General features: G+C 71.6%; 57 protein-coding genes, 1 tRNA gene and 2 pseudogenes (2 of these 60 only partly in view). 30 read left to right on the forward strand and 30 right to left on the reverse strand.

Annotation, left to right across the window (positions count from 1 at the left end):
• A protein-coding gene (locus tag ACZ4FH_RS16085; RefSeq protein ID WP_467305192.1) for a dihydrofolate reductase family protein crosses the window boundary here: on the forward strand, positions 1–21 show its 3' portion. It extends 585 nt beyond the left edge of the window; 21 of the gene's 606 nt are visible here — the last part of the coding sequence; the start codon falls outside the window, past its left edge; its stop codon occupies positions 19–21.
• 54 nt (positions 22–75) lie between these two features.
• Here ACZ4FH_RS16085 and ACZ4FH_RS16090 read toward each other — a convergent pair whose 3' ends face one another.
• On the reverse strand, positions 76–249 hold the full coding sequence (locus ACZ4FH_RS16090) for a hypothetical protein (protein ID WP_467305194.1): 174 nt from the start codon (positions 247–249) through the stop codon (positions 76–78).
• 444 nt (positions 250–693) lie between these two features.
• On the opposite strand from ACZ4FH_RS16090, the gene ACZ4FH_RS16095 reads away from it, so the two are divergent.
• Positions 694–1,806: a MarR family transcriptional regulator gene (locus ACZ4FH_RS16095; RefSeq protein WP_467305195.1), complete on the forward strand. Its 1,113-nt coding sequence runs from the start codon at positions 694–696 to the stop codon at positions 1,804–1,806.
• Between the two features lie 165 nt (positions 1,807–1,971).
• Here the strand turns inward: ACZ4FH_RS16095 and ACZ4FH_RS16100 are convergent, their stop codons facing one another.
• Positions 1,972–3,669, reverse strand: a complete 1,698-nt coding sequence (locus tag ACZ4FH_RS16100; RefSeq protein WP_467305197.1) for a tetratricopeptide repeat protein — start codon at positions 3,667–3,669, stop codon at positions 1,972–1,974.
• A gap of 142 nt (positions 3,670–3,811) precedes the next feature.
• Positions 3,812–5,974: an MMPL family transporter gene (locus ACZ4FH_RS16105; RefSeq protein WP_467305198.1), complete on the reverse strand. Its 2,163-nt coding sequence runs from the start codon at positions 5,972–5,974 to the stop codon at positions 3,812–3,814.
• Between the two features lie 203 nt (positions 5,975–6,177).
• Between ACZ4FH_RS16105 and ACZ4FH_RS16110 the strand changes: the two genes are divergently transcribed.
• From ACZ4FH_RS16110 to hemC, 3 genes and pseudogenes are all read left to right on the forward strand, one after another.
• Positions 6,178–6,669 (forward strand): DUF2975 domain-containing protein, encoded by a 492-nt coding sequence (locus ACZ4FH_RS16110; RefSeq protein ID WP_467305199.1) that lies wholly within the window; start codon positions 6,178–6,180, stop codon positions 6,667–6,669.
• Positions 6,669–6,896 (forward strand): annotated as a pseudogene (locus ACZ4FH_RS16115) (helix-turn-helix domain-containing protein); the annotation flags it as partial. The gene ACZ4FH_RS16110 and the pseudogene ACZ4FH_RS16115, both read left to right, overlap by 1 nt.
• A 173-nt stretch (positions 6,897–7,069) precedes the next feature.
• Positions 7,070–8,005 carry a hydroxymethylbilane synthase gene (gene hemC / locus ACZ4FH_RS16120; RefSeq protein ID WP_467305200.1) on the forward strand — a complete coding sequence of 312 codons (936 nt, stop codon included), beginning with the start codon at positions 7,070–7,072 and terminating at the stop codon, positions 8,003–8,005.
• 60 nt (positions 8,006–8,065) lie between these two features.
• Here the strand turns inward: hemC and ACZ4FH_RS16125 are convergent.
• A pseudogene (locus tag ACZ4FH_RS16125) lies at positions 8,066–8,410 on the reverse strand (ATP-binding protein); the annotation flags it as partial.
• Positions 8,407–8,634, reverse strand: coding sequence for a hypothetical protein (locus ACZ4FH_RS16130; protein WP_467305201.1), 228 nt, complete (start codon positions 8,632–8,634; stop codon positions 8,407–8,409). The gene ACZ4FH_RS16130 and the pseudogene ACZ4FH_RS16125, both read right to left, overlap by 4 nt.
• Positions 8,635–8,750: 116 nt before the next feature.
• On the opposite strand from ACZ4FH_RS16130, the gene ACZ4FH_RS16135 reads away from it, so the two are divergent.
• From ACZ4FH_RS16135 to ACZ4FH_RS16150, 4 genes are all read left to right on the forward strand, one after another.
• Complete coding sequence (locus ACZ4FH_RS16135; RefSeq protein ID WP_467305202.1) at positions 8,751–9,602, forward strand: helix-turn-helix domain-containing protein; 852 nt, start codon at positions 8,751–8,753, stop codon at positions 9,600–9,602.
• The gene (locus ACZ4FH_RS16140; protein ID WP_467305204.1) at positions 9,583–9,855 is read left to right on the forward strand and encodes a DUF397 domain-containing protein; all 273 of its coding nucleotides are present in this window, start codon (positions 9,583–9,585) and stop codon (positions 9,853–9,855) included. The genes ACZ4FH_RS16135 and ACZ4FH_RS16140 overlap by 20 nt, the downstream gene beginning before the upstream one ends.
• 13 nt (positions 9,856–9,868) lie before the next feature.
• A complete protein-coding gene (locus ACZ4FH_RS16145) occupies positions 9,869–10,141 on the forward strand; it encodes a DUF397 domain-containing protein (RefSeq protein WP_467305206.1) in 273 nt (90 codons plus the stop codon).
• A 79-nt stretch (positions 10,142–10,220) separates the two neighbouring features.
• The gene (locus tag ACZ4FH_RS16150) at positions 10,221–10,493 is read left to right on the forward strand and encodes a DUF397 domain-containing protein (protein ID WP_467305208.1); all 273 of its coding nucleotides are present in this window, start codon (positions 10,221–10,223) and stop codon (positions 10,491–10,493) included.
• Here the strand turns inward: ACZ4FH_RS16150 and ACZ4FH_RS16155 are convergent.
• The 5 genes from ACZ4FH_RS16155 to ACZ4FH_RS16175 form a co-directional block, all read right to left on the reverse strand.
• Positions 10,480–10,809 (reverse strand): hypothetical protein, encoded by a 330-nt coding sequence (locus ACZ4FH_RS16155; protein ID WP_467305209.1) that lies wholly within the window; start codon positions 10,807–10,809, stop codon positions 10,480–10,482. The two genes, ACZ4FH_RS16150 and ACZ4FH_RS16155, sit on opposite strands and share 14 nt — an antisense overlap.
• A gap of 200 nt (positions 10,810–11,009) precedes the next feature.
• Positions 11,010–11,204: a hypothetical protein gene (locus ACZ4FH_RS16160; RefSeq protein WP_467305211.1), complete on the reverse strand. Its 195-nt coding sequence runs from the start codon at positions 11,202–11,204 to the stop codon at positions 11,010–11,012.
• A gap of 85 nt (positions 11,205–11,289) precedes the next feature.
• Complete coding sequence (locus tag ACZ4FH_RS16165; protein WP_467305212.1) at positions 11,290–12,195, reverse strand: SDR family oxidoreductase; 906 nt, start codon at positions 12,193–12,195, stop codon at positions 11,290–11,292.
• Entirely contained in the window at positions 12,192–13,142 is a 951-nt protein-coding gene (locus ACZ4FH_RS16170; protein ID WP_467305214.1) for an alpha/beta fold hydrolase, read from the reverse strand. The genes ACZ4FH_RS16165 and ACZ4FH_RS16170 overlap by 4 nt, the downstream gene beginning before the upstream one ends.
• Entirely contained in the window at positions 13,139–14,695 is a 1,557-nt protein-coding gene (locus tag ACZ4FH_RS16175) for a flavin-containing monooxygenase (protein WP_467305215.1), read from the reverse strand. Before ACZ4FH_RS16175 ends, ACZ4FH_RS16170 begins: the two co-directional genes overlap by 4 nt.
• 194 nt (positions 14,696–14,889) lie before the next feature.
• Here ACZ4FH_RS16175 and ACZ4FH_RS16180 point away from each other — a divergent pair, with 194 nt between their 5' ends.
• Entirely contained in the window at positions 14,890–15,531 is a 642-nt protein-coding gene (locus ACZ4FH_RS16180; protein ID WP_467305382.1) for a MerR family transcriptional regulator, read from the forward strand.
• Between the two features lie 73 nt (positions 15,532–15,604).
• On the opposite strand, the gene ACZ4FH_RS16185 is transcribed toward ACZ4FH_RS16180, so the two are convergent.
• Positions 15,605–16,420: an exodeoxyribonuclease III gene (locus ACZ4FH_RS16185; protein ID WP_467305217.1), complete on the reverse strand. Its 816-nt coding sequence runs from the start codon at positions 16,418–16,420 to the stop codon at positions 15,605–15,607.
• 145 nt (positions 16,421–16,565) lie between these two features.
• Between ACZ4FH_RS16185 and ACZ4FH_RS16190 the strand changes: the two genes are divergently transcribed.
• A complete protein-coding gene (locus ACZ4FH_RS16190) occupies positions 16,566–17,048 on the forward strand; it encodes a GNAT family N-acetyltransferase (protein ID WP_467305218.1) in 483 nt (160 codons plus the stop codon).
• Positions 17,049–17,058: 10 nt separating this feature from the next.
• Here the strand turns inward: ACZ4FH_RS16190 and ACZ4FH_RS16195 are convergent, their stop codons facing one another.
• Complete coding sequence (locus tag ACZ4FH_RS16195; protein ID WP_467305219.1) at positions 17,059–17,874, reverse strand: SAM-dependent methyltransferase; 816 nt, start codon at positions 17,872–17,874, stop codon at positions 17,059–17,061.
• Between the two features lie 167 nt (positions 17,875–18,041).
• Between ACZ4FH_RS16195 and ACZ4FH_RS16200 the strand changes: the two genes are divergently transcribed.
• Both ACZ4FH_RS16200 and ACZ4FH_RS16205 read left to right on the forward strand, forming a co-directional pair.
• Positions 18,042–19,028 carry an aldo/keto reductase gene (locus ACZ4FH_RS16200; RefSeq protein WP_467305220.1) on the forward strand — a complete coding sequence of 329 codons (987 nt, stop codon included), beginning with the start codon at positions 18,042–18,044 and terminating at the stop codon, positions 19,026–19,028.
• An 84-nt stretch (positions 19,029–19,112) separates the two neighbouring features.
• On the forward strand, positions 19,113–19,859 hold the full coding sequence (locus ACZ4FH_RS16205; RefSeq protein ID WP_467305221.1) for a trimeric intracellular cation channel family protein: 747 nt from the start codon (positions 19,113–19,115) through the stop codon (positions 19,857–19,859).
• Positions 19,860–20,004: 145 nt separating this feature from the next.
• Here ACZ4FH_RS16205 and ACZ4FH_RS16210 read toward each other — a convergent pair whose 3' ends face one another.
• Positions 20,005–20,637, reverse strand: coding sequence for a hypothetical protein (locus ACZ4FH_RS16210; protein ID WP_467305222.1), 633 nt, complete (start codon positions 20,635–20,637; stop codon positions 20,005–20,007).
• A 98-nt stretch (positions 20,638–20,735) separates the two neighbouring features.
• On the opposite strand from ACZ4FH_RS16210, the gene ACZ4FH_RS16215 reads away from it, so the two are divergent.
• The 4 genes from ACZ4FH_RS16215 to ACZ4FH_RS16230 all read left to right on the forward strand — a co-directional run bounded on the left by ACZ4FH_RS16215 (position 20,736) and on the right by ACZ4FH_RS16230 (position 24,450).
• The gene (locus ACZ4FH_RS16215; protein ID WP_467305223.1) at positions 20,736–21,329 is read left to right on the forward strand and encodes a TetR/AcrR family transcriptional regulator; all 594 of its coding nucleotides are present in this window, start codon (positions 20,736–20,738) and stop codon (positions 21,327–21,329) included.
• A gap of 284 nt (positions 21,330–21,613) precedes the next feature.
• Positions 21,614–23,011, forward strand: a complete 1,398-nt coding sequence (locus ACZ4FH_RS16220; RefSeq protein WP_467305225.1) for an FAD-binding oxidoreductase — start codon at positions 21,614–21,616, stop codon at positions 23,009–23,011.
• 114 nt (positions 23,012–23,125) lie between these two features.
• A complete protein-coding gene (locus ACZ4FH_RS16225) occupies positions 23,126–23,797 on the forward strand; it encodes a hypothetical protein (protein WP_467305226.1) in 672 nt (223 codons plus the stop codon).
• Entirely contained in the window at positions 23,794–24,450 is a 657-nt protein-coding gene (locus ACZ4FH_RS16230; RefSeq protein WP_467305227.1) for a Fic family protein, read from the forward strand. Before ACZ4FH_RS16225 ends, ACZ4FH_RS16230 begins: the two co-directional genes overlap by 4 nt.
• 96 nt (positions 24,451–24,546) lie before the next feature.
• Here the strand turns inward: ACZ4FH_RS16230 and ACZ4FH_RS16235 are convergent, their stop codons facing one another.
• The gene (locus ACZ4FH_RS16235; protein WP_467305228.1) at positions 24,547–24,981 is read right to left on the reverse strand and encodes a hypothetical protein; all 435 of its coding nucleotides are present in this window, start codon (positions 24,979–24,981) and stop codon (positions 24,547–24,549) included.
• A gap of 369 nt (positions 24,982–25,350) precedes the next feature.
• On the opposite strand from ACZ4FH_RS16235, the gene ACZ4FH_RS16240 reads away from it, so the two are divergent.
• Positions 25,351–25,833, forward strand: coding sequence for a DUF4265 domain-containing protein (locus tag ACZ4FH_RS16240; RefSeq protein ID WP_467305230.1), 483 nt, complete (start codon positions 25,351–25,353; stop codon positions 25,831–25,833).
• A 186-nt stretch (positions 25,834–26,019) separates the two neighbouring features.
• On the opposite strand, the gene ACZ4FH_RS16245 is transcribed toward ACZ4FH_RS16240, so the two are convergent.
• From ACZ4FH_RS16245 to galU, 7 genes are all read right to left on the reverse strand, one after another.
• Positions 26,020–26,093 (reverse strand) — tRNA-Ala (locus tag ACZ4FH_RS16245).
• 97 nt (positions 26,094–26,190) lie between these two features.
• A complete protein-coding gene (sepX, locus tag ACZ4FH_RS16250; RefSeq protein WP_467305231.1) occupies positions 26,191–27,291 on the reverse strand; it encodes a divisome protein SepX/GlpR in 1,101 nt (366 codons plus the stop codon).
• A gap of 163 nt (positions 27,292–27,454) precedes the next feature.
• The gene (locus ACZ4FH_RS16255; RefSeq protein ID WP_467305232.1) at positions 27,455–28,114 is read right to left on the reverse strand and encodes a GNAT family N-acetyltransferase; all 660 of its coding nucleotides are present in this window, start codon (positions 28,112–28,114) and stop codon (positions 27,455–27,457) included.
• 17 nt (positions 28,115–28,131) lie between these two features.
• The gene (locus ACZ4FH_RS16260; protein WP_385111384.1) at positions 28,132–28,650 is read right to left on the reverse strand and encodes a MogA/MoaB family molybdenum cofactor biosynthesis protein; all 519 of its coding nucleotides are present in this window, start codon (positions 28,648–28,650) and stop codon (positions 28,132–28,134) included.
• Entirely contained in the window at positions 28,647–29,147 is a 501-nt protein-coding gene (moaC, locus tag ACZ4FH_RS16265) for a cyclic pyranopterin monophosphate synthase MoaC (RefSeq protein ID WP_383647087.1), read from the reverse strand. Before moaC ends, ACZ4FH_RS16260 begins: the two co-directional genes overlap by 4 nt.
• 123 nt (positions 29,148–29,270) lie before the next feature.
• Positions 29,271–30,581: a molybdotransferase-like divisome protein Glp gene (gene glp, locus ACZ4FH_RS16270; protein ID WP_467305234.1), complete on the reverse strand. Its 1,311-nt coding sequence runs from the start codon at positions 30,579–30,581 to the stop codon at positions 29,271–29,273.
• A 4-nt stretch (positions 30,582–30,585) separates the two neighbouring features.
• A complete protein-coding gene (gene galU, locus ACZ4FH_RS16275; RefSeq protein WP_467305236.1) occupies positions 30,586–31,488 on the reverse strand; it encodes a UTP--glucose-1-phosphate uridylyltransferase GalU in 903 nt (300 codons plus the stop codon).
• Positions 31,489–31,595: 107 nt separating this feature from the next.
• Between galU and ACZ4FH_RS16280 the strand changes: the two genes are divergently transcribed.
• A complete protein-coding gene (locus tag ACZ4FH_RS16280; RefSeq protein ID WP_467305237.1) occupies positions 31,596–32,180 on the forward strand; it encodes a 5-formyltetrahydrofolate cyclo-ligase in 585 nt (194 codons plus the stop codon).
• A gap of 199 nt (positions 32,181–32,379) precedes the next feature.
• Here ACZ4FH_RS16280 and ACZ4FH_RS16285 read toward each other — a convergent pair whose 3' ends face one another.
• Positions 32,380–35,130 (reverse strand): penicillin acylase family protein, encoded by a 2,751-nt coding sequence (locus tag ACZ4FH_RS16285; RefSeq protein WP_467305238.1) that lies wholly within the window; start codon positions 35,128–35,130, stop codon positions 32,380–32,382.
• Between the two features lie 240 nt (positions 35,131–35,370).
• Between ACZ4FH_RS16285 and ACZ4FH_RS16290 the strand changes: the two genes are divergently transcribed.
• From ACZ4FH_RS16290 to mscL, 6 genes are all read left to right on the forward strand, one after another.
• On the forward strand, positions 35,371–37,011 hold the full coding sequence (locus tag ACZ4FH_RS16290) for a potassium/proton antiporter (protein ID WP_467305384.1): 1,641 nt from the start codon (positions 35,371–35,373) through the stop codon (positions 37,009–37,011).
• A gap of 309 nt (positions 37,012–37,320) precedes the next feature.
• Entirely contained in the window at positions 37,321–38,604 is a 1,284-nt protein-coding gene (locus tag ACZ4FH_RS16295) for an MFS transporter (protein ID WP_467305239.1), read from the forward strand.
• 66 nt (positions 38,605–38,670) lie between these two features.
• A complete protein-coding gene (locus ACZ4FH_RS16300) occupies positions 38,671–39,021 on the forward strand; it encodes an FmdB family zinc ribbon protein (protein WP_467305240.1) in 351 nt (116 codons plus the stop codon).
• Between the two features lie 109 nt (positions 39,022–39,130).
• Positions 39,131–39,961, forward strand: coding sequence for an S-methyl-5'-thioadenosine phosphorylase (locus ACZ4FH_RS16305; protein ID WP_467305241.1), 831 nt, complete (start codon positions 39,131–39,133; stop codon positions 39,959–39,961).
• A 362-nt stretch (positions 39,962–40,323) separates the two neighbouring features.
• A complete protein-coding gene (locus ACZ4FH_RS16310; protein WP_467305242.1) occupies positions 40,324–40,785 on the forward strand; it encodes a hypothetical protein in 462 nt (153 codons plus the stop codon).
• A gap of 96 nt (positions 40,786–40,881) precedes the next feature.
• Positions 40,882–41,406 carry a large conductance mechanosensitive channel protein MscL gene (gene mscL, locus ACZ4FH_RS16315; protein ID WP_383647129.1) on the forward strand — a complete coding sequence of 175 codons (525 nt, stop codon included), beginning with the start codon at positions 40,882–40,884 and terminating at the stop codon, positions 41,404–41,406.
• A 44-nt stretch (positions 41,407–41,450) separates the two neighbouring features.
• On the opposite strand, the gene ACZ4FH_RS16320 is transcribed toward mscL, so the two are convergent.
• The 6 genes from ACZ4FH_RS16320 to ACZ4FH_RS16345 all read right to left on the reverse strand — a co-directional run bounded on the left by ACZ4FH_RS16320 (position 41,451) and on the right by ACZ4FH_RS16345 (position 46,892).
• The gene (locus ACZ4FH_RS16320) at positions 41,451–41,666 is read right to left on the reverse strand and encodes a hypothetical protein (RefSeq protein ID WP_467305244.1); all 216 of its coding nucleotides are present in this window, start codon (positions 41,664–41,666) and stop codon (positions 41,451–41,453) included.
• Between the two features lie 78 nt (positions 41,667–41,744).
• A complete protein-coding gene (locus ACZ4FH_RS16325; protein ID WP_467305245.1) occupies positions 41,745–42,122 on the reverse strand; it encodes a hypothetical protein in 378 nt (125 codons plus the stop codon).
• Positions 42,119–42,808 (reverse strand): QcrA and Rieske domain-containing protein, encoded by a 690-nt coding sequence (locus tag ACZ4FH_RS16330; protein WP_467305246.1) that lies wholly within the window; start codon positions 42,806–42,808, stop codon positions 42,119–42,121. The genes ACZ4FH_RS16325 and ACZ4FH_RS16330 overlap by 4 nt, the downstream gene beginning before the upstream one ends.
• The gene (locus ACZ4FH_RS16335; protein ID WP_383647156.1) at positions 42,805–43,407 is read right to left on the reverse strand and encodes a 4Fe-4S dicluster domain-containing protein; all 603 of its coding nucleotides are present in this window, start codon (positions 43,405–43,407) and stop codon (positions 42,805–42,807) included. Before ACZ4FH_RS16335 ends, ACZ4FH_RS16330 begins: the two co-directional genes overlap by 4 nt.
• Before the next feature lie 6 nt (positions 43,408–43,413).
• A complete protein-coding gene (locus tag ACZ4FH_RS16340) occupies positions 43,414–45,735 on the reverse strand; it encodes a molybdopterin oxidoreductase family protein (protein WP_467305248.1) in 2,322 nt (773 codons plus the stop codon).
• Positions 45,732–46,892 carry an MFS transporter gene (locus ACZ4FH_RS16345; RefSeq protein ID WP_467305249.1) on the reverse strand — a complete coding sequence of 387 codons (1,161 nt, stop codon included), beginning with the start codon at positions 46,890–46,892 and terminating at the stop codon, positions 45,732–45,734. The genes ACZ4FH_RS16340 and ACZ4FH_RS16345 overlap by 4 nt, the downstream gene beginning before the upstream one ends.
• A 164-nt stretch (positions 46,893–47,056) precedes the next feature.
• Between ACZ4FH_RS16345 and ACZ4FH_RS16350 the strand changes: the two genes are divergently transcribed.
• Positions 47,057–48,187, forward strand: coding sequence for a P1 family peptidase (locus ACZ4FH_RS16350; protein ID WP_467305250.1), 1,131 nt, complete (start codon positions 47,057–47,059; stop codon positions 48,185–48,187).
• Between the two features lie 131 nt (positions 48,188–48,318).
• Positions 48,319–49,086 (forward strand): DUF6227 family protein, encoded by a 768-nt coding sequence (locus tag ACZ4FH_RS16355; RefSeq protein WP_467305251.1) that lies wholly within the window; start codon positions 48,319–48,321, stop codon positions 49,084–49,086.
• Between the two features lie 101 nt (positions 49,087–49,187).
• Here the strand turns inward: ACZ4FH_RS16355 and ACZ4FH_RS16360 are convergent, their stop codons facing one another.
• On the reverse strand, positions 49,188–50,732 hold the full coding sequence (locus ACZ4FH_RS16360) for an MFS transporter (protein WP_467305252.1): 1,545 nt from the start codon (positions 50,730–50,732) through the stop codon (positions 49,188–49,190).
• A 62-nt stretch (positions 50,733–50,794) separates the two neighbouring features.
• Between ACZ4FH_RS16360 and ACZ4FH_RS16365 the strand changes: the two genes are divergently transcribed.
• On the forward strand, positions 50,795–51,763 hold the full coding sequence (locus ACZ4FH_RS16365; RefSeq protein ID WP_467305253.1) for a helix-turn-helix transcriptional regulator: 969 nt from the start codon (positions 50,795–50,797) through the stop codon (positions 51,761–51,763).
• Between the two features lie 154 nt (positions 51,764–51,917).
• Here the strand turns inward: ACZ4FH_RS16365 and ACZ4FH_RS16370 are convergent, their stop codons facing one another.
• Positions 51,918–52,916, reverse strand: coding sequence for a sigma-70 family RNA polymerase sigma factor (locus tag ACZ4FH_RS16370; RefSeq protein ID WP_383647203.1), 999 nt, complete (start codon positions 52,914–52,916; stop codon positions 51,918–51,920).
• 147 nt (positions 52,917–53,063) lie between these two features.
• Between ACZ4FH_RS16370 and ACZ4FH_RS16375 the strand changes: the two genes are divergently transcribed.
• Both ACZ4FH_RS16375 and ACZ4FH_RS16380 read left to right on the forward strand, forming a co-directional pair.
• Positions 53,064–53,618, forward strand: coding sequence for a GNAT family N-acetyltransferase (locus ACZ4FH_RS16375; RefSeq protein ID WP_467305255.1), 555 nt, complete (start codon positions 53,064–53,066; stop codon positions 53,616–53,618).
• A 70-nt stretch (positions 53,619–53,688) separates the two neighbouring features.
• Positions 53,689–54,365 carry the 5' portion of a questin oxidase family protein gene (locus ACZ4FH_RS16380; RefSeq protein WP_467305257.1) on the forward strand. It continues 367 nt past the right edge of the window, so 677 of the gene's 1,044 nt are visible here — the first part of the coding sequence; the start codon lies at positions 53,689–53,691; its stop codon lies beyond the right edge, outside the window.

The following is a 54,365-nucleotide window of genomic DNA, read 5'->3' on the forward strand; positions in this document are numbered from 1 at the left end:
CCTGCGTACGACAGCTTCTAGCCGCTCGCGCGCAGGCCGCGGCGCAACGTCACGACGGCTTTGGCACGTGCGCGATCAGACGTGGAACTCGCTGTGATGCCGTGCGCCCACGGCGAAGCGCTCGTTGTCGAAGTACGTGTCACGCATCTCCAGGTGGACCGCCGCGCGCTCCGTCTCCTGGATGGCCTGAGCGAAGCTCGGCGGTGCCGACTCCTGTCGATTCTGCTGAGGCTGCGCGTTCTGCGGCATCGGACGCCTTCCTGATCCGCGACACCATGCGTGCCGGGAGCCGTCCGTTCCATCATTCCCAGGCCCCGAGACCCGATCCCCAAGACCCGGGCGCCGAGATCCGGGCTCCGAGCCCCGACCCCCGAGACTCGAAGACCCGTTCACTCGTTCGTGGGTACGCGATCGGCCCCTCTGCCCGAGTCTCGGATCCCGGGACCCGAGCGCCGAGATCCGGGCTCCGGGATTCGAGCCGTGTCTGACAACCGGTAGGTAGATAAAGGAAGGGGAGGGAAAACCTCCCCACCTCCCACCCCGTCACGGCGAGCAAGTATGACTACTTGTGACCGAGTTGCGGCACAACGTCACGACTGCCTACGGTGCCCCCAACGTAACGACCCCGACGCGGTGTTGAACGCACCGGCCGGGGTCTCACCTCAAGATCGAACGACAAAGGAACCCGATCTCGTGGCTACCCAGAACCTTAGCCCTGCCCCGCCGCCGCCCGCCGTCTTGCCCCCGTCGCGTTCGGTTCCGGCCGCACAGGACGTAGGCACCGAACACCCGAAGGCCAGCCCCGGCTACGGCAAGCGGTCCGTCCCCGGCGAACGTCCGCCCCACCCCGACGACTTCGCGTTCCTGCCCGAGCGGGAGCGGTACATCGCGGCGTACGTGGACCGGCTGCCCGAGGGCGCGGCGATGGGCATCAAGTCGCTCGCCAAGTGCCAGCCGCTGTACGGGCAGATGGCCGTCGGCAGCGCGCTGCGGGCCCTGGGCGTGGCCGGGCATCTGCGGCAGGCGCGGTGCGCGGTCGGGGAGGGGGACAACGTCCGCTGGGTCACCCGTACGTTCTGGTCGCGGACGGCACGCGACAACGAGTGGTGGAACACGTTCCTGACCGCCGAGGCGGGCCACCGGCTGACATCCCCGGCACCTCCGGCACCGTCTGACGCCGCGCCCGCCCCGGCGGCCCCGCCCCCGCCGTGGGTCCCGGCCGGGGCGACGGCCCCGTCATCCGAGGGCCCGGAAACCACTGCCACCACCGCCACCGCCCCGCTCGTACCGCAGCAGCGCACCGCGCCGGAGGCCCCGTCCCCCGCCTACCTCGCGCTGACCCGGCTGGGCGCGGCCGATCACCGGCTGGGGCTGTCCGAGGGCGACTGCCGGGCGCTGGAGGAGCTGGCCGCCGCCTGGTTCGCGCGCGGCGCGGACGCCGACTACCTCGTCCACGCGATCACCGCAGGTCTGCCCCCGGCCGTCGACTCCCCCCTCGGCTTCGTCCGCAAGCGCCTCGTCACCAAACTCCCGCCCCAGCGCCCCGCCGCCCCGGCCCCCGCACCGCCCGACAGCTCCCCGGGCCCCTTCCTCATGCCCGAGTGCACCGCCTGCCGCGTCCCCGGCCGCCCCGAAGCCTTCCGCGACGGCCTGTGCGGCCCCTGCCGCCGCCCCGCGCCCGACACGGAGGCTCCGGCACCCACCGAAGGCCAGGTCACCGAAGGCCCGCCCGTCGACGGCCCGCCCGCCGACCGCGACATCGAGGCCCACGTGAAGCGGCTGCGCGAGCAGTTGAGGCTGCGCTGAGGGGGCCCCGACCGTCGCTACTGCCTCACCGGACCGACCGGGTCGATCGCCACCGGGAACGTCCCCGTTCGCCTCCTCGTCCGCCGGGCCGCTCACGCGTGCGTCCGGCAGGCGGCACATGGCCACCATACGGGCGCCCCCACCCGCAGGCACCGGCTTCCGGCGTCAGCCGTCCGAGGCCTCCTCCACCGCCTTCCTCGCCTCCTCCAGGATCTCCTCCGGATCGATCATGCGGGCGAGGGTGTCCAGGTCGTCCGTGTTGTAGCGGCGGCGGACCTCCTCGTCCCAGAAGAGGACGGCCGACTCCAGGAGGTCGACGGCCTCCTCGGAGCGGCCGAGGCGGTGGAGGGTGAGGCCGTAGTAGCCGGCGGTCTCGGTGCCGTAGTCGAGGTCTTCGCCCTCTTCCCAGGCGGTACGGAGGAAGGGCTCGGCCTCGGCGTAGGCGCCGCGCTGGGCCATGAGTTTGCCCGCGAGCATGGAGTACAGGCCCTGGCCGTCGTCCTCGTCGGCAGCGGTTGCGGCGCGGACGAACCAGCGCTCGGACTCCTGGTAGTCGTGGTGGTGGTCGGAGAGCCAGGCCATCTGGGAACAGGCGGTGAGGTGGCCCGCGTCGGCGGCCCGGCGGCGCCAGGCGTCGCGCAGGGAGAAGCGGCGGAGCTTTTCGTAGAGCCCGGCGACGGCGAACGCGGCGTCCTGGTCGCCGGCCTCGGCGGCGGGTTCCATCCAGCGGAGGAGATAGGCGGCGTTGGAGCCGTCCCAGTCGTTGAGGGCGGCGGCGTACTCGTATCCGGCGCGCAGGTCGCCCGCCTCGGCCCGTTCGCGGAGGGCGGGCAGGCGGGCGAGGTCGTCGGCGTCGGGGGCGGAGAGGTCACCGGACCGGAAGCGGGCGATGCGGTCGAGCTCGCGGGCGGCGTCCTTGTCGTCCTCGCCGATCTCCCGGAACCAGCGTTCGGCCTCGTCGTAGCGGCCCTGGCGCTTGCAGAGCAGGGCGAGGTTCCAGCGGGGCTTCTCCTCGCCGCGCTCGACGGCGAGAAGGTGGGCGCGTTCGGCCTCGGCCAGTTCGCCGCGCTTCTCGTGGTTGATGCCGAGCGTGGAGGCGGCCTGCTCGGCACCGCGCTCATGGGCGTCCGCCAGGATGGCGCGGGCGCGGGGCCAGGCGTCCTCGTCCGTCTCGACGAGGAACATCGCGTGGAACAGCGCGGCGCGGGCACTGAGCGCGGCACCGCGCCCGTACAGCGCGTCGGCCTCGGCGGTCAGCCCCGGGTAGTCCGCGAAGTGCTCGTCCAGGTCGAAGAGGATCCGTACGGCCGCCTCGGCGGCGTCCTCGTCCCCGTCGGCCTCCGCCGCGTCGAGGGCGGCGGCCGTGCGCTCGAAGGTCTCGCGGAACGAGTCGAAGAGCTGGAACCAGCGGAAGACCGCGATGTCCCCCAGTTCGGCGTCCTTCATCAGGAACGCGGACGCCTCGGCGTGCCGCCCCTCGGCCGCCATCAGCTTCCCCAGCTCGATCTTGCAGCCGAGGTGCCGCCACCGCTCCCACCCCAGCCGGAACCACTCGGCCGCCTCCGGGTTCCGGTCCTCCATCAGCAGCGTGCCCAGCCCGTACGCGCACCCCGCGTCCCGCTCCGCCGCCGCCCGGTACAGCGCCTCCCCGGCCCGCCGGTCCCCCCGGATCTTCCGGTACCGCGCCAGCGTGTAGTGCGAGAACGCGTCCCCCGCCTCCACCGCCCGCTCCCAGTACGGAATCCCCTGGTCCACCCGATGGCCCAGCACGAAGTAGTCCGTGTGCCGCCGCGCTGTCTTACCGTCCCCCGCCAGGGCGGCGGCGACCAGCGCCTCGCCCCGGGTGCGTATGTCCTCGGTCATGCCCGCATCGTGTCAGGAAGTGTCATCCCCGGGCCAATGCAAGGGGGTTGGGGACGCGCCCCGCCCACCCGGTGTCCGGCGGGCGTACCGCGAGCGGCGGCGCCGTACCGGCGCCGCCGCTCGCATCCCCTGGCCGTACCCCTCAGCCGTGCGAGAACCGCACCGCCGGAAGCACCCGCCGCAGCCACTTCGGGCTCCACCAGGCCGCCCGCCCGGTGAGCCGCAGGAGGACGGGGAGGAGGACGAGGCGGACGAGTGCCGCGTCCAGGAGGACGGCGACGCCGAGCACGATCCCCATCTCCTTCGGCGGCAGCGGTCCGGAGATGGCGAAGGTGAAGAAGACGGCGACCATGACGGCCCCGGCGGCGAAGACGACCCGGCCGGAGTGGGCGAGGGCGCCGACCATGGCCTGCTTGGGGTCTCCGGTGCGCTCGTAGTGCTCCTTGGCGGAGGCCAGGAGGAAGACCGTGTAGTCCATGGCGATGGCGAAGATCATCGCGAAGAAGAACACGGGTGCCCAGCCGTCCAGGAAGCCCTGCGAGGTGAAGCCCAGCGGGCCCGCGAGGTGGCCGTCCTGGAAAAGGAGCCGCGCGACGCCGAAGGCGGCGCCGGTGGAGAGCAGGCTGGCGAGGGTGCCGAGGGCGGCGATGACGGGTGCCTGCAGGGCGAAGAGCAGCAGCAGGAAGCCGAGCACCATGACGACGCCGATGACCAGCGGTGTCTTCTCGGTGAGGACGTGCTGGAGGTCGAGGTTCTCGACCGGCGCGCCGCCCACGAGGCTTCCCTCGGGCAGGTCCGCGCGCAGGGTGTGCACGGTGCCGGAGAGCGCCTTGTCGGAGGGGTCGACGTCGGGGACGGCCTGGATCATCGCCCAGTCGCTGCCGTCCGCCGCCGGCTGCGCGGGCATGACCTGCGCGATGCCGTCCGTGGCTCCGGTGACGCGTACGGCCTCGCCGGCCACGTCGGCGGGGACGACGATCTGGAGCGTGCCGGGGGCGCCGGGCCCGAAGGACTCCTGCACGGCGGCGTACCCGGCCCGCGCGGAGGCGTCCTCGGGCAGCACGTTGATGGACGGCATCGCGGTCCGCAGCCCGATCACCGGCGCGGCGAGCGCCACGAGGACGACGAGCGCGCCGATGCCGTAGCGGAGAGGGTGGCGCCACAGGCGTTCGCCCCATGCCGTGAAGCGCGGCGAGGCGGGCGCGGCCTTCTTGGCCCAGGGCAGCGACACCGCGTCGATGCGGGGCCCGAGCTTCGCGAGGACCGCCGGGAGCAGGGTGAGGGTGGCGGCGAGGACGAAGGCGACGGCGAGCATGATGCCGCCGGCCATCGACCGGAACGCCGGCGAGGGCACGAGCATGACGGCCGAGAGGCTGATGAGGACGGTCGCGCCGGAGAGCGCGACGGCCTTGCCCGCCGTGTCCATCGTCTCGGCGACCGCGCCCACCGTGTCGTTCTCGCGCCGGGTGGAACGGGCCGCGCGGAAGCGCATGACCATGAAGAGCGCGTAGTCGATGCCGAGGGCGAGCGCGAACATCATCGCGAAGTTCATCGCCCACACCGAGATCGGCGTCAGGTGCGTGAGCAGGACGAGCGAACCGGCGGACGCGGCGAGCCCGGCCATCGTGAGCAGCAGCGGCAGCCCGGCGGCGACGAGCGAACCGAAGGCCAGGACCAGGATGACCAGCGTCACCGGCCAGGACATGATCTCGGACTTCATCATCGCGTCGTGGTTGGCGGCGTTGAAGTCGCTCCACAGCACGGACGCGCCGGTGGCGTGCACCTCGATCCCGTCCCCGGAGAGCGCGGCGAGCGGGTCCTTGAGGTCGTCGGCGGCCCGCACCATCGTGTTGGGGTCGGCGTCGGCGCCCGCCAGCACGATCGCGGTCCGGCCGTCGGGGCTGATCGTCGCGCCCTTCTGCGGGGCGACGACCGCGCCGACGCGGTCGTCGGCCCGTGCCAGGTCCCCGGCCTTGGTGATCACCTCGGCCACCGCCGGATCGGTGACGGGCCGGTCGGCCTTGACCACGATCTGCAGCGCCGAGGAGGCGTTGCCGCCGAAGTGCTTCTCCGCGAGGTCCCGCGCGGCGACCGACTGCGAGCCCTCGGCCTGCCATCCGGCGCCGGAGAGCGCCGTGTTGATCTTCGGGGCGAAGGCGCCGAGGGCGATGACGACGACGGCCCACACGAGGAACACGGTCCGGGCGTGCCCGGCCGACCACGCCCCGAGCCGCCCGAACGGGCCGGGCCTCGGTGGTGCGGCCTCGGCGGTGCGTTCCGCCGGGAGGGGTGAGACGGCGGTCATGGCATCGGCCTTCCTGGTACAGAGCGAATCAATACCCTGGGGGGTATCTGGATCCGACGGTACGACGCCCCCTCACCCGAAAGCAAATACCCCTGGGGGTATCTCTCACTCACCGTGCACCGCACACCACGCACCGCCCCGGCACTTGCCGAACCTATCGATATTCAATAGATTTCCATCGCAGAACGATGGAGGTGGTGGTCGTGGGAGACCTCGTAGTACGCACCCTGCGCGCCGTGCTCGCGGTGGTGCTCACCGGAACGGTGCTCGTCCAGGTCCTGATGGCCTGGATGCTGATCAGCGGCAACGACCCCGAGGACGGGTCGCTCCCGCTCACCGCGCTGCGCGTGGTGACGATCGTCGGGATCGGGACGGCCCAGGTCGCCCTGGTGTGCGTGTGGCGGCTGGTGACGATGGTGCGGCGCGGCACGGTGTTCTCCGACGCCGCGTTCCGGTACGTGGACGGCATCATCGGAGCGGTCGTCGCGGCGGCGCTGGTCTGGTTCACGGTGACGGGGATCAACGCACCGGGCCAGCGGGAGGACCCGGGGGTCACGCTCATCATGGGGGGCATCGGGCTGGCGATCCTCGGGGTGGCGCTCATCGTGTTCGTACTGCGGTCGCTGCTGGCCCAGGCCGTGGACCGCGACGCCGAGGCGACGCGGATGCGGGCCGAGCTGGACGAGGTCATCTGATGCCGATCGTCGTCGACATCGACGTGATGCTCGCGCGGCGGAAGATGTCCGTGGGCGAACTGGCCGAGCGCGTGGGCATCACGCCCGCGAACCTGGCCGTCCTCAAGAACGGCCGCGCCAAGGCCGTACGGTTCACGACGCTCGCCGCGCTCTGCGAGGCGCTGCGGTGCCAGCCGGGCGACCTGCTCCGCTGGGAGGGCGGGGCCGAGGACGGGGACGCGGGGGACGGGGACGCCACGGACACCCGGGGCGAGGACGCCGAGGGCGGGGACCGGATCACGGCCACAACCACGACCCCGGCCACGGCCACGCCCCCGGCCACGACCACGACCACGACCCACTGAACCGTCCGCGTCCGCACGCACCGACGGCCCGCATCTGACGGCCTATCATGCACAGCATGGCTGCCATCGATCTGATCCGCATCGTCTCCCGTGACTCGCCCATGGCACTCGCCCAGGTGGAACGCGTACGCGCCGAACTGGCCGCCCTGCACCCGGAGATCGCCACCGAGGTCGTCCCGGTGAAGACGACCGGCGACAAGTGGATGGGCGATCTGGCCCAGGTCGAGGGCAAGGGCGCGTTCACCAAGGAGGTCGACCAGGCGCTGCTGTCCGGCGAGGCCGATCTCGCCGTGCACTGCGTGAAGGACATCCCGGCCGACCGCCCGCTGCCCGCCGGAACCACCTTCGCGGCGTTCCTGGAGCGCGACGACGTACGGGACGCGCTCGTGCACCCCGGCGGCCTCACCCTGGACGAGCTTCCGCCCGGCACCCGGATCGGCACCTCCTCCGTACGCCGGATCGCGCAACTGGCCGCCTCGCACCCGGACCTCGTCTGCGTACCGATGCGCGGCAACGCCAACCGCCGCCTGGAGAAGCTCGCGGCCGGCGAGGCCGACGCCCTGCTCCTCGCCCTGGCCGGGCTGGAGCGGATCGGCCGCACCGACGTCGTCACCGACGTGCTGTCCACGGAGGTGATGTGCCCGCCGATCGGCGCGGGCGTCCTCGCCCTCCAGTGCCGCGAGGACGACACCGCCCTCATCGACCTGGTCAGCGCCCTAGGCCACCCCGACACCCACCGCGCCACCACGGCCGAGCGGATGTTCCTCCACGTCCTCCAGGGCCACTGCAACAGCCCCATCGCGGGCTACGCACGCGCCGGGCACAACGGTGAACTCTCCCTGAGCGCCAAGGTCTTCACCCCTGACGGCAAGACGGTCCTCAACGCCCACGAGTGGGCCGGCCGCCTCGACCCCGCCACCCTCGGCACCTCCGTCGCCGTGGCCCTGCTCCGCCAGGGCGCCCGCGATCTGATCGACGGCATCGCGCACTGACGTCCCCCATCTGCGGGCCGCCGCCCCGCGCGGCGCCCGCAGCTCGCACCACACCGTCTTGCGGTACGGGCCCTGCTCCACCCCCCACCGCAGCGCCAGCGCCTCCACGAGATGCAGCCCGCGCCCCGACTCGTCCCCCTCCCCCGCGGTCCGCAGCATCGGCCACAGCGAGGGCGCGGCATCACACATCTCCACCCGGATGCGTTCGCCGCCCGTGCCCTTCACCCGAAGGGTGACGGGCGTCCCCACGCCGACGTGCGCGATCACGTTGCACAGCAACTCGCCCACGCACAGCTCCAGATCGCCCGTGTCATCCCCCGCGAACCAGCCCCGCAGTATCCGCCGCACCTCCGGCACCGCCCTCGGCACGGCCACCAGATCCACCGCGAACGGCAGCACGCTCACGCCTGCCCCACCGCCGCCGCCCGCAGCACCTCCACCAGCCGCCGCGCCGTCTCCGCGTTGCAGTTCCCCAACGCGACCAGCGGCGGCCTGCTGGTCCGCGCGGCCAGCGTCAGCGGGTCGACGCCCAGGGACGGCAGCTTGATCCCGTGCGCGAGGAGCGCGGCGCGCAGTGCGTCGATCTCGGACCCGATGTCGTACGCCTCGACGGCCTGTGAGTCGTTCATGAGTGCCGTACACCTTTCGTTGCTGACTGTGACGAACGACTCACAGGCTGCCGTACGGACGCCTACCGTTGAAGCCGATCCCGCTCCACGGAAAACAGCGCGAAAGGCGGTCAGCGGTGGCCACACGCAAAGAGATCGACGGATCGGCGGGCGTCCCGCAGTTCTACGGCAAGGAGCTTCGCTTCCAGCGTGAGCTGGCCGGCCTGACCCTCGAAAAGCTCGTGGAGGGCAGCTTCTTCGGCGTGACGTACCTGAGCGAGATCGAGCACGGCCACCGACGGATGCCGGTCGAACTGGCGCGGCACGTGGACCTGGTACTGAAGACGAACGGGTTTTTCGAGCGACGCTGTGAAGACGTGCGGAAGGCCCGGCAGGGGGCGCATGCGGCGTTCTTCACCAACATCGCGGAAGCGGAGACCCGGGCCACATGCATCCACGAATGGTCCGGCACCTTGATCCCTGGGCTGCTCCAAACCAGGGCCTACGCCCACAACATCATCCGCTCCACGCATCCGCTCGACATCCCGGAGGAAGTGGAAGCCAAGATCGCCGCCCGGATGCAGCGGGCGAAGCTCTTCGAGAACCCGAAGCGTCCGGAATATTGGGTGGTGCTCCACGAGTCCGTGGTGCACCATTCCATCGTCGCGCCCGTGGAAATGGCCGAGCAGTTGGACCACATCGCGGCCCTCGCGCAGAGTGGCCGCATCGTTCTACAGATCCTCCCGTGGAACGGGCCGACGCGCGCGTTCACCGAGTTGCCGATGTTCCACATGGAGTTCGACAGCGAGCCGCCCATCGTCTACACCGAGGGTGCCTACCACGGTCAGACCATCGATGATCCGGCTCTCGTGATGCAGTACCGCAAGGCATACGATCGCCTGAGGGCCGCCGCATCGCCGCCGGAGGCGTCCCTCGCTCTGATCAAGGAGGCGGCTGAGGAGCACCGGCATGGCCACGACCACCCTTGACCTCAGCGCTGCCACCTGGCACAAGAGCAGCTACAGCAACGGCAGCGGTGGCAACTGCCTGGAAGTGGCCCAGGACTTCGCATCGTGGCGCAAGAGCAGCTACAGCAACGGCGACGGCGGCAACTGCCTCGAAGTAGCCGACGGACACCCCGGCCTCGTCCCCGTCCGCGACTCCAAGCGCCCCCACGGCCCCGCCCTCGTCATCAACGCCGCCGCATGGGCACCGTTCATCGACAGCGTCAAGACAGGCTGACAAGGAGCCCGGCATGGCCAGAACCCACCCCGACCTCCACGCTGCCACCTGGCACAAGAGCACCTACAGCAACAGCAGTGGGGGCGACTGCCTGGAGGTGGCGACGAACTTCGCCACCTGGCGCAAGAGCAGCTACAGCAACACCAGCGGCGGCGACTGCCTCGAAGTAGCCGACGGGCACATCGGCCTCGTCCCCGTCCGCGACTCCAAGCGCCCCCACGGCCCCGCCCTCGTCATCAACGCCGCCGCATGGGCACCGTTCATCGACAGCGTCAAGGCAGGCTGACGCCACGGTGCGGGATGCCACCTTGCCGCCCAGGGCATCCCGCGCTCCCTCCCCCGGAACGCGGCTGAGGAGTACCGGCATGGCCAGGACCGACCTTGACCTCAGCATCGCCAGCTGGCGCAAGAGCAGCTACAGCAACGGCAGTGGGGGCGACTGCCTGGAAGTGGCCCAGGACTTCGCAACGTGGCGCAAGAGCAGCTACAGCAATGCCAGCGGCGGTGACTGCCTCGAAGTAGCCGACGGCCACCCCGGCCTCGTCCCCGTCCGCGACTCCAAGCGACCCCACGGCCCCGCCCTCGTCATCAACGCCGCCGCATGGGCACCGTTCATCGACAGCGTCAAGACAGGCTGACGTCCCCGCGTCGCCGGGCCCGGCGGCGGGAGACGTAGGTGGCGATGAAGGCGGCCACGAGGAGGGGCGTGGCCAGGACCATGGTCATTTCCCCGACCCAGGTCAGTTCGTGGCCGAGGAGTTTCGCAATCATGCGGATCGTCTGGCAGACGCCGATCACGAAGTAGGCACCGCCCCAGGAGCGTGCGGCCCAGACGGAACCCCGGAAGTTCTCCGGGGCGGTCGCCGGCCGGAGCAGGGAACGGCCGCCCCAGAGCGCGCAGCCGACGCTGATGACGGCGACGAACACCGCCCCGATCGTGTCCAGGGTGTCCATGTCCCCTCCCTCTCCCCGCCTCATGCGGCCCCCGTCACCAGGGCCGTGCCGGATCCCATGATCGCCGGGGCGGGGAGGGGACGTCACCGGGCGAAGGCGGCAAACAGGTGGGGGGATTCCTGCCGGTATCCGGCAGGGGGCGTGCGAAAGGGGCGCACCCGGACGGTTCCGGGCACGCCCCTCGCGTTCAGGCCGCCGGGTCAGCGGTTGAACTTGTCCTTCATGTCGTTCGCCGCGCCCTCGGCCTTCTTCTTGCCCTGGTCGGCCGCGTCGCGGGCGCGGTCCTGCATGTCCTGCGACCGGTCCTGGCTGTCGTTGTCGCCGTCGCCCATCTTCTGCTTGCCCTGGTCGGCGAGGTCCTTGGCCTTGTCCTTGAACTGGTCGGCGATGCCCATGCTGGTCACTCCTCGGCGTGTGGGGGACGGGCCCTCGCGGGGCCCGGACCCACACTCGCACGACGGGTGAAGCCTCGCATTTCGATCATTGACCCTCTGTGCCGGCCCCTTGGCGTGATGCGCGTTCGTCCTGGTCGGCGGCGCCTCCGGCGCCGACGAGGCCGGACCGCATGCCCTCCAGCCGGGGGGCGAATCGCTTCATCTCGCGCTGGCCGACGACGCCGATGAGGGAGGGGAGGTAGCCGCGGACGGACTGCATGCCGCGCAGCCACCACTGGGCGTAGACGTGCGGGGAGCGCCGCTCGATTCCGGCGACGATGCGGTCGACGGCCGGGCCGAGGGGGTAGGTGCGGTTGGAGGGCCAGGGGAGCCGCTGGCGCAGTTCGCGCATGACGTCGTCCTCGTCGGCGCCGCGCACCATGTCGGTGTCGGTCCAGGAGAGGTAGCCGACGCCGACCTTCACGCCCCGGTAGCCGACCTCGGCGCGCAGGCTGTGGGCGAAGGCCTCCACGCCCGATTTGGAGGCGCAGTAGGCGCTCATCATCGGGGCGGGGGTGATCGCGGCGAGGGAGGCGATCTGGAGGAAGTAGCCCCGGCTCTCCATGAGGACGGGCAGGAAGGCCCGGCCGGTCACGGCGCCGCCGATGAGGTTGACCTCGATGACCCGGCGCCAGGCGACCGGGTCGGAGTCGACGAGGGGTCCGCCGGTGGCGACGCCCGCGTTGGCGACGACGACGTCGACCTTGCCGAAGCGCTCCTTGACCTCACGGGCGACCCGGGCCATGGCCTCGTGGTCGGTGACGTCGGCGTGCCAGTGGTCGCTCTCCCCGTGCAGCCGCTCGGAGACCTTCTTCAGCTCGTCCGGCTCCAGGCCGACGAGTGCCAGTGTCGCGCCGCGCGCCGAGAGCTTGCGGGCCAGCAGTTCGCCGACGCCGCGTGCCGCGCCGGTGACGACGACGACCTGTCCTTCGAGACTCCGCCTGCCGCTCATGCGACTTCCTCCTCCTTCTGCTTGTCCTCGGCAACGGCGGTGCCGCGCGCCGGAAGGTACGCGGTCACCAGTTCACGGATCTTCGCCGTGACGACGTCCGGCGCCTCGACCGGAGTCATGTGGCCCATGCCCGCCAGCTCGGTGAGCCCCAGGCAGTCCGGCAGCGCCGCCGCGATGGCGCGGGCGTGGACGGGCGGCGTGAGCCGGTCCTCCGTACCCGCGATCACCGCGGTGGGCACCCGGAGTTCCCGTACGCCCTCGTCGAGATCGAGATCCGCGAGGACGTGGCCCCAGGCGACCCGGGGGCGCCGGGGGCAGTCGTGGACGATGCGGGCGCAGGTGTCGACCCGGTGGGGGGACGAACCCGCCCCCATCGTCCCGTACTTGAGTATCCGGCGCGAAATCGGGGTGACCGGTCCGAGAGGGGCGCGGGCGCCCAGTATGGCGCGGGTCATCCGGGTCCGCACCGCGCCCGGCCGCAGCGGGACGACGCGGGCCTCGGCCAGCAGCCGGGAGCTTCCGGTGCTGCACAGCAGGACGGCGGCGGCGTGCTCGCGCAGCCCGGCGCGGCGGGAGGCGGACATGAGGGTCATGCCGCCCATGGAGTGCCCGGCGAGGACGGCCTTCTCGCCGGGGGCGAGGGTGGCGGCGAGGACCGCTTCGAGGTCGTCGGCCAGCGCCTCGGTGCTGTAGCCGTCGCGGCCGGCGGCGGGTGAGGTGCCGTGGCCGCGCTGGTCGTAGGCGATGACCTTGTGGTCGGTGGCGAGATCCCTTATCTGGGCGTCCCAGAAGTGGGTGTTGCAGGTCCAGCCGTGGGACAGCACGACGGCCGGGGCGTCGTCGCGGCCGTGCACCTCGACGTGTATGCGCGAACCGTCGGCGGAGACGGCCATGAGTTCGCGGACGGGGACCGGGCGGTGGTGCGCGGCGCGCAGCGGGCGGCTCATCGCGCGGCCTCCTCGGTGACGGCCGGCTCCACGGCGGGCCGGTTGTGCGGCCGGCGCTGCTCGGGGACCGATCCGCCCTTGGCGGCCCGGACGACCTGGTACTCGGCGAGGTCGACGTTCTTGGTCACCCGGCGGAACTCGGAGGTGGTGCCGGGCCAGACGGTGGTGTTGCGTCCGTTGGCGTCGAGGTACCAGCTGTCGCAGCCGCCGGTGTTCCAGACGGTGCGCTTCATCCGGTCCTGGACGCGGCGGTTCCAGGCGCCGACGGCGGAGCGGCGGGCGTCCAGCGCGACCCGGCCGCCGAGCACGTCCAGTTGGCGCAGGTAGTCGGCCATGTAGTTCAGCTGGGCCTCGATCATGAGGATCATCGAGGAGTTCCCGAGGCCGGTGTTGGGGCCGATGATCGTCATCCAGTTGGGGAAGCCGTCCGCGCTGGCCCCGCGCAGCGCCTGGACGCCGTCCTTCCAGGACTCGGCGAGCGTGATTCCCTCGGCGCCGACGACCCGTTCGGCGATCGGCATGTCCGTGACGTGGAAGCCGGTGCCGAAGACGATGGCGTCGACCTCGGCCTCCGTACCGTCGGAGGCGACGACCGTGGAGCCGCGCACCTCGGCGAGACCGGAGGCGACCACGTCCACATTGGGCCGGGCGAGCGCCGGGTAGTAGGCGTTGGAGAGCAGGATGCGCTTGCAGCCGATGCGGTAGTCGGGGGTCAGCTTGGCCCGCAGCGCCGGGTCCTTGATGGCGCGGGCCATGTTGGACTTCGCTATTCGCTCGACCAGGCCGAGCTGGTCGGGATGCTTGGTGAAGGCGCTGACCTGCAACTCCCGGATGCCCCAGAGCAGTCCGCGGCGCAGTGTGCCGGTGAAGGGCAGGGCGCGGTGGAGTCCGCGCTCGGCGCCGCTGATCTTCCGGTCCATGCGGGGCATCACCCACGGAGGGGTGCGCTGGAAGAGGGTGAGCCGGCCGACCTTCGGCTGGATCGCGGGCACGATCTGGATGGCGGAGGCGCCGGTGCCGACCATGGCGACGCGCTTGCCGGTGAGGTCGGTGTCGTGGTCCCAGCGGGCGGAGTGGAAGACCTTGCCGGGGAAGTCGGCGAGTCCGGGGATGTCGGGGGTCTTCGGGTCGGAGAGCGGTCCGGTGGCGGAGACGACGACGTCGGCGTGGAGCGTGGTGCCGTTGGCGCACTCGATCGCCCAGTACAGCTCGTCCTTGTTCCAGCGCATCACGGTGACTTCGTGGTTCAGCCGCAGGTGCGGCCGGATTCCGAAGGTGTCGGCGACGTGCTCCAGGTACGCCCGGATGTGCTCCTGGCCGGAGAAGGTGCGCGGCCAGTCGGGGTTGGGGGCGAACGAGAAGGAGTAGAGGTGGGACGGTACGTCGCAGGCGCAGCCCGGATAGCTGTTGTCGCGCCAGGTGCCGCCGACCGCACCGGCCCGCTCCAGGACCACGAAGTCGGTGATGCCTTCGCGGCGCAGCCGGACCGCGGCGCCGAGGCCCCCGAACCCTGATCCGATCACCGCCACGCGTACGTGTTCGTGCTGGGCCATGCTGCCGCCTCCCGCGGTACGTCACACGACTCTGCCAGCAATCACTGGCATTGTTGGGAGAGTAGAGCAGCCGCGTACCGATGGGTAGGGGGCCGACGGGGAAAGTTACCGGCGGTACAACATCGGGCCAAGGCTGAGGCGCGGGCCGATAGGGTGCCGGTGTGGCTGAAGGACGCGAGCACCGCGAGTACCGCATGGAGGAGCTGGCCAAGGAGGCCGGCATCCCGGTCCGGACCCTGCGCTTCTACCGGGAGCGGGGCCTGATCTCGCCGCCCCGCCGCGAGGGCCGTATCGCCTGGTACGACGACCACCACCTCGCCCGGCTGCGCACGATCGCCGGGCTGCTGGAGCGCGGCCACACCCTGTCGGGCATCGCGGATCTTGCCCGTACGTTCGAGAGCGGGCGGGACGTCGCGGAGGTGCTGGGCCTGGGCGAGCCGACCGAGGAGGTCCCGGTCCGGCTCACCCCCGAGCAGCTCGCCGACTACTTCGAGGGCGAGTCCACCCCGGAGAATCTGGCCACCGCCATGGAGCTGGGCTATCTCGGCACCGACGGCGCCGAGGTCGTCCACATCAGCCGCCGCCTGCTGGAGGTCTCGGCCGAACTGGTCCGCGAGGGCGTCCCCCTCGCCACCGTCCTGGCCTCCGGCCGCGAGGTCCGCGCGCACGCGGACGCCCTGGCCGAGCTGTTCGTCTCGACCCTCCGCGCCCACAGCACCGAGCACGAACCGCCCCAGCTGCGGCCACTGGCCCGCGCGGTGGTCGACGCGGAACTGTCGATGGCCCTGGACCGGCGGCTGCGCCGGGACGAGAAGGAGCAGCCGCCGGCGCCGTGAGCGGCCACCGGACCCGTGAGCGGCCACCGGAGCTGTGAAGCCGTCGGCACCGGCACCGTGGCCGGGCCGGGGGTCAGCGCTCGTACACCACCGTGACCGGCGCGTGGTCGCTCCACCGCTCCGGGTGTGTGGCGGCCCGCTCGACCCACGCCTTCACGGCGGTCTCGGCGAGACCGGGGGTGGCCACCTGGTAGTCGATGCGCCAGCCGGTGTCGTTGTCGAAGGCACGACCCCGGTAGGACCACCAGGAGTAGGGGCCCTCGGTGTCCGGGTGCAGGGTGCGCACGACGTCGACGTACGCGGCCTCGTCGAAGACCCGGGTCAGCCAGGCCCGCTCCTCGGGCAGGAAGCCGGAGGCCTTGCGGTTGGCGCGCCAGTTCTTGAGGTCGGCCTCGCGGTGGGCGATGTTCCAGTCGCCGCAGACGACGACCTCGCGGCCCCCGGCGGCGGCGCGTGCCTTCAGCCCGACGAGATAGGGCAGGAAGGCCGCCATGAAGCGCTCCTTCTCCTCCTGCTTCTCGGTGCCGACCTCGCCGGAGGGCAGGTAGAGGCTGGCGACGGTGACGCCGGGGAGATCGATCTCGACGTACCGGCCGCTCGTGTCGAACTCCTCGGCCCCCTCGACACCGAAGCCCCCGAAGCCGATCTGGACGCGCTCGGGCGCCCGGCGCGAGTAGACGGAGACGCCGGCCCGGCCCTTGGCGGCGGCGGGCGCGTGGACGGTGTGCCAGCCCTCGGGCTCACCCACGCCCTCCGGAAGCTGCTCCGCCTCGGCGCGCACCTCCTGGAGGCAGATCACATCGGCGTCCGTCTGCGCCAGCCACTCGACGAAGCCCTTCTTCGCGGCGGCGCGGAGACCGTTGACGTTTACAGAGGTCACAGTGAGCAAAGCACGCTCCTATAGTTCACAGGCGTTCGGAGACTGCGCAGCACACTGTCGGAGGTCGCAGTGAGCATTCCGGCACGATACCGAGGGCGCGGCACCGGGAGCACGACATCGAGAGCCCAGACCGCATACCTGTACCATTCTCCGTATGATTATCCGGCCGACCCCCTACGACCACCCCGATGCCGTCAAGCTCAACGACCTCGTCCAGCTCGAATATGCCGAGCGCTACGGGGACGAGGGCGACGTCACACCGCTGGACGCCTCGATGTTCACGCCCCCGCACGGTCTGTACCTGCTCGCGTACGACGCGTCGCACCGCCCGGTGGCCACGGGCGGCTGGCGCGCGCAGGAGCGCAACGCGGAGGGCTACTCCGACGGGGACGCCGAGCTGAAGCGGATGTTCGTCATATCCGAGGGGCGCGGCCAGGGACTGGCCCGCCGCATCCTGGCCGCCCTGGAGGACGACGCCCGCGCGGCGGGCCGCACCCGCATGGTCCTGGAGACCGGCGACCGCCAGCCCGAGGCGATCGCGCTGTACGTCTCCAGCGGCTACACCCCCTGCGACAAGTTCGGCCACTACCGCACGTACGACAGCAGCCGCTGCTTCGCGAAGCCGCTCCAGGTCTGAGGGCGGCCCGTCAGCCCACCCGGGCGACCCCCGCGTAGAACCCGCTGCGCCCGGCGGCGGGCGCGGGCCCGTCCCGGTACCAGGCGTTCGCGGGGACGAGCCCCGGCTCCACGAGGTCCAGCCCCTCGAAGAACCGCAGGACCTCCGCGTGCGTCCGGATGCCCAGCGGAATGGCCCCCTCCCGGTACGCCGACTCGACCTTCCGCCGCAACTCCGGATGCTCGTCCATGGTCCCGTGCGAGAGGGCCAGGAAGCTGCCGGGGGCCAGCGCGCCGACCAGGGTGCGGGTGAGTCCGTACGGATCCTCGTCGTCGGTGACGAAGTGCAGCACCGCGTTGAGCGACAGGGCCACCGGCCGGCCGAAGTCCAGCAGCTCCCGGGCCCGTTCGAGGATCACCTCCGGCGCGCGCACATCGGCGTGGACGAAGCCGGTGGCACCCTCGGGCGTCCCGCTCAGCAGCGCCCGCGCGTGCCGCAGGACGATCGGGTCGTGGTCCACGTACACGACCCGGGCCGACGGCACGACCGCCTGCACGATCCGGTGGAGATTGGGCTCCGTGGGGATACCGGCGCCGATGTCCAGGAACTGGTCGATCCCGCGGCCCGCCAGCCAGGCGGAGGACCGGTGCATGAACGCCCGGTTGCCCGCCGCGTTCGCCCGCGTCTCCTCGGGCAGCGTCCGCGCGAAGTCGCGGTCGGCCTGGTAGTTGTCCGTACCGCCCAGGAAATAGTCGTAGACGCGGGCGGGATGGGGCCTGCTGGTGTCGATCGGAGGCTGGGACAGGGGCGAGGGCGGGGGCTGGGGTTCGGTTCCACCTGTCGTCACGGGCCGCTCCTCGGTACGGGAAGTCGCAGGGATCGGGCCAACCGCTTCAGCGTAGGGGGATCCGCCCTCCCCCGTACCCCCACGGCGCTTGCCTTGAAGCGCACTTCAACACGCAGACTCCCTCCCACGGCCGCCGAACGACGACGGCCGCGACCCGAGGGGGACCCATGAAGTACCGCACCATCGGCTCCGGCCCCGCCACGCGCCGCGAGGTCAGCGCACTCGCCCTGGGCGCCATGCTGTTCGGCTCGGTGACCGACGAGAAGACCTCGTTCGCGATCCTGGACCACTTCGTCGAGGCGGGCGGCACCTTCATCGACACCTCCGACAACTACGCGTACTGGGTCGACGGCGGCCTCGGCGGCCAGAGCGAACGGCTGCTCGGCCGGTGGCGGCGGAGCCGGGGCGTCGGGGACGAGATCGTCATCGCCACCAAGCTCGGCGCGGAACCGCTCGCCCCCGGCACCGGCTTCGTCGACAACCCGGAGGGCCTGTCCGCGAAGGCCGTCCGCGAGGCCGTCGAGCGCAGCCGGGAGCGGCTCGGCGTGGAGCGGATCGACCTGCTCTACGCGCACATCGAGGACCGGACCGTCCCGCTGGAGGAGACCGTCGGGGCGTTCGGCGAGCTGGTGGCGCAGGGCACGGTCGGCCTGCTGGGCGCGAGCAACCACGCGGTCTGGCGCGTCGAGCGCGCCCGCTCCCTCGCCGCCTCGGCCGGACTGGCGGGCTACGAGGTGCTCCAGTACCAGCACAGCCTGCTGCGCCCCCGCTTCGACGTCCCCAGCCCCCTCTTCCAGGACGGCAGCCTCGGCCACGCCGGCCCCGAACTCCTCGGCTACCTCCGCGCCGAACCCGGTCTCTCCCTCGTCGCCTACTCCCCGCTCCTGGGCGGCGCCTACACCCGCCCCGACAAGCCGCTCCCCGCCGACTACGACCACCCCGGCACCCCCGCCCGCCTCGCCGTCCTGCACGCCGTCGCCCGGGAGACCGGCGCCACCCCCGACCAGGTCGTCCTCGCCTGGCAACTCGCCCACCCCCTCCCCGTCCTCCCCCTCGTCGGCGCCTCCTCGGTCGCCCAGCTCACGCAGAGCCTGGCCGCGGTCGACCTGGAACTGACGGACGAACAGCGGGCACGGCTGGACGCGGCGCACTGACGGGAGGAGTGGCTACGGAGGTCCGCAACGGTACGGGCGGGTCGCCCCGGGAATCCGTCCGGTGCCGTGCCTACGGTGCATGCCATGGCCTCCCTCGTCCTCGCGTTCCAGGTGACCACCGAACTGACCATGGCGACCCGCTATCTGGACCTGGCCGGTGTCCTGGGGTGCGCGGTGCTCGGCGGGGTCATCGCCCGGCAGGAGGGCCTGGACCTCTTCGGCTTCCTCGTCGTCGGACTCCTCTCCGGTCTCGGCGGCGGCCTTATGCGCGATGTGCTCCTCCAGCACGGCACCCCGGTGGCCCTGACGGACTACGCGTACCTCGCGACCTGCTTCGCCGGCATCCTGATGTCCTTCCTGATGAACATGGGCCAGGCGGTCTGGACGCGGGCCTTCACCGTGCTCGACGCGGCGGTCATCGGCTTCTGGTCGGTCGCCGGCGTCAACAAGACCCTTCAGGCGGGCCTCGGCTGGCTCCCCGCCGTCCTCCTCGGCACCATGTCCGCCATCGGCGGCGGCGCGCTCCGGGACATCGTCCTCGGCCGCCGCCCCGCCGTGTTCGGCGGCAACGGCCTCTACGCCACGGTGGCCCTCGTCGTCTCCGGCACCACCGTCATCTGCTGGTACTCCGGCACCCCCCAGATCGGCACCGCCCTCGGCATCCCCCTCGCCCTCGCCCTGCGCCTCCTCGCCGTCCACTACCACTGGTCTCTCCCCGGCGGCCGCGACTGGCACCCGGCCGCCCGCCTCGCCGAGGTTCCGGCACGCCTGCGCCCGGAGGGCCCGCCACGACGGGGCGGCCCGTCCTCGCCCGACGACGAGGAGCCGTAGCGCCGAAGCCGGGCGCGGGGGGCTTCACGGATCGCCTCCGGGCGGCGGGCGGCGGGGGCGGCGGGTCCGCCGTCGGGCGGACGGGGCGCCGTCGGGCGGACGGGGCCGCCGCTGCCGGGCGGAGGGGGACCACCGCTGCCTGCGATCAGGCCGTCGGTCGCGGTGCCGTCGAGGAGGGGTACGCGCTCCGCTTCTTCAGCCTGACGCTCAGCAGGACGGCCGAGATCAGGAAGAAGAGGGCCCCGAGCCCCGCGTATCCGGCCACGCCCGAGATCTTGTCGCTTCCCTGGACGCCCTGGAGGACGAAGCCCGCACCGGCGAAGAGCGAGATCCCGCCGGAGAGCATCTGCGCGACCTGGCCGCCGTTGCGGCGGTTGCGGATCGCGGCGACGAGCTGCGGCGCGCCGGCGATGATCGCCCACACGCCCCAGACCGCGAGGGCCCCGGAGAGCGCGATCGAGGAAGAGATCCCGAGCGCGACGGCGACCCCGGCGCTGACCGCGACGTTGGTCCACTCCGCGGCCTTCGCGCGCCCCGTGTCCGGGTCGGCGCGCAACTGCCACAGCACGGCACCGGCGTCGAAGAGCGGATAGACGACCAGCAGGACGGTCAGCGGAGCACTCGGCCCGGACGCCTTCGCCGCGGTCGCGAACATGGTCCCCACCCAGACGGCGGCGAAGACGAAGCGCACGAAGTAGAGCGTGCGCAGCGACCGGGCGTACGCCGGTGCGGGCGCCGGCGCCGTGGACGGCTCGGTGGATTCGGTGATGGTCGGCATCGCACACCCCTAAGTAGAGTAACTAGTTCGTCTACTTAAGGACGGTAGACTACTCCGTACACCTAGGCAAGCGGCAGAGACGAAGTCGGAGAGCGCGGATGCAGCAGGAAGCCTCGAACAGCACCCGGAGCAGGCGGGGCCCCGCCACGCGCGAACGCATCCTCCAGGCCGCGAGCGAGCTGTTCTACGCGGAGGGCATCCGTGGAACGAGCGCGGACCGCATCATCGCCCGGGTGGGCATCACGAAGGTCACCTTCTACCGCCACTTCCCCACGAAGAGCGACCTCGTCGTCGCCTACCTCCAGCAGCAGGCCGCAGGAGAACGCGCATGGTTCTCCTCCCTCCGCACGGCGGGCGACCCGGCGGGCCCACTGCACGCGATCGCCGACGGCATCGGCGCCGCGAGCTGCACCCCCGGATTCCGCGGCTGCGCGTTCATCAACGCCGCCGCGGAGTTCTCGGACCCGCAGGACCCCGTCCGCGCCGTCGTCGACGAGCACCGCCAATGGATGCTGGACGAGTTCGCCGCCATCGCCACCGAGGCCGGAGCCCCCGACGCCGCCACGACCGCACGCCAGCTCATGATCCTGCGCGACGGCGCGATGGTGAACGGCTACCTCGGCCAGTCCGCGTCCCTCACGGCATCCCTCTCCGCCGCGTTCGACTCCGTGATCACCGCCGCGACCCGCTGAACGGACCACGGGAGCGGCGCGCATCAGCCCTTCACGACCACCCACGACCACCCCGCCAAGATCATCAAGGAAATTAGCCACGGCACCCCGGCCGAGGGGTCCGGCGCCCCAAGTCCCCCCGGTCCCCCCACCCCTGGCGCCGAAGGAGAGGTACCGGCAGGGGCCACCAACACCCGGATCGCGAAGCCCGGCAGCCCCACACCTCGCCCCTCAATGTGACCTGCGTCACACTGAAACAGTGATGTCGAGGTCCCGAACCGGGGACCGCTCAGAGGTGTTCGACCATGACCAGCATCGACGCAACGGCACTCGCCGCCCTGCGCGACACCGTACGGGGACCTGTCGTGACGCCCGTGGACACGGGCTACGACGAGGCCCGCAGCCTCTACAACGCCATGATCGACCGCCGCCCCGCGGCCGTCGCCGGCTGTGTGGACGCGGCGGACGTACGCGCCGTACTCGCCTTCGCCCAGGAGTCGGGGATCGATCTCGCGGTCCGCGGCGGCGGCCACAGCGGCCCGGGGCTGTGCATGATCGACGGCGGCCTGACGCTCGACCTCTCGCCCATGCGGTGGGTGCGCGTCGACCCCGGCGCCGGCACGGTCCAGGCGGGCGGGGGCAGCCAGTTGGCGGACGTGGACCACGCGACGCACACCTTCGGGCGCGGCGTACCGGCCGGGATCATGTCGACCACCGGCGTGGGCGGCCTCACCCTCGGCGGCGGCCACGGCCATCTGACCCGGGCGTACGGCCTGACCATCGACAGTCTCGTCGCCGCCGACGTCGTCCTGGCCGACGGCACGTTCGTCACCGCCTCGGAGAAGGAGCACCCGGACCTGTTCTGGGCCCTGCGCGGCGGCGGCGGCAACTTCGGCGTCGTCACCTCCTTCACCTACCGGCTGCACCCCGTCGACACCGTGGGCGTCGCGGTGACCGTGTGGCCGGTCGAGCGGACGGCCGAGGTCCTGCGCTGGTACCGCGAGTTCCTCCCCGCCGCGCCCGACGAACTCAACGGCTTCTTCGCCCTGCTGGCCGTCCCCCCGGGCCCGCCCTTCCCGGAAGAGATCCACGGGCAGAAGATGTGCGGCGTGATCTGGTGCTACACCGGCGACCTCGCCGACGGCCGCCTGGAGGAGACCCTGGCACCGGTCAACGACCCGGCACCCCCCGCGTTCCACTTCACCAGCCCCATGCCCTACCCGGCCCTCCAGTCCATGTTCGACGACCTGATCCCCAAGGGCCTCCAGTGGTACTGGCGCGGCGACTTCTTCGACGCGATCTCCGACCAGGCGATCGAGGTCTACGAGAAGTACGGCCGCGCCCTGCCCACCGCCCTCTCGACCATGCACCTGTACCCCGTCGACGGAGCCGCCCACCGCGTCGCCCCCACCGAGACCCCCTGGGCCTACCGCGACGCCATGTGGTCCGGCGTCGTCGCCGGCATCGACCCCGACCCCGCCAACGCCGAACGGATCCGCCAGTGGTCCATCGACTTCTGGACCGAACTGCACCCCCACTCCATGGGCGGCGCCTACGTCAACTTCCTCGGCCAGGAAGAATCCACCGACCGCGTCCGGTCCACCTACCGCGACTCCTACAACCGCCTGTCCGAAGTCAAACGCCACTACGACCCCGACAACTTCTTCCACGCCAACCAGAACATCGCCCCGGCCGCGACCTGATCCCCGGCGACCGGGCCACCGAATGCCCCGGAACGACGAAGAACATTTCCCACTGACGGGGCGCCCCCTCGATATCGAGTGGAGTCAAGGTGCCTCGCCCGGCAGAGTGGGACGGTGAGTGAACTGTGGGCACGCACCCTGACGTGGGCAGATGTGGATCCGGCTCGGCATCCGTTCGAGATGGCCGACGATGCGGCGGAGGAGTTGGCGAGCCTTGTCGCACCCTTGCTGCCCAGCGTTGAAGACACTCACAAGGTTCGCCGGCGTTCGTCGGATCACGTCACCGAGTTCCTGACGGACCGGTACGGCCGGTGGGCGTGCGGCTGGAACTGGTCAGTCGGCGAGGGTGACTTCGACGGAGGCGTCGTCGAAGCCTGGTGCTGTTCATCCCATTCCATGACGACCCCGGAAGTGACTGCCCCGCTGATCGTCGAGGCCCTTCGGGAATGGCGTCGGTGGCTGGAGGACCTGGCGGAACGGTTCGCGGCTCTGGCGCCACCGGAGAACACCACGATCCCTTCGGTGGACCCCTGGTACTGGGAGCGGGCGTGCGCACGCCTGGTCACCGTGGTGGCTGACCGCACTCAGGCCGAAAGCGGCTGGTACGGGCATTGCATGCAAGTCCTCCGGTGGTTCCTCGCCTCCAACGGCCTCGCCGAGGGCCGCGCCGAGGAGATCGTCGAGAACGCGGTCGGTGGCCGGTTCGCCAGTTGGACCGAACCTGACGTCACGGTGGTCGACGCGGTGAGTTCGCGGTTCGCAGGCGGCGTGGACGACATCGGATGACCTCCGGGCCCGCCCAGCCCAAGGACAGCCTCGCCGACTGGCTGCTCATCCGGCCGGACATCTCCTGGCCGCCCTGGCGCGGCACGCCCCCTGCCCCTGGAGCACCGACCCACGACGGCTTCCGGAGCTTCTTCACGGCTACGCGAGGTGCACGGGACAGCGAGGGAACCACGCGGGTCCTGACCGCCCTCGACGTGGCCTTCGCCGACGCGGAGCAGGGCAAGCCGCTGGCCTTCGCCCTGATGGCGAAGTGGCAGCGGATCGTGTTGGGCCACGACCACGTCGGCTTCCGCACGCTATCGGCGTTCGCGAAGGGCGGACGGGAGCACTACGGTCTTGCACCCGGTACGCGGGCGCAGTTCGAGCACTGTCTGTCCGAAAGCACTCAACGGAATCCGCCCCTCCCGTCACGTGCCGCACGGACCTACCTCGACGTCCTCTTCTTCCATCCTTTCGAGGACGGCAACGCCCGCGCAGCCATGCTGGCGACGGCCTTCGTCCTGGCCCGGGAAGGTGTCGCTCTCGACCAAGTCCGCCCGCTGCAGACCACCCGCTGGGCCGACGACGCCGAAGGCGCGGCCGACCTGGCAGTGCTGCTCGGCATCCTGATCACCGCTGCGGAGCGACGCGCGTCCCGCGGAACGCCGTCATGAACGAACACGGCATTCCGCCCAACGAGCCGCTCCCTCAGGGAGAGGCCCCGACCAAAAGGAGAAACGCGATCCAATTACCCCATCCGGCGGAAATCATCAGGAAAGGGCCGAAGTTGAGGAACCAGGCGCAACAGGCATGAGCACGGTCACAAATAGCAGATGCACACACAAATAGATCAATGTAGCCGAAAAACCCCCAACCATGGGAATCGCAAACAACGGAAGGAAGAGCAAGACGCCAGCCAGGAGGCGAAATGACGCGACTTCCATGCGAGACCGAAAGCCGACGATGACCAACAGGACAATCACCGTCCACACACCCACGACTGCCAGCAAGAGCCAGGTCATGAGGATCGCCGCACCAACACCTTGCCAATACGTAGAGCCCCCTCCCTCCCCCGCCACGTCTTTAGCCGGCAGCACCAGTCCGAGCACGGGCGCCGAAACGAGGAAGGCCAGGAGATACCTCCCCAGGCACCGAATGAGCCACCAAGGGCCACCATGACGCCAGTCATCGTGAGGAATATTCATGATCAACACCCTCTCGCGCACTACCCCTCGACCCACGCATGGCTGATGCTCGAAACCAAAGGGGCCACATTTGGGCCATCGCCCGATGCCGGTCACCGATGATCGGCTAACCGTCACGGTGATTCCATTGCCGACCACAAATGGCGGAAAGAGGCCATTGACCCCATAGATCCCCATATCTTCAACGCCCTCGCGGCCATGCTTGCGCTGGCCTTCGCCCTCGCACGCGAAGGCGTCCCCCTCGACCAGGTTCGCCCAACGACCCGCTCCCGACTTCGTACCCGCAGCCGATGCCGTCGCGGGCGTCCTCGTCGGCAGACTTCATGGGCCTCGTCCCAACGGTGATCGTCCCCTCTGGATGATGGTGCTGTGACGAGCATCAGCGGCAATCACGTAAAGGTCCGCTTCCGGACGGACATGGACGAGGACGGCTGGCCGCCCGCGCCCGTCGAAAGCCTGTGGGCGGTGAACCTCGGTGACGGCACTGCGCGTTTGGACAACACGCCCTGGTTCGTACATGGAGTTGCCTGCGGAGACATCGTCGAGGTGGAGCCCGACAGCGAAGGCGCCCTCTGGGCAGGAGAGACGGTCCGTCGCTCGGAGAACTGCACGATCCGGCTGATCGTGGTGAAGGACAACGGATCGGCTGCGGCCAGGCAGAGCGTCCTGGATGCCTTCCACGAGCTCTGCACGACGGGCGAGGGCATCGAGCGGTACGGGATGGTGGCGCTCGATGTCCCACCGGAAGCGGACCTGCGACGCATCCGCAGCCTCTTGGAGCACGGCGAGGCGGAGGAGTGGTGGCAATGGGAGGAAGGGTGTGTCACCGCTGCCTGGAAGTCCACGGACTGAGTGGCCACTCCCGCCTCCGCCCAGAGGTCCGGAGATCCGCACGACCGCCAGGCACCCGTCCCCAGCAACAACCTCGTTTGGGCGCGCCTCGAACAGACCCCGGAAACGCCGAGATCCCGCCCGATCAATCAGATCGGACGGGATCTCGTGAACTCTCCTGAGCAAACTCAAGAACGTTCGTTGCAGTGGACCTGTGGGGATTTGAACCCCAGACCCCCTCGATGCGAACGAGGTGCGCTACCAGACTGCGCCACAGGCCCTTGCGACGAGTGAAACTCTAGCACCCTCCACGGGGTGGTCGGAAATCCGTTCCGCGCTGGTCAGCCGTGGCGGCGTCGCGGCGGCGGGGGGCGGGGGTCACTCGTTGGCGGCGCGGGGGCGGTCGCCCTCGTCGTACTGGTCGAAGAGGGGGGTGCGGCCGCGTTCGCGGGAGCGGCGGGAGGGGGTGGAGCGCTGGCGGGGGGCCGGGTCCACGGGGGCGGCGGAGGGCTGGGGGGCGGGTTCGGCGGAGGAGGAGCGGGCGGCGCTCCAGGTCTCCGGGTTGCCTACCTCGACGCCGCCGGTGGCGCGGGGGGCGACGGGGGCGGTGACGTAGGTCGGCAGGGGGACGGGGACGGGCTCCCAGCTGTCGCCCTGGGCCCGGCCGCGTTCGCGCTGCTGGTCGACCCACTCCGCGTGGTCCGTCTGCTCGACCAGGGCGCGGCGGCCCGCCTCCTGCGGGGAGACCGCGGGGGTGGGCTCGGGGGCGGGGTGGCGCGTCTCGGCGTCCTCGTCGGTCTCGACGGGGGCGGCGGAGGCGGACTGGTGGCGGCGGGGGCGGTTCTCGCGCAGCCGCTGGGCGGCGACCTCGGCGCGGCGGCGGTCCATGGTGAAGGCGAACCGGCGCCGTTCCTGGGCGCGCAGATGCACGATGTACGTGCTCAGCAGCACCGCGGGGACCGCGGGGGCCCAGAGGAAGCGCAGTCCGCCGACGGCCGCGACGATCGCGCCGAGCGTGAAGGCGAGGAAGAGGAGCACGGTGGTGCGCCGGCGACGGGCGAGGACCTGGAGGCGCCGGGCGCGCCGGGCCCGTTCCGCGTCGATGCCGGCGGGGCGTCCCTGACGTTTGCGTCCCGCGCGCCCCGAGGGAGCGCGCTCCGGCGTACGAGCCGGGTCGTGCACCCGTAGCTCGGTGTGCGCCGGGGGCGCGGAAAAGGCCCGGACGTCGACGGAGTCCAGGGAGTCCGTGATCTCGTCCGGGTCGGCGTCGGGCGCCGCCTCCTCGTCGGTGCGCCCCCGCAGCTCCTTGGCGTAACGGCGCTCCATCGCCGCCCGGCCGGACAGCAGCCGGATGGCGGTGCTGAAGCGTTCCGTCGGACGCGCCTCGTTCAGCTCGTCCTGCCTGCGGAGCCACATCGGCACCAAGTAGGCGGCCCAGGCCCCGACGATGACTGCGTAGATGAGGCCGCTGCTGCTCACATCTCACACCGTAGAGGGGTTTGAGTGGAGGCATCCGCCAATTGGCGCGGTGTGTCGCACGATCCGGCTGATATCACGGACTTTTTTTGTGATTGTTCGGATCAACAGTCGGTGTTTTCCTGCACCTTAGCGGTCATCACTCGATCAAATTCGAACACTTATTTTATTCCGTGGCCTGATCCGGCCCCTGCGGCCCCCGCGGGTCCTGGGGACCCTGCGCACCCGCCGGCCGCTGCTGCCGCGACCTGTGCCATCGCCGCAGCAACCCGTCCGGGGCCTCCTCCGCGGTGAGCGCGTAGATGAGGTGGTCACGCCACGCACCGTCGATGTGGAGATAACGGGGACGCAGCCCCTCCTCGCGGAATCCGAGTTTCTCCACCACCCGGCGGCTCGGCCCGTTCTCCGGGCGAATGCACACCTCGATCCGGTGCAGTCCGACCACCTGGAAACAGTGGTCCACGGCGAGCGCCACCGCGGTCGGCATCACCCCGCGCCCGGCCACCGCCTGGTCCACCCAGTAGCCCACATGCCCCGAGCACATCGAGCCCCAGGTGATCCCCGCGACGGTCAACTGCCCGACCAGCCGCCCCTGGTACTCGATCGCGAACGGCAGCATCCGGCCCGCGTTGGCCTCGGACCGCAGATGACGGACCATCTGACGGTACGTGGGACGCTGCGCCACCGGACCGCCCGGGGCCGGCGGCGGCACGGTCGCCTCCCAGGGCCGCAGCCAGTCCCGGTTGCGCCGGTTGACCTCGCGCCACACGCGCTGGTCGCGCACCTTTATCGGCCGGAGGGCGACATCGCCGTCCACCAGGATCACCGGCCAGGTCGGGACGTTCAGCTCGGGCTCCCCGGTCGAGGGTGGTCGCCGCCGCGCAACTGGTCGACGGCGTGCACCAGCAGACGTTCCAGCACCGCGAGGCCGTCGCGCACCCCGCCCGTGGAACCGGGCAGATTGACGACGAGGGTACGCCCCGCCACGCCCGCCACGCCCCGGGACAGCGCCGCCGCCGGGACCTTGTCGCGGCCCTCGGCGCGGATCGCCTCCGGGATGCCGGGCACCTCGTAGTCCAGGACCGAGCGGGTCGCCTCCGGCGTGCGGTCGGTGGGCGAGACGCCCGTGCCGCCGGTGGTCACGACGACGTCGTACGCCTCGGCCACCCCGGTCCGCAGCGCCTCGGCCACCGGATCCCCGTCCGGGACCACGCGCGGCCCCTCGACGGCGAAGCCGAGCCCGGTCAGCGCCTCGGCGATCAGCGGTCCGCCCCTGTCGGCGTAGACCCCGGCCGCGGCACGGTTCGAGGCGGTCACCACGAGGGCGCGGTAGCCGCCCGCGGCCGGTTCCGGGGCGCTCACGCGTCCGCTCCGCCGGAGGCGGGACGGCGGTAGTCGCCGGACTTGCCGCCCGACTTCGCCTCGACCCGGACGTCGGTGATGACGGCCGACTTGTCCACGGCCTTGATCATGTCGACGACGGTCAGTCCGGCCACCGACACCGCGGTCAGGGCCTCCATCTCCACCCCGGTGCGGTCCGTGGTCTTCACGGTCGCCGTGATCTCGACGGCGTCGTCGGCCACGGACAGGTCGACCGTGACACCGGAGACGGCGAGGGGATGGCAGAGGGGGATGAGGTCCGGGGTGCGCTTGGCGCCCATGATCCCGGCGATGCGCGCGGTGGCGAGGGCGTCGCCCTTGGGGACGCCCTCGCCCCGGAGCAGTTCGATGACGCGCGGCGAGACGAGGACCCGGCCGCTGGCGCGGGCGACGCGCGCGGTGACGTCCTTCGCCGAGACGTCGACCATACGGGCGGCGCCCGCCTCGTCGATGTGCGTCAGCCTGTTCTGCGTACTCAAAACCAAGTCCGCCTAGCGGGTAGGGGCGCCGGTGGCCCCGGGGCCGCACCGGGTGCGGTCCGGGGTCCGGGGGGTGTCCCCGGACGGCACAGCGGCAGACACCGTACCGCCACCGGGCGGCGGTCAGCGGAGCAGGATCACCTCGGTGTCCGCGCCGGGCTCGGCGGAGGTGACGTCCTCGGGCAGCACGATCAGCGCGTCCGCCTGGGCCAGCGCGGCGATCAGATGCGATCCGGAACCGCCGACCGGGGCGACCGTGCCGGCCTCCGCGTCGTACGTCCCGCGCAGGAACTGCCGCTTGCCGGACGGCGAGGACAGGGCCTTCCCGGTGTCCAGGGCCGCCCGCGCGGTGGGGCGGCTGACATCGGGCAGGCCCATCAGCGTGCGGATCGCGGGACGGACGAACAGTTCGAACGAGACATAGCTGGAGACCGGATTGCCCGGCAGCGCCAGCAGCGGGGTGTGGTCGGGGCCGATGGCGCCGAAACCCTGCGGTTTGCCGGGCTGCATGGCCAGCTTGCGGAAGTCCACGCTGCCGCCCGGCCCGTCCTCGTCACCCACCGAGGACAGCGCCTCCTTGACCACGTCGTACGCGCCGACGCTGACGCCGCCCGTGGTGACCACGAGATCGGCGCGGATCAGCTGGTCCTCGATGGTGGCGCGCAGCTCGTCCGCGTCGTCGGTGACGGCACCCACCCGGTACGCGATCGCTCCGGCGTCGCGCGCGGCGGCCGTCAGGGCGAAGCTGTTGGAGTCGTAGATCCGGCCGCCGGTCAGCTCCTCGCCGGGCTGCACCAGCTCGCTGCCGGTGGAGATCACCACGACGCGCGGCCGGGGCCGCACCTTCACCGTGGAGCGGCCGATCGCGGCGAGCAGCCCGATCTGCGGCGGCCCGATCACGGCGCCGGCGCGCAGCGCCAGATCGCCGGGGCGCACATCGCTGCCCCGGTCCCGGACATGGGCCCGCGCCTCCACGGGGCGGTGCACCCGCACCTCACCGGCCGCGTCCTCCGGCGCGTCGCTGTGGGCGCGCATGGTGGCGGCCGGACCGCTGCCCGTACCGCCGTCGGTCCACTCCACCGGGACCACCGCCTCGGCGCCTTCCGGCAGCGGGGCGCCCGTCATGATCCGGGCGGCTTCCCCCGGCCCGAGCCGGCGCCCGTCCCGCAGTCCGGCGTCGCCCGCCGCGACGTCCCCGACGACGGTGAGCACGGCGGGGAACTCCTCGCTCGCGCCCGCGACATCGGCGATCCGGACCGCGTACCCGTCCATCGAGCTGTTGTCGAAGGGCGGCAGGGCGATCTCCACCACGACGTCCTCGACCAGGACGCAGCCCTGGGCCTCGGGCAGTTGCAGCTCGATGGGTTCGAGCGGCCTCACCGCGGCGAGGATGTCGTCCAAGTGCTCGTCCACCGACCAGATCGTGCTGCTCAAGGTCCTACATCTCCTCCGTGACATAACTGCGCAGCCAGGTCCGGAAGTCCGGGCCCAGGTCCTCACGTTCGCACGCGAGTCTGACAATGGCACGGAGGTAGTCGCTCCGGTCGCCGGTGTCATAGCGCCGGCCCTGGAAGACAACGCCGTGCACCGGCCCGCCGACCTTGTCGTCCGCCGCGAGCAGTTGCAGCGCGTCGGTCAGCTGGATCTCGTTGCCCCGGCCCGGCTCGGTCCTGCGCAGTATCCCGAAGACGGCGGGGTCCAGGACATAGCGGCCGATGATGGCCAGGTTGCTGGGCGCGTCGGCCGGTTCGGGCTTCTCGACCAGGCCGGTGACCCTCAGGACGTCGGCCTCGGCGGTCGGCTCCACGGCCGCGCAGCCGTACTGGTGGATCAGGGCGGGCGGGACCTCCATGAGGGCGATCACGCTGCCGCCCTCGCGCTCCTGCACCTCGGCCATGCGGGTCAGCAGCGGGTCGCGCGGATCGATCAGGTCGTCGCCGAGCAGAACCGCGAACGGCTGGTCGCCGACGTGCGGTTCCGCGCACAGGACCGCGTGCCCGAGGCCGCGCGGGTCGCCCTGGCGGACGTAGTGCATGGTGGCGAGGTCGCTCGACTCCTGGACCTTGCGCAGCCGTTCCCCGTCTCCCTTGCGGGTGAGGGCCGACTCCAGCTCGTAATTGCGGTCGAAGTGGTCCTCCAGGGGACGCTTGTTGCGACCGGTGATCATCAGGACGTCGGTCAGCCCGGCGGCGACCGCCTCCTCGACGACGTACTGGATGGCAGGCTTGTCGACGACAGGCAGCATCTCCTTGGGAGTGGCCTTGGTGGCCGGCAGGAAGCGGGTCCCGAGGCCCGCCGCCGGGATGACGGCCTTGCTGATCCTGGGGTTCGACTGGGTCATGCGCAGAACCATATCCGGGGCACATGGGGGGAAGATGAGTCTCCGGTTAACTTTGTACTCATATATGACTGTACGTACGGCATGGAGGTGCCCCGTTGAACTCCGACATGTCCGCAAAGGCGCTCTTGCGGCGTGAACTGCTCGCCGCACGCGGGCGCCTGACCCCCGAGGAGGTGGCGGAAGCCGCCGAGGCCCTCGCCCGCCGGGCCCCCGGACTCCCGGAACTGGCCGGGGCCCGGACCGTCGCCGCCTACGTCTCGGTCGGGCGCGAACCGGGCACCCGCGCCCTGCTGGACACCCTGCGCGCCCGGGGCGTCCGCGTCCTCCTCCCGGTGCTCCTGCCGGACAACGACCTGGACTGGGCGCCCTACGAGGGTGCGGAGCGGCTGGAGCGCGCGGGCCGCGGACTGCTGGAGCCCTCCGGCGCCCGGCTCGGCGCCGATGCCGTGCTGGCCGCCGACGCCGTACTGCTGCCGGGGCTCGCCGTCGACGAGCGCGGAATGCGGCTCGGCCGGGGCGGCGGCAGCTACGACCGGGTGCTCGCCCGGCTCGCCGCCGCCGGGGTCCATCCGGCGCTGGTCGTCCTGCTCTACGACAACGAGGTGACCGCGCGGGTCCCCGAGGAACCGCACGACCACCCCGTGGACGCCGTGGTCACACCGTCGGGCACCCGGCGCTTCGCTGAGCGCTGATATCGAACGAGAGCGGTGCTCCGGCTTGCGGCCAGTGCACCACATTAGGAGCAGTGCCCCGAATGCGAGCGGTGCTCCGATCTGCGATCAGCGCACCACCCCCGGAGCAGTGCTCCGGCTGGCGACCGCCACCCTGACCGAGAGCAGTGCTCCGGCCGGTGACCGCCGCCCCGACCGAGAGCACCGCTCCGCCCGATGACTACGGCTTCAGCGTCAGCGTGTCCTTCGTGGAGCCGGCCACCGCGTTGGTCCCGAAGGACCAGCCGATCAGTTCGCCGTTGACCCACTTGTCGGTCTGGTCGGTGTAGTGGGCGCTGAAGGCGTGACCGGAGGCACCGGTCAGGTTGATCCAGCGGGACTTGTCCCAGTCCCCCACGTTGACGACCATCCGCATCGACGGGACCCAGACGACCTCGTAGCCGCCCGCCGCGTTCCAGCCGGTGGCGTCCACCGCGGCCTCGCCGCCGCCCAGGTTCCAGGGGCCGCGGTTGAGGAGCCGCTGGAGCAGTCCGGGGCCCTCCTTGCCGAGGGTCTGGTTCTTCAGGGTCAGCTGGTGCAGGCGGCCCCAGCTCCAGGTGGTGATGTCCTTGCCGAGCTTGGCGGTCAGCTCCCAGCGGGCGTCCTCCATGGCGCGGGCGAACAGCTCGTCGCGGCTGTCGGTCGCCTTGTCCTTGCGGTTCGCCGGGGTCTTCCACCACGCGCTGTCCGGCTTGTCCATGAGGTCGGCCACGACCTGGTACCAGCGGTCGCCGCCGTCCGGCTGGGCCGAGTCGGGGGCGCGCCGGCCGCACTCGCGGACCAGCTTCTTCTGTTCGTCGACCGGTCCGGAGCTCTTGGCCGGGGGCACGTTCAGGCACTCGCCCTCGACGCGCAGCTCCTTGGGCAGCTTGTCGCCGAAGGCCAGCTTGAGGATGTTGCGCCAGACCCCGTTGAAGTAGGCGGCGGCGGCCGAGTCGGCTTCCTGGGTGTAGTCCCAGCCCTCCAGCAGCTTCTGCGCCTCGCGGACGTGCTTGTCCGAGATGTTGATCTTCAGCAGCTCGGGCACCAGCAGCGCGGCGATCTCGCTGGTGTTGTCCATCTGCATCTTCTGCATGTCTTCGGTCGAGATCTTGCCGCCGCCCTTGATCTTCGACTCGATGAGGTCGTTGATCCGCTGGCTGCGGCTGCCGTAGCCCCAGTCCTGGGTGAGCAGGTAGGGGTAGGTGTCCTTGTCGATGACCGCCTGGTTGGCCGTGACGATGTAGCCGCGCTCGGGGTCGTACTCGTAGGGCAGCTCGTCGAAGGGGATCGGGTCCTTCTTCCAGCCGTACGAGGAGGACCAGCCGGGGCTGGGCATCGAGCCGTCGCCGGACTTGCGGACCGGGATCTTGCCGGGTGCCTGGTAGCCGATGTGGCCCTTGGTGTCGGCGTAGATCAGGTTCTGCGAGGGGACCTCGAAGTGCTGCGCCGCGGCCCGGAAGCTCGTGAAGTCCTTGGCGCGGTTGAGCTCGAAGACGGCGTCCATGGAGTGGCCGGGGTCGAGCGCGGTCCAGCGCAGCGCCACCCCGTAGCCGTCCGCGCGGTCGGGTGCCGCGTTGGTGACGGGTGCCTTCTGGCCGACCTTCTCCAGTTCGGAGCTGCGGTCGGAGACCAGGGGGCCGTTGTTCGTCTCGCGGACGGTGATGTGCCGGTCCTTGCCGCCGGCGACCTTGATGGTCTCCTCGCGGGTGGTGAACGGCTTGGTCCTGCCGTCGTACAGGTAGCCGTCCTCGGAGACCTTCTCCAGGAAGAGGTCGGTCACGTCGGCGCCGAGGTTGGTGAAGCCCCAGGCGATGTCCTGGTTGTGGCCGATGATCACGCCGGGCATGCCGGAGAACGTGTAGCCCGCGGTGTCGTACTTGCAGGTGTCCGAGACGGCGCGGCAGTGCAGCCCCATCTGGTACCAGAGCGAGGGCAGCTGCGGGGCCAGGTGCGGGTCGTTGGCCAGCAGCGGCTTGTCGGTCGTCGTGTACTTGCCGGAGACGACCCAGGAGTTGGAGCCGATGCCCGTGCCGTTCGGGCCGAGCAGGGCGGGGATCTGGTCCAGGGTGTCGGAGAGCGAGCCGAGCTGCGAGGTCAGGCCCTCGACGGCACCCTGCGCGGTGGCCGAGCCGGTGCCCGAGGACGGCTTCGCCTCGGGGTCGAACTTCCCGGTGACCGGCGAGATCCCGCCCTGGTCGACGATCGGCCGGTGCTTCTCGTACGGGTAGGGCGGGTACAGGTCCTCGATCTGCTTGGCGTCGAGCCGGCTCGTCATCAGCGAGCGGTCGATCTCGTCCTGCATGTTGCCGCGCAGGTCCCAGGCCATCGCCTTCAGCCAGGCGACCGAGTCGACGGGGGTCCACTCGGTGGGCTTGTAGTCGTTGGTGAGGCCGAGGGCGGCGTACTCGACGGAGATGTCCGCCCCGTCGCGCCCCTTGAGGTAGGCGTTCACGCCGTCCGCGTACGCCTGGAGGTTCTTCTTGGTGTCGTCGGACAGGACGGTGTCGTACTCCTCCTGCGCGACCTTGCGCCACCCCAGGGTGCGCAGGAACGAGTCCGTCTCGACCTGACCGGAGCCGAACATCTCGGAGAGGCGGCCCGCGGTCAGGTGACGGCGGACATCCATCTCCCAGAAGCGGTCCTGCGCGTGGACGAAGCCCTGGGCGCGGAAGAGGTCGGCGTCGGAGTCCGCGTAGATCTGCGGGATGCCGTAACCGTCGCGCTTCACCTCGACGTTGGCGTCGAGGCCGGGCAGCTTCAGCGTCCCGTTGGTCTGCGGGTACGAGGCGCGCACGGTGGACACCGACCAGTACGTCCCGTAACCGAGGCCCGCGACGAGCGCCAGGACCAGCACGATCACGATCAGGCGGGCGCGTCGCCCTTTCTTCTTGCCGGTCCCACCGCCGGCGGTACCGGTGGTGCCGGAAGAGGCGATTGTGTTGGCGGGCATCGCTGTCCTTCGAGGGGCAGGGTCCTGGGAGTGCAGGAGCAACCATAGGCGCAGCGTCGAGGCCGGTCCGACGCGGTATCGGGATGGTTCGAATTGCGTAGCGATCGTACGAATACTCGAACGCATCAAGAAAGCGTTAAAGATTAGGTAAGGTAACGAAGTACTGGCCGCCGGAAGTCGTTCCGGCAGGCGTACGCGGGAAAGGACCGGCCACTGACTGTCCACACGCTCAACGAACTCCTGCTCGTCTGCTCGCTCGTCCTGCTCGTCGCGGTGGCGGCGGTGCGCATCTCGTCGCGCAGCGGGCTCCCCAGCCTGCTCCTGTACCTCGGCATCGGTATCGCCATGGGCCAGGACGGGCTCTTCGACGTCAAGTTCGACAACGCGGAACTGACGCAGGTGATCGGCTACGCGGCCCTGGTCGTGATCCTCGCCGAGGGTGGCCTCGGCACGAAGTGGAAGGAGATCAGACCGGCGCTGCCCGCCGCCGCCGTGCTCTCCCTCGTCGGCGTCGGGGTGAGCGTGGGCGTGACCGCGGCCGGGGCGCACTACCTGGTCGGTCTGGAGTGGCGGCAGGCGCTGATCATCGGCGCGGTCGTCTCCTCCACGGACGCCGCCGCGGTCTTCTCCGTGCTGCGCAAGGTGCCGCTGCCCTCCCGGGTGACCGGTGTCCTGGAGGCCGAGTCCGGGTTCAACGACGCCCCCGTGGTGATCCTCGTGGTGGCCTTCTCCACCCGCGGTCCGGTCGACAGCTGGTACGTGCTGATCGGCGAGATAGCCCTGGAGCTGGCGATCGGCGCGGCCGTGGGCATCGCCGTCGGCTGGCTCGGCTCGTACGGGCTGCGTCATGTGGCACTGCCCGCCTCCGGCCTCTACCCGATCGCCGTGATGGCCATCGCGGTCTCGGCGTACGCGGCCGGCGCGATGCTCCACGGAAGCGGGTTCCTCGCCGTCTACCTGGCCGCGATGATCCTCGGCAACGCCAAGCTGCCGCACTGGCCGGCCACCCGCGGGTTCGCCGACGGGCTCGGCTGGCTGGCCCAGATCGGCATGTTCGTCCTGCTCGGACTGCTGGTCACCCCGCACGACCTGATCGACGACTTCTGGCCCGCGATCATCGTGGGCCTGGTGCTGACCGTGGTGGCCCGGCCGCTGGAGGTCTTCGTCTCGCTGGCACCGTTCCGGCTGCCCTGGCAGGAGAAGGCTCTGATGTCCTGGGCCGGGCTGCGCGGTGCCGTCCCCATCATCCTGGCGACCATCCCCATGGTGTCCGGGATCGAGGGCTCCACCCGCGTCTTCAACATCGTCTTCGTCCTCGTCGTCGTCTACACCCTCATCCAGGGGCCGACGCTGCCCTGGCTGGCCAAGTCCCTGCGGATCGCCGAGGACCCCTCCGAGGCCGCCGACCTGGGCATCGAATCGGCGCCCCTGGAGCGGCTGCGCGGCCATCTGCTGTCGGTCGCCATCCCGGCGAAGTCGAAGATGCACGGCGTCGAGGTGGGCGAGCTGCGGCTGCCCTCGGGGGCGGCGGTGACGCTGGTCGTCCGCGACGGCAAGAGCTTCGTGCCCGCGCCGGCCACCGTGCTGCGCCGCGGGGACGAGCTGCTCGTCGTGACCACCGATCCGGTCCGCGACGCCACCGAGGCGCGGCTGCGCGCCATCGGCGAGGGCGGCAAGCTGGCCGGCTGGCTGGGAACCGGAACGGGTGGGGCAGGCCCGGAAGCGCTCACCGGCCCGCATGTGGCAGGCGCGCTCAAGGCCGTCAAGAAGCTGAGCCGGAGCGAGGAGAGCAGGAAACCGGAATCCGGGAAGCGCGAGTCCGGGACCCGGAAACCGGCCCAGCGCCACTCCGAGCCGCACGAGGAGAAGGCGCACCACTGAGTCCGGTGTGCGCGGGCAGCGGCCGGAGGGACGCCGGATCCGCTGCCTGTAGCATGAAGGGACGTAATCAGGTCCGCCGGAACCACGCGTTCCGTGCGGACCGCCGCATGAACCACCAACTCTGCCTGACGCAGAGCTGGCGCGACCGTATGGCGGTCGTGGCGTCCTCCGCCTCTGCTGCGAGCGCCCGGCATCTACCGCAGTTCCGCGCGAAGAGGACAGCTCTCGGCAGCTCCCGACCGGGCCCGCACCCCCGTGCCGGTCCGCCCCGCGGGGGCACGGCCACCAGGCGGCGGAAAGGCATGGACCGTGGCGTCCACGGTCTCCGAGCGCCCCGGATACGGGCAGCTGCTGCGCACCCCGGGTGCGTGGACCTTCCTTCTGCCGGGCTTCGCCGCACGGCAGCCCTTCGCGATGCTGACCATCGGCATCGTGCTGCTCGTCCAGCACACCACCGGCTCCTACGGCAGCGCGGGCGCCGTCGCCGCCGTGACCGGTGTCTCCATGGCCCTGTTCGCCCCGCAGACCGGCAAGCTCGCCGACCGCTTCGGCCAGCGCGCCGTGCTGGTCCCCGGCGTCCTCGTGCACGCCGCCTCGGTCTCCGGGCTGACCGCGCTGGCGCTGGCGGACGCCCCGATGTGGGCGCTGTTCGCCGCGGCCGTCCCGACCGGTGCGTCGGTGCCGCAGATCGGGCCGATGGTCCGGGCCCGCTGGGCGGCCGTGCTCGGTGCGGGGCCGGGCCGGGAGGCCTCGCCGCTGCTGGCGACGGCGGCGGCGTTCGAGTCGGTGACGGACGAGTTCACGTTCGTCATCGGACCCGTGCTCGCCACCGCGCTGTGCACCGGCGTGCACCCGGCGGCCGGGCTGATCGCCGAGGCCGCCCTGACCCTGGCCGGCGGACTGCTCTTCGCCGCCCGGCGCGCCACCCAGCCGCCGGTCCGCCCGGCGCCCGCCGCCGGAGCGCCGCGCCACGCCTCCGCGCTGTCCGTCCCGGGCGTCCGGGTGCTCGCCGTGGCCTTCCTCGGGATCGGCGCGGTCTTCGGCGGGATGCAGGTCTCGCTGACCGCCTTCGCCGAGGAGATCGGCAGCCCCGGTGCGAACGGTCTGCTGTACGGGATCTTCGCGGCCGGCAACATGCTGGCCGGGATCGCCTGCGGCGCGATCGCCTGGAAGAGCGGGCCGCGGCGCCGGCTGATCGCCGGGTACACGGCGCTGGCGCTCACCGCGTCGGGGCTGTGGGCCGTGCACTCGGTGCCGCTGCTGGCCGGGCTCGGACTGCTGGTCGGCCTCTCCATCGCACCCGCCCTGATCAGCGGCTACACCCTGGTGGAGGCCCTGGTCCCGGGGACCGCGCGGACCGAGGCGTTCACCTGGCTGACGGGCTCGGTCGCCCTCGGCCAGGCGGCCGCCGTGACGGTGGCCGGACGGCTCGCCGACGCCCATGGGGCGAGCACCGGATTCCTGGTGCCGCTGGTGGGTACGGCCCTCGCTCTGGTGACCCTGGTGACGCTGCGGTCCCGGCTGCTGCCGAGGGACCGGGGGCGGACGGTGGCACGTGGGATCGGTCACCGCGGGCCGGTCACGGTGGACTGATCCCGCGGAATACGTCACTATGGAGCGTCGTTAGCACTCATCGAGTAAGAGTGCCAGGAGGAACAAGTGCCGACCTACCAGTACCAGTGCACCGAGTGTGGCGAGGGCCTCGAAGCGGTGCAGAAGTTCACCGATGACGCCCTCACGGTGTGCCCGAACTGCAACGGACGCCTGAAGAAGGTGTTCTCGGCGGTCGGCATCGTCTTCAAGGGCTCCGGTTTCTACCGGAACGACAGCCGCGGCTCCTCGTCGAGCAGCACGCCCGCCTCGACCGCCTCGAAGGGCTCCGGCTCCTCGGGCTCCGGTACGGACACGAAGTCGTCGGCCACCGCGTCGGCCTCGTCCTCCGGATCGTCCGGCTCCTCGACGTCGTCCTCGTCGTCCTCCGCCTCGTCGAGCGGTTCGTCGGCCGCCTGAGCAGCGCGCACCCCTCTTCACCTGGGACCCCTCCGAACGATTCGGTGGGGTCCCTGGTATTCCCGGCCGGGTCGGCCGCCCGCGCGGCCCAGCGCCTACTGTGGCCCGCATGGCGACCAATGCAGAGATCGGCGTGATCGGCGGCTCGGGGCTGTACTCCTTCCTGGAGGACGTCACCGAGGTCCGCGTGGACACCCCCTACGGAGCGCCCAGCGACTCCGTCTTCCTCGGTGAGATCGGCGGCCGGCAGGTCGCGTTCCTGCCCCGGCACGGCCGTGGCCACCATGTGCCGCCGCACCGCATCAACTACCGCGCCAATCTGTGGGCGCTGCGTTCGGTCGGTGTCCGCCAGGTGCTCGGCCCGTGCGCGGTGGGCGGTCTGCGTCCGGAGTACGGCCCGGGGACGCTGCTGGTGCCGGACCAGCTCGTGGACCGTACGAAGTCGCGCGTCCAGACCTATTACGACGGCGAGCCCTGGGCGGACGGCACGGTGCCGAACGTGGTGCACCTCGGCTTCGCGGACCCGTACTGCGCCGAGGGCCGCAGGGCCGCTCTGGCGGCGGCCCGCGGCCGGGACTGGGAGGCCGTGGACGGCGGGACGCTGGTGGTCGTCGAGGGCCCCCGCTTCTCGACCCGCGCCGAATCGCGCTGGCATGCCGCGATGGGCTGGTCGGTGGTCGGTATGACGGGTCACCCGGAGGCCGTGCTCGCCCGTGAACTGGGCCTCTGCTACACGACGATGACACTGGTCACGGACCTGGACGCGGGCGCCGAGGCCGGTGAGGGCGTCTCCCACGAGGAGGTGCTGAAGGCGTTCGCGGCCAATGTCGACCGGCTGCGCGCGGTCCTCTTCGACACGGTGACCGGCCTCCCGAAGGAGCGCGTGTGCGCGTGCGCGCACGCGCTGGACGGGATCGACACGGGGATCGAGCTGCCGTAGCGCGGTGCGCCGCGGACGTCCCTCCTGCGGGTGAGGGAGTTTTCCCCAAGCTGTGGACCGTCCACAGGGCTCGGCGGGAATCGTGCGGATGCCGGATCGTGGGAGCCGTGCGCCGGAGAACCGGTGGCCGGGCCCCGCGGTCCGGTTTCCGTTGTCCGGCCCGTTCCGGGCGACGGCCGCCCGGACTCCGGTCCCTGTCGCTCCCACTCCGGGCGGTGTTCGTCATGTCCTCGTACGGATCCCCTTCCACACCCCGCTCCCCCTCCACATCCTGTTCCCGCTCCACGTCCGCGCCCTCGCCCCTTCCTCCGCCCGCGGCCGCGCCCCCGCCGTGCGGGGTGCCGCCCTTTCCCCCGCTCCGGGTGCGCGGGGGCGTCGGACACCGGCTGCGGCGGGCGGTGCGGCGGCAGCGTCGGGCCCTGGCGGCCGGACTGGCGCTGACGGCGGCGGCGCTCGCCGCCTCGGGGGCGGTCGGGGGCGAGCGGGGCGACCCCGGGGGCGGGCCGAGGGCCGTGGCGGCCGGTACGGCGCCGGAGCGCGCCTCGCCCCCGGCACCGCTGGTGTCGGCGCCGGTCCGGATCGCCGACGCGGCGGCCGTACGGCTGTTGCGGCCGGGAGACCGGGTGGACGTCGTCGCGCCCGGCGCGGACGGGGCCGGGGGCCGGGTGCTCGCCGAGGGGGCCCGGGTGGACCGGGTGCCGTCGCCGGCCGGCGAGGTCTCCGGGAGCGACGGCGCCCTGGTCGTGCTGTCCGTGCCGAGGGCGACGGCCACGAGGCTCGCGGGTGCCGGGATGACGGCCGGGCTGGCGGTGGTCCTGTGCTGATTCGTACTGACGAACCATCATGTCACCTGACATCAGCCGTGAATGGGGTGGTTTCTCCCTCTACTGCCGTAAGTTTCGGAACAGTTGACTCCACTTATGGCACATGCGAAGGACGGCTCCCCCGTGAGCGAGAAGAAGAAGGTCAGTCTGCTGGAGGGCTTCAAGGCCTTCCTGCTGCGCGGCAATGTGGTCGACCTGGCGATCGCGGTCGTCATCGGCGCCGCGTTCACGAACATCGTGAACTCCGTCGTCAAGGGCGTCATCAATCCGCTCGTCGGCGCCTTCGGCACCAAGGACCTGGAGAGCTACAGCTCCTGTCTCAAGGGCCCCTGTGTGACGGACCCGAAGACGGGCGAGGCGACCGAGGGAATCCGGATCCTGTGGGGTTCGGTGCTCAGCGCCACCCTGAGCTTCCTGATCACCGCGGCCGTCGTCTACTTCCTCATGGTCCTGCCCATGGCGAAGTACTTCGCCCGCCGGGCGGACCAGGAGGCCGCGAAGGAGGGCGTGCAGGAGACCCTGGAGGTCACCGAGCTGGAGGTCCTCAAGGAGATCCGCGACACGCTGGTCGCCCAGCGCGCCGGGGGCGGCGGGCCCGCGGAGGGCGGCGCGCGGGAGTAGCGCGCCGGGGGCCGGTGCGCTGCGGCGGTCCCGGACCCGGTGGGTCAGATGTGGTGCGGCGGCTTCTCGTCGAGGAAACGCGCGAGATCGGCCGCACTGCCGGCCGAGGGGGCCCGCTCACCCCAGCCCCGGTCCGTATCGTCCGAGGACTGCTGGTCCAGCGGATCGTCGAAGACCAGGGCCGGCCGGGGCTTCGGCTCGGACCCGGCCGGTGCGTCCGGCTTCGCGTCGCGCGGGCCGGGGGCGGGGGCGGTACTCATACGTCCAGGGTACGGCCGCCGCGGGCACGGCCGCCGCGGCCCCGGGACCGGGAGCCTCCCGGCCGCCGGGGTCCCGGGTCAGCGGTCCTTCGGGTCGAGCCACCACAGCCCGAGGACGACGAGGAACGACAGGCACAGGAACCCGGCTCCCCACCAGGCGGTGCCGGTGTGGCCCTCCATCCACTCGTCGACGATGACCGTCAGCCCCCAGAGCTGGCCGATGACGACGGTCATGGCCAGGACGAGCCGGGCGGTCAGCTTCGAGGACCGTTCGGGCTCCTGGTCGGTGCCCGCGCCGGGCCCCGGGCCGGTGTGGTGGACGCGGGGGTCGCCGTAGCCGCTGGTGGGGCGGATCTGGGGATAGCGCTCGTGGACCGGCCGGTTGAGTTCCGGACGGGCGCTGCCGGGGTGGTACTCGGGATAGCCCGGGGTGCCGGGCCGCTCGGCGTCGCTCATGCCGGCCTGCCCGGGGTCTCGGGCGCGACGGCCCCGGTGCCGGTGGTGCCCGGAGCGTCGGGCGCCTCGGCACCCCTGCGCACTCCGGGGCAGCCGATCCGGGAGGCGAGGTCCGGGCGGTCGCTGCCGAGCTGGCGGCAGAGCCCGTGCTCGATGCTCTCGCCGGAGCGGGTGGTGCCGACGGCCCAGACGCTGCCGTCGGTCTGCTCGGTGAGGACGACCTTGGGCAGCCCGCGCGGCGGGGGCCCCGCGGTGACCTCGCCGGTGCGGGCGTCGAAGACGCCCTCGTGGCAGGGGCAGTACAGCTCGCCCTCGGAGCCCCGGTCCTTGCGCCACAGGACCGCGCAGGCGAGGTGGGTGCAGATGGCGGAGTAACCGACGAGGGTGCCGTCGTCGAGGCGTACGGCGACCGCGCGGTCCTCCTCCTCGGGGTAGTGGAAGGAGACGGACTCCCCGGGCAGCAACTGGGCGGCGATCCGCTTGGGCGCGGGTGCCTTGCCGTCCTCGGGGTCGCCGTGGCGGGGCAGCATGCCTCCGGCCACACCCAGGCCGCCGACGGCGAGGCCGCCGGAGACCGTGGCGACGATCCGCAGGTAGTCGCGGCGGGTGGTGAGCGAATCGGCGGCGATCCGGTCGTGGAGGGCCTCGCGGGGGTCCCCGGAGGGCGGCTGTTCGGTGACGCTCATCGGCGGACGTCCTTCCCGTTGATCTCCACGACGGGCAGGCCGCCCGGCACCGGCCACTGGACGCGTTCGGCGGGGACCACCATGGCCACGCCGGTGCGGACCTCGCTCTCGCCGAAGACGAAGCTGTCGGCGACCTGGACACCGGGGCGCTCGGCCTGGAGCTCCTCGACGGTTCCGTAGAAGAGGGCGCCGGTGGGGCAGACGGTGGCGCACATGGGGGCGAGGCCGTAGGCGGTGCGGTCGTAGCAGAGGTTGCACTTCATCTGGAGCTTCGCCTGGAGGTCGATCTTGGGAACGCCGAAGGGGCAGGCGTTGACGCAGTTGGCGCAGCCGATGCAGCGGGTGGTGTCGGCCTGCTGGACCACGCCGTCCGCGGTCACCAGGATCGCGTCGGCGGGGCAGACCTCGGCGCACGGGGCGACGGGGTCCTCGCAGTGCATGCAGACCGTGGGAAGGGAGGCGACGGAATGGCCCTCGTCGGTGTAGTCGAGGTGGATCATCGACTTGCCGCGGTGCGAGTCGCATTCGCGGCAGGCGGAGACGCAGGCCTGACAGCCGATGCAGCGCCCCGGGTCGATGAAGATCGTTCTGCCCATCATGGGGCGTCAGCTCCTTTCCGAGGTGCCGCGGCCCTGCGGGGACGTGGGCGGCAGCGGGTCCGTCCGGGAGACCTGGGCTCCGGGGTAGGCGACGTGGCCGGGCGGGACCGGGGGCGCGGGGACCTCGTCGATCTTCTCGGCGTGCTCGATGCGGCAGGCGCACACCTTGTACTCGGGGATCTTGGAGCGGGGGTCCAGCGCGTCGATGGTCAGCGCGTTCGCCGCGGTGGGGACGGGCCAGTGATACGGGACGAAGACGGTGTCGGGGCGGATCGCCTCGGTGACCAGGGCGGGGAAGACCTCGCTGCCGCGCCGGGTGACGACGCGGACGGGTTCGCCGTTGCGGAAGCCGTGCGAGGGGTGGACCTCGACCCAGGGGCGCGGGGTCTGCTCGACGAGGCCGCCGAGGCGGCGGGTCTGGTTGCCGGAGAGGAAGTGGGCGACGGTGCGGCCGGTGGTGAGGGACATGGGGTGTTCGTCGTCGTACGGGTCCATCGGCAGGTGCCATTCGACGACCTGCATATGGATCTTGCCGTCGGGGTGGTAGGTCCGGCCGTCCTCGAAGAGGCGGGGGGTGCCGGGGTGGTCGGTGGAGGGGCAGGGCCAGGCGATCCCGCCGGTCTCCTCCAGACGTTCGTAGGTGATGCCGTAGTAGTCGTTGACGGTTCCGGCGGAGGCGATCCGCAGTTCGTCGAAGACGGCCCGGGAGTCGTCGAAGGCGAATTTGTCACCGGCGCCGAGGCGCCGGGCCAGTTCGCACATCACCCAGGTGTCGGTGCGCACGCCCGGCGGCGGTTCCTGGGCCTTGTTGTGCTTGACCACCCGGGCCTCGGCATTGGCCATGACGCCGTCGTCCTCGGCCCAGGTGGTGACGGGGAAGACGACGTGGGCGTTGGCCGCGGTCTCGGAGAGGAAGAAGTCGCACTGGGCGTGGAACTCGGCGGTGTCGTAACCGCTCTTGACCACCTGGTAGTTGGGGAGCGAGACGAAGGGGTTGTTGCAGATGCCGATCAGGCCGCGGATCTCGCGGCGCTGCATCTGCCAGACCATTTCCATCATGGAGGTGCCGGCGGGCGGGAGTTCGGACTCCTCGATGCCCCAGATCTCGCAGATCTGACGGCGGTGCTCGGGGTTGGTGATGGAGCGGCCGCCGGGGAGCAGGTCGGACTTCTGGCCGTGCTCGCGGCCGCCCTGGCCGTTGCCCTGGCCGGTGATGGTGCCGTAGCCGGCGCCGGGCCTGCCGATGTGTCCGGTGGCGGTGCAGAGGTTGATCACGGTGAGGCAGTTCTCGACGCCCTGGGAGTGGTGCTCGATGCCGCGGGCGTGCCAGGCCATGGCTTTGGGGGCGCGGGCGAAGGTGCGGGCGACCTGGACGATCTGTTCGGCGGGGATGCCGCAGATCTCGGCGGCGCGGGCCGGCGGGTACTCGGCGACCTTGGCCTTCACCTCCTCCCATCCGGTGGTGTGGGCGGCGAGATAGGCCTCGTCGGTGAGTCCTTCCTCGACGACGACCTGGAGCACGGAGTTGAAGAACGCGGAGTCGGTGCCGGGTTTGAGGGCCACGTGGATGTCGGCGGTGCGGGCGATGGCGGTCTCGCGCGGGTCGACGACGATGAGGCTGGCGCCCCGGTCCCGGGCGCCCCAGACGTACTGGGTCATCACGGGGAAGCACTCGCCGACGTTGGATCCGGCGATCAGCAGGCAGTCGGTGAGGAGGATGTCGGAGAAGGGGTTGCCGGCCCGGTCGATGCCGAAGGCGAGCTTGTTGGCGCCCGCCGCGCTGACCATGCAGAGCCGGCCGTTGTAGTCGACGTGCCGGGTCTTCAGCGCGACGCGGGCGAACTTGCCGACCAGATACGTCTTCTCGGAGAAGAGGCTGGCGCCGCCGAGCAGTCCGAAGGCGTCCTTGCCGTGGGCCTGCTGGATGCGCTTGATCTCGGACACGGTGAAGTCGAGGGCCTCGTCCCAGGAGACCTCGCGGAACTCCTCGTCGCGGGAGCGGCGCATGAGCGGGGCGGTGAGCCGGTCGGGGTGGTTGATCTGCTGGTAGGCGTTGATGCCCTTGGGGCAGAGCCGCATCCGGTTGATGTCGTGGTTGCGGGGTTCGACGCCGAAGACCTTGCCCCCGTGGTCGACGCGCAGGTACATCCCGCACTGGACGCCGCAGAAGCAGCAGTGGGTGGGGACGAGCGTCTCCCCGTTCTGGTCGGCGTGCCACTGGTCGGCGGGGATGCCTCCGGCGTCGCGGAAGCCGCGGGTGCCGGGCGGGGCGAGGGAGGGGTCGAGGGGCACGGTCGCAGGGGTGCCGGCGTGCGGGTCCGCGGTCACTTGAAGCCCTTCTTCACCTGGGAGAGGTAGGCGCTGCCGCGCAGCACCCGCTTGCAGCGCGGGCAGTACTCGGCCCACTCGTCGAAGCCGAGGCTGAGGTCGCGCATGGTGCCGCGGAGGTTGTCGACGTAGGGGGCGGTGTCGATCGGTTCCTCGCAGCGGCGGCAGCTGAAGACCTGGTCGTCCTGCCGGCCGGTGTACTTGAACAGCTGCATGCCGACGGCGGCCGGGCGCTGGACGATGTGGAAGAACTTCCCGAAGGGGATGTAGATGAGGGCGAAGACCACCGACACCATGTGCAGGATCGCGAGGAACTCGTAGCCCCCGCCGTGCAGGAAGATCGAGGAGAAGGTGAGGAGCAGTCCGGTCACGGAGATGACGATCAGCGCGATCAGCGGCACCAGGTCGTAGGCGAACCGCTGTCCGGTGACGGCCCCTCGGTCCTTCATCCGGCGCCACAGGAAGTAGGAGGCGCCGGGGATGACGAGGACGGCGGCGATGTCGAGGCCGTGGAACATCAGCCAGCCGAGGAAGTCCAGCGAGTCGAATCCGATGATCTTGAAGCCCCAGATCCGCATCTCGTAGCCGGGGCCCGAGCCGGTGCCCGAGGTGAAGGTGAACCAGCCCCAGGTGAGCGGGAAGGTGATCAGCGCGGCCAGGATGCAGCCCCAGAAGATCAGCTGGTGGGCGGCCCAGCGGGCGTGCGAGCGGGCGCCGAGGAACTTCTGGAAGCCGAGGTAGGTGGCGATCATCTTCGGCAGCGCGGTGGGGGCCTTGCGGAAGTTCTCGGCGGAGAAGAGGCTTCCCCATCCCTTCTTGAACAGCCGTCGGGCCCCCGGGGCGGAGACCCAGACCGTGTAGCGGTAGGCGACGCCGAAGGCGAGGAAGACCGTGGCCACGGCGTACGGCAGGAGCGCGGAGTCGAAGTTCTCCAGGAGCCGGCTGCCGAGCACGATGGCCAGGACCAGCAGGAGGGAGACGATCACACCGGCGGCGGTGGCGCGGCCGGTGACGGACTTCGGTACGGCACCGGCGAGGCGGGAGGGGCCGCCCGCGGGCGGCGGGTCGGTGGCGCGGCCGGTGGCCGACGTCGGTACGGCGCCGGCACCGGGCGTGGGCTGCGCGGCTGCGTCGGAGGCTTCTGGTGGCTCGGTCACCCCGTCACCGTAGGTCCGTACGGTGCGATTGGACCTGTTTTGTGTAGCTACGGGGTGAGCGCGTCGCGCGATGGCTCCGGCGGCCGGCGGGCGGCGGGGCGTCTCGTGGGTACGTTCACCCGTGCACGGCACCCGCATCGGCAGCCCACCCCGAGGAGTCCCGGATGACCGCCCCCACCACCCCTCCCCCGGCGTCCGCCCGCAGGGACGCGCTGACCGATGTCGCGGGGGTGCGCGTCGGCCATGCCCGGGTCGAGGGGGAGGGCGCGCTGACCGGCACCACCGTGGTCCTGGCACCCGAGGGCGGCGCGGTGGCCGCCGTCGACGTGCGCGGCGGAGGCCCGGGGACCCGTGAGACGGACGCGCTGGACCCGCGCAATCTGGTGCAGCGCATCGACGCGGTGGTCCTCACCGGCGGCAGCGCGTACGGACTCGACGCGGCGTCCGGGGTGATGGCCTGGCTGGAGGAGCGGGGGCGCGGGGTGCGGGTCGGGCCCGATCCGGCGCAGGTGGTCCCGGTGGTGCCGGCGGCGTGCGTCTTCGACCTGGGGCGCGGCGGGGACTGGCGGGCACGGCCGGACGCCTCGACCGGGCGGGCGGCGGTGGAGGCGGCCGCGGCGTCGGAGCCGGGTGCGGCGGTCGGGCAGGGCTGCGTCGGGGCGGGGACGGGGGCGGTGGCCGGGCAGCTGAAGGGCGGGGTGGGCACGGCGAGCGTGCTGCTGCCGTCCGGGGTCACGGTGGCGGCGCTGGTGGTGGTGAACGCGGCGGGTTCGGTGCTCGATCCGCGCACGGGGGTGCTGTACGGGGAGTACGGCGGGGCCGAACCGGCCGTGGCGCCCGCGCCGGAGGTCCACCGGGCGGCGCGACGGCGCCTGGAGGAGGCGCGCGACGCGTCCGCGCGCCCCCCGCTCAACACCACGCTCGCCGTCGTCGCGACGGATGCCGTGCTGGGCCGCGCGCAGGCGCAGAAGCTCGCGGGGACCGCGCACGACGGGCTGGCCCGCGCCGTCCGGCCGGTCCATCTGCTGACCGACGGGGACACCGTCTTCGCGCTCGCCACCGGCGCGCGGGAGCTCGACCCGGCGGACCCGGTCGCGCTCAACGGCCTGCTGGCGGCGGGTGCGGACGTGGTGACGCGCGCGATCGTGAAGGCCGTCCGGGCGGCCACGGGCGTCGTGGGCACCCGGAGCGGCGGCGGCACGTTCCCCTCGTACGGCGATCTGTACGGCGCACCGGCGGGGCCGGACGCGTCCCCGGCCGACGAAAGCGGACGATCCGACTCCCCGTCCGCGTAAGGAAGTTCGGCCGGGCGGGGAACCTTCTGCGTGTGCCGTACGTTTTTCTCAACCCCGGTCACGATGTCGGACCCAGGGACTACGTTGAGCACGCACCACGTAACACGCGGCGACGGCCTGGAGACAGCACCTTGAGCGATCCGTACGAGACTACCGAGCAGCACCTCGACCGACTCCTGCGACGGGCTCTCAACTCGTTCGACCTGCCGGACAGCACGGTCGACCGGCTCGGCACCGCGCTCGCCCACAGCAGCGCGCTGCACTCCTCGCACCACAGCGCGTCCCTGCACCGCGAGACCTACCGGCACACGTATCTGCTGGCCGACGGCTCCGCGATGACGCTGTGGGAGCTGGTGCACCGCGGTCCGCGCGCGGCCGGCCTGCGCTGCTGCGAGGGCCCGGACGACCGCCAGTACGAGCTGTACGACGAGGAGGCCGATGTCCACGTCGCCGCGTCCCGGCTGGCCGGCGGCTTCAGCGAGGCCCCGCTCTTCGGGGACGACGGGCCGCAGGCCGATCTGGAGATCCTGACCGCCCTGATGGCGGCTCCCCCGGCCCCGCTGCCCCGGATGTACGCGCCGGACAACTCCGCGGACCACGCCCGGCGGGTGCTGCGCCGCGCGGAGAACCGCGACGGGCCGGGCGAGGAGACGGCCCGCCTGCTGCGGGCGGCCTTCGCGCACCACATCACGCAGATCTTCGGCCGGCAGTGCCGGGTGGACGGCCGGGACGCCGGCTTCACCCTGTACGAGCACGCCTTCCTGCTGCTGGACGGCAGCGAGACCAGCCTGTGGGAGGTCGAGCACACGGCGACGCCCGACGGCCGCCACATGTGCGAGGTGTACGGCGACGAGGAGGCGGCCCGCTGCGCGATGGAGAGCCGTACGCGCATCTGCTGACGCCGCGCCTCGGAGCCGTACGAACGCCGTGGGAAACGGCGGTGCCCGCTCCCCCTGCGGGGTGCGGGCACCGCTGTTCTCCTCCGTCCCGTCCGCGCGGGTCAGTGGGTGAGCACCGGCTCCTCGGCGGGTGCCGCGGTCTCGGTGGACCCGGTGTCGTCGCCGCCGCCCTCCACATGCTGCTTCGGCCGGGCCGGCAGGGCGAACATCAGCAGGAAGATCGCGGCGAGCACACCGGCCACCCACCAGAGCGAGTGCTCGAAGGCGTCGGCGAACGCGGGGCCGATCTGCGGCGGCGTCAGCCGGTCGCCGATCGAGCCGAAGAAGACCACCGAGACGAGCGCGAGCCCGAGGGCGTTGCCCATCTGCTGCACGGTGTTGAACAGCCCGGACGCCGAACCGGAGTGCTCCTTGGGGACCTCGGAGAGCACCGCGTCGGCCAGCGGGGCGACGATCAGGCCCATGCCGACGCCCATGACGACCAGCGGCAGCGCCATCTGCCAGGACGTGATGCCCATCCCGTAGCGGCCGGACTCCCAGATGTAGAGCAGCAGTCCGGCGATCATGAGGAGCGCCCCGGCCTGGAGGACCTTGCGGCCGAAGCGCGGCACGAGCTTCTGGACGGAGATGCCGGCCGCGGCCGAGACCGAGATGGAGAACGGGATGCCGGTGGTGCCCGCCCGCAGCGCGCTCCAGCCGAGCCCCTGCTGCATGTAGAGCGTCCAGACCAGGAAGAAGATGCCGAGGCCGACGCCGAAGGTCAGCTGCACGGCGATACCCGCGGCGAAGCTCTTGACGCGGAACAGCGACAGTTCGATCAGCGGCGATCCGGTCCGTGCGGCCTTCGCCCGCTCGAACACCACCAGCACCAGGAGGACCAGGACGCTGCCGCCCATCGACAGATAGCCCCACAGCGGCCAGCCCAGCTCCTCGCCCCGGGTCAGCGGGTAGATCAGCATGAGCATCCCGAGGGTCACCAGCACCACGCCGGGCAGGTCGAGGCGGAGCGCCCGGGGCGCCTTGGACTCGGTGATGAACATCCGGCCCAGGATCAGTCCGGCGATGCCGACCGGCAGGTTGATCAGGAAGATCGGGCGCCATTCGAGTCCGGCGATGTTCCACTCGGTGAGCAGTGCGCCCAGCAGCGGGCCGGAGACGGCGCCGAGGCCGACGATCGCGCCGAAGAGGCCGAAGACCTTGCCGCGCTCGTGCGCCGGGAACGTGGCGTGCACGATCGACAGCACCTGCGGGACCATCAGGGCGGCGGTGCCGCCCTGGAGGATGCGGGAGGCGACGAGCATCTCCGGGTTGGCGGCGAATCCGCAGAGGGCGGAGGCGAGCGTGAAGCCGCCGATGCCGATGAGAAAGATCCGCTTGCGGCCGTAGATGTCGCCGAGCCGGCCGCCGGTGATCAGCCCGGCGGCGAAGGCCAGGGCGTATCCGGCGGTGATCCACTGGATCGAGCTGAACGTGGCGCCGGTGTCCCGCTGGATGCTCGGGATGGCGATGTTGACGATCGTGACGTCGACCAGGTCCATGAAGGCGGCGGTCATGACGATGGCCAGGGCGAACCACCGGCGGCGGTCCGACGGGGCCGGGGACACCGCTCGGGTGTCCGCCGACGGCAGGGATGCGGAAGAAGTCATATGAGAAAGGTAAACAGGCAATAGGTCAGGTCGTGTCCCAATGGGCGGGCATCCTGGGTGACATGACCGACACTCCGGCACGACTGCTGAATCTGCTGTCCTTGCTCCAGACCCCCCGCGAGTGGCCGGGCAGCGAGCTCGCCGAGCGGCTCGACGTCAGCCCCCGCACCATCCGGCGCGACATCGACCGCCTGCGCGACCTGGGCTATCCCGTCGAGGCCTCACGGGGCTCGGTCGGCGGCTACCGGCTGGTGGCCGGTGCGGCGATGCCCCCGCTGCTCCTGGACGACGAGGAGGCGGTGGCGATCGCGGTGGGCCTGCGGGCCGGCGCCGGGCACGCCATCGAGGGCGTCGACGAGGCGTCCGTACGGGCCCTGGCCAAGCTGGAGCAGGTGCTGCCCTCGCGGCTGCGGCACCGGGTCTCCGTCCTGCAGAACGCGACGATGCCGCTGACCCGCGGCGACGGCTCGACGATCGACACGGCGACGCTGACCGTGATCGCCTCGGCGGTGACGGGGCGGGAGCGGCTGCGCTTCGCCTACCGGGCGGGCGACGGCGCCGAGACCCGGCGGCAGGTCGAGCCGTACCGGCTGGTGAGCACCGGATGGCGCTGGTACCTGGTGGCGTACGACCTGGAGCGGGCCGACTGGCGGACCTTCCGGGTCGACCGGGTGAGCGACCCGTTCGCCACGGGGGCGCGGTTCGCCCCCCGTGAGCTGCCCACCGGGGACGCGGCGAAGTACCTCAGCGCGTCGATGGCACGGATGCAGCCGGAGCTGGAGATCGAGGTGAGCTTCGCGGCCCCGGCGGAGTTCGTCGCCTCGCGGCTGCCGCGCTCGATGGGGCCGGTGGAGCCGGAGGGCGAGCGCCGCTGCCGGCTGCGGGCCACCGTCACGGACTCGCTGGAGTGGGTGGCGGTGCGGCTGGCGCTGGTGGACTGCGAATTCACCGCGCACGCGCCGCCGCAGCTGGTGTCCTACCTCGACGATCTGGGCGCCCGGCTCAGCCGTGCGGCGATTCCGGCGCCCTGACCGGAGGGCCCGGCCGGAGGCCTGCCTGACACCCGGGCGGAAACCTGCCGGAAAAGGGATGAGCCCCGGCGCCAGGGGGGGGTGGGCGCCGGGACTCAGCTCAGGGGGGCCGCCGTGGTGAAGCGGCCCAATTCGGAGGTTACTGGACGCGAGGTCACGCCGCAGCGTCAAAGCCCGTGTCGTGAGCCATTCGCTTCAGTTCGAGCAGGGCGTGCTTCTCTATCTGGCGGATCCGCTCGCGGGTGAGCCCGTGCTGCTTGCCCACCTCGGTCAGGGTCCGCTCACGGCCGTCCTCGATCCCGTACCGCATGCGGATGATCGACGCGGTGCGCTGGTCGAGCTTGCCGATCAGCTCCTCCAGCTCCTCGCTGCGCAGCAACGTCAACACGGACTGCTCGGGCGAGACCGCGGAGGTGTCCTCCAGGAGGTCACCGAACTGCGTGTCGCCGTCGTCGTCCACGGACATGTTGAGACTGACCGGGTCGCGGGCCCAGTCGAGCACGTCGCCGACGCGCTCCGGGGTGGAGCCCAGCTCGGCGGCTATCTCCGCGTGCTCCGGGTCGCGCCCGTGCTCGCGGTTGAACTCGCGCGTCACGCGGCGGATCCGGCCGAGCTCCTCCACCAGGTGGACGGGGAGCCGGATCGTGCGGGACTGGTCGGCTATGGAACGGGTGATGGCCTGGCGGATCCACCACGTCGCGTACGTGGAGAACTTGAAGCCCTTGGCGTAGTCGAACTTCTCGACCGCGCGGACCAGACCGGCGTTGCCCTCCTGGATCAGGTCGAGCAGGGGAAGCCCGGCCCTGGGATAGCGGCGGGCGACGGCAACGACGAGCCGGAGGTTGGAACGGATGAAGACGTCCTTGGCGCGCTCGCCCTCGGCGGCCAGCGCCTCCAGCTCCTCGCGCGAGGCACCGCCCGCGTCGCTCTCCACCTCCTTGTCGAGGATCTGCCGGGCGTAGACGCCCGCCTCGACGGCCTGCGAGAGCTCGACCTCCTTCGCTGCGTCGAGCAATGGCGTACGCGCTATCTCGTCCAGGTACATGCCGACCAGGTCGCGATCGGCGATCTCCCCGCCTGTGGCGCGAACACTGCTTGCCCGGTCGGTCCCGCCGGTGGCGGACGAACGTCGGGCGACGGCACGGGTTGCCATGCGTGCTCCCTTGCTGAGTAGGTCGCGACACCCTTTCGGGTGCCCTGCATCCGATGGAAACAACGACTGGAATCCGGACAGAATTCCCATGACCGGCATTGAATTTCGCGATCATGCAGTACCCTGTGCCGCCGACCAGGAGGACGCATGGCGATATCGGGAACGGATCCGCAGGTCAGACCGGCCGTCGAGAGCGATCTGCCGGCGCTGACGGACATCTACAACCACTACGTCCGTGAGACGGCCGTCACCTTCGACACCGTCCCCTTCACCCCCGAGCAGCGGCTGTCCTGGCTGCGCACGCGCGCCGGGGACGGTCCGCACCGTCTCCTGGTGGCCCTGGAGACCGGAGGTACGGAGGAAACGAGCGGGGCGGGCCCCCGGTTCCTGGGATACGCCACCAGCAGCCCGTTCCGCGCCAAACCCGCCTACTCCACCTCCGTGGAGGTGAGCGTCTACTGCTCCCCCGACGCGGTGGGCCGGGGCGTCGGCCGGCTCCTCTACGCGGCGCTCTTCGAGGCCCTGGCCGGGCAGGACCTGCATCGCGCGTACGCCGGGATCGCCCTGCCCAACGCGGCCTCGGTCGGACTGCACGAGCGCTTCGGCTTCCGCCATGTCGGCACGTACGAGGAGGTCGGCCGGAAGTTCGGCCGGTACTGGGACGTCGCCTGGTACGAGAAGCGCCTGCGACCGGGGACCTAGGTCCCGGGCCCGCGCGGCCGGGACCACGGTCCGTTCCCGGGCGGCGGCCCCGTGCCTAGCGTGGGGTGACATGAGCCTCACGCAGAGCAGCACGCCGTCCGACACCTCCGGAACCCTCGACGAGGCGCTGGAGCGCCTCCACTCCTTCGGCCCCGAACGGGAGGGCTGGCTGAGCAACCACGCCCCGATGGCGGTGGAGGCGCTGGTGCGCCACGGCCAGGCCCCGGGGGTGCACCGCTGGATCGACCACTACCGGGGACGGCTGGAGGACATGCCCGTCCCGTTCGCCGAGGTGACCCCGGAGAACTGGCGGGAGGCGCTGGGCGACCCCCGGCGCATCGCCGACTGGACGCGGTTCTTCGTCCGCGAGACGGCGGAACGGCCCTGGCGGGCGGTCCTCGCGGAATGGTGGCCCCGGCTGCTGCCGGGCATCGCGGCCGGCGCCACCCATCCGGTGATCCGGGTCGGCCACGCCGTGCGCACCCTGCTGGACACCGAGGAGAACGCGCCGCGCGTCGCCGAACTGGCCCACGGCCTCGGCTACTGGGCGGCCCGCCACCAGCCGCTTCCCGAGCTGTCCGCGCAGGCCCCGGCGGCCGACGCCGCGGCCGCGCTGGACGCCGTGGCGCGGGTGCCCGACCAGAGCGGCGGCATCCGGGCCCGGCTGGGGCAGCTGACCGCGTTCCCGCTCTGGCCGGACCGGGCGGTGACCGGGCCCGACGCCGCCCGGGAGCGCCTGGAGGAGCT

It is taken from the genome of Streptomyces sp. NPDC024555 (assembly GCF_055559335.1).

Excerpts from the sequence above, each read along its gene's own strand:
- ACZ4FH_RS16330 (WP_467305246.1), bottom strand. The coding sequence starts at position 42,808 with ATGAGCGTCACCGAACAGCCGCCCTCCGGGGACCCCCGCGAGGCCCTC.
- ACZ4FH_RS16320 (WP_467305244.1), bottom strand. The coding sequence starts at position 41,666 with ATGAGTACCGCCCCCGCCCCCGGCCCGCGCGACGCGAAGCCGGACGCA.
- ACZ4FH_RS16190 (WP_467305218.1), top strand. The coding sequence starts at position 16,566 with ATGATTATCCGGCCGACCCCCTACGACCACCCCGATGCCGTCAAGCTC.
- ACZ4FH_RS16175 (WP_467305215.1), bottom strand. The coding sequence starts at position 14,695 with ATGGCCCAGCACGAACACGTACGCGTGGCGGTGATCGGATCAGGGTTC.
- ACZ4FH_RS16305 (WP_467305241.1), top strand. The coding sequence starts at position 39,131 with ATGGCGACCAATGCAGAGATCGGCGTGATCGGCGGCTCGGGGCTGTAC.
- ACZ4FH_RS16160 (WP_467305211.1), bottom strand. The coding sequence starts at position 11,204 with ATGGGCATCGCCGACCAGTTCAAGGACAAGGCCAAGGACCTCGCCGAC.
- ACZ4FH_RS16280 (WP_467305237.1), top strand. The coding sequence starts at position 31,596 with ATGTCCGCAAAGGCGCTCTTGCGGCGTGAACTGCTCGCCGCACGCGGG.
- ACZ4FH_RS16180 (WP_467305382.1), top strand. The coding sequence starts at position 14,890 with ATGGAGGAGCTGGCCAAGGAGGCCGGCATCCCGGTCCGGACCCTGCGC.
- ACZ4FH_RS16235 (WP_467305228.1), bottom strand. The coding sequence starts at position 24,981 with ATGAATATTCCTCACGATGACTGGCGTCATGGTGGCCCTTGGTGGCTC.
- ACZ4FH_RS16370 (WP_383647203.1), bottom strand. The coding sequence starts at position 52,916 with ATGGCAACCCGTGCCGTCGCCCGACGTTCGTCCGCCACCGGCGGGACC.
- ACZ4FH_RS16360 (WP_467305252.1), bottom strand. The coding sequence starts at position 50,732 with ATGACTTCTTCCGCATCCCTGCCGTCGGCGGACACCCGAGCGGTGTCC.
- ACZ4FH_RS16335 (WP_383647156.1), bottom strand. The coding sequence starts at position 43,407 with ATGATGGGCAGAACGATCTTCATCGACCCGGGGCGCTGCATCGGCTGT.
- ACZ4FH_RS16170 (WP_467305214.1), bottom strand. The coding sequence starts at position 13,142 with ATGAGCCGCCCGCTGCGCGCCGCGCACCACCGCCCGGTCCCCGTCCGC.
- ACZ4FH_RS16220 (WP_467305225.1), top strand. The coding sequence starts at position 21,614 with ATGACCAGCATCGACGCAACGGCACTCGCCGCCCTGCGCGACACCGTA.
- galU (WP_467305236.1), bottom strand. The coding sequence starts at position 31,488 with ATGACCCAGTCGAACCCCAGGATCAGCAAGGCCGTCATCCCGGCGGCG.
- ACZ4FH_RS16215 (WP_467305223.1), top strand. The coding sequence starts at position 20,736 with ATGCAGCAGGAAGCCTCGAACAGCACCCGGAGCAGGCGGGGCCCCGCC.
- ACZ4FH_RS16210 (WP_467305222.1), bottom strand. The coding sequence starts at position 20,637 with ATGCCGACCATCACCGAATCCACCGAGCCGTCCACGGCGCCGGCGCCC.
- ACZ4FH_RS16100 (WP_467305197.1), bottom strand. The coding sequence starts at position 3,669 with ATGACCGAGGACATACGCACCCGGGGCGAGGCGCTGGTCGCCGCCGCC.
- ACZ4FH_RS16285 (WP_467305238.1), bottom strand. The coding sequence starts at position 35,130 with ATGCCCGCCAACACAATCGCCTCTTCCGGCACCACCGGTACCGCCGGC.
- ACZ4FH_RS16140 (WP_467305204.1), top strand. The coding sequence starts at position 9,583 with ATGGCCACGACCACCCTTGACCTCAGCGCTGCCACCTGGCACAAGAGC.
- ACZ4FH_RS16350 (WP_467305250.1), top strand. The coding sequence starts at position 47,057 with ATGACCGCCCCCACCACCCCTCCCCCGGCGTCCGCCCGCAGGGACGCG.
- ACZ4FH_RS16200 (WP_467305220.1), top strand. The coding sequence starts at position 18,042 with ATGAAGTACCGCACCATCGGCTCCGGCCCCGCCACGCGCCGCGAGGTC.
- ACZ4FH_RS16230 (WP_467305227.1), top strand. The coding sequence starts at position 23,794 with ATGACCTCCGGGCCCGCCCAGCCCAAGGACAGCCTCGCCGACTGGCTG.
- ACZ4FH_RS16155 (WP_467305209.1), bottom strand. The coding sequence starts at position 10,809 with ATGGACACCCTGGACACGATCGGGGCGGTGTTCGTCGCCGTCATCAGC.
- ACZ4FH_RS16150 (WP_467305208.1), top strand. The coding sequence starts at position 10,221 with ATGGCCAGGACCGACCTTGACCTCAGCATCGCCAGCTGGCGCAAGAGC.
- ACZ4FH_RS16090 (WP_467305194.1), bottom strand. The coding sequence starts at position 249 with ATGCCGCAGAACGCGCAGCCTCAGCAGAATCGACAGGAGTCGGCACCG.
- ACZ4FH_RS16365 (WP_467305253.1), top strand. The coding sequence starts at position 50,795 with ATGACCGACACTCCGGCACGACTGCTGAATCTGCTGTCCTTGCTCCAG.
- ACZ4FH_RS16145 (WP_467305206.1), top strand. The coding sequence starts at position 9,869 with ATGGCCAGAACCCACCCCGACCTCCACGCTGCCACCTGGCACAAGAGC.
- ACZ4FH_RS16325 (WP_467305245.1), bottom strand. The coding sequence starts at position 42,122 with ATGAGCGACGCCGAGCGGCCCGGCACCCCGGGCTATCCCGAGTACCAC.
- ACZ4FH_RS16205 (WP_467305221.1), top strand. The coding sequence starts at position 19,113 with ATGGCCTCCCTCGTCCTCGCGTTCCAGGTGACCACCGAACTGACCATG.
- ACZ4FH_RS16130 (WP_467305201.1), bottom strand. The coding sequence starts at position 8,634 with ATGAACGACTCACAGGCCGTCGAGGCGTACGACATCGGGTCCGAGATC.
- ACZ4FH_RS16375 (WP_467305255.1), top strand. The coding sequence starts at position 53,064 with ATGGCGATATCGGGAACGGATCCGCAGGTCAGACCGGCCGTCGAGAGC.
- hemC (WP_467305200.1), top strand. The coding sequence starts at position 7,070 with ATGGCTGCCATCGATCTGATCCGCATCGTCTCCCGTGACTCGCCCATG.
- ACZ4FH_RS16105 (WP_467305198.1), bottom strand. The coding sequence starts at position 5,974 with ATGACCGCCGTCTCACCCCTCCCGGCGGAACGCACCGCCGAGGCCGCA.
- mscL (WP_383647129.1), top strand. The coding sequence starts at position 40,882 with ATGGCACATGCGAAGGACGGCTCCCCCGTGAGCGAGAAGAAGAAGGTC.
- ACZ4FH_RS16165 (WP_467305212.1), bottom strand. The coding sequence starts at position 12,195 with ATGAGCGGCAGGCGGAGTCTCGAAGGACAGGTCGTCGTCGTCACCGGC.